The sequence below is a fragment of the Paenibacillus sp. J22P169 genome, assembly GCF_059691995.1.
This window is the reverse complement of record NZ_JCAUAO010000005.1, coordinates 57,672-115,342: the sequence shown is the minus strand read 5'-3', so window position 1 is coordinate 115,342 and position 57,671 is coordinate 57,672. Positions and strand designations below refer to the sequence as shown.

Here is a 57,671-nt window from a genome sequence, read left to right as displayed (position 1 = left end):
TAATTCCACAGGTGTATCCTGTGGGAAATACATAATCATCGCCCATTGCGGGTGATGGTTGCGCATCCTTTTATAACCCCAATAGCTATCTTTATGCCAACCACCAGCTACACTAGAGGCATTGAAATGTCCATGACGATGCGCATGCATCATATAATTAGGTCCCAACACACTGGTTAACGCACCAGTTACAACGGGATGATCGAATACTTTGCTCAATTCACGAATACGAGGCAAAAGATTGTTGCCTGGATTGCCTTCTTCGGTATACACCGTGTTCAATTGCTCAACTAGACTTTCGTGGAATTCACGTGGAAAATCCGTTTTGAGAATTAGGCAGCCATTCGTAATAAAAGTTCTCATTTGCTCATCAGTCAATAATAAAGGTGTGTTGCTTTGCATTGTCTCTGCCTCCTTGGCATGTTAGGAATGTGTGTATCTTGCCTTTATTATATGAATGATGATTCGGACAATAAATAAACAATCTTAATCCGTGCTAGCACAAAATTAAGGTATTATTATCCGCCTTACACTTCGCCAAAATAATCTTAATCTTGTGCTAATTTGAATGAGAAACGTGCTTATTATACGGTCTCCACTACCTTCATTCCCAAAGGTGGAACCGCTTCCAAATATGGAGATATTATCGGCAAGCCACGCAAGACATTGAGGTTGGCGAATGTTCATATACACAATATTGAAGGGATTCAGGGCCGCGGCGATCATTATAAACTTGAGTTGACGAGGGCTGAACTGCTTGGCCATCAGGAGTCCAGTATTAAACGAATTGGTCCTAGCTTATAGAAGCGCGGGCATTACGTAGCTATACACAGCAATAAAGTGGCAGGCACTTCCAGCCAGCACAAACAGGTGCCAGATCGTATGGTGATAGCGTAATTTGTGCCAGAGGAAAAAAGGGACACCAATAAGATAGCTCATCAACCCGAGTCCTAGCCAAGTAAAAGCCACATGAGGCAGTCGTACATATAAGGGAATGATGAAGAGCGTCATGAACGCGGCCATTCCTAAATAAACCAGCAGCCCCCATGGCATAAATCGCCCAATGATAACATGCACATATCTTACACCGCCGAAGGCTAGCGCCCAAATCACGATCAGCAACTCAGTCGCTAGTCGGCTTTGGATGGTGATCAGCAGAAAAGGCGTGTAGGAACCTGCCATGGCGATGAAAATCGCAGCGTGGTCCAGCTTTTCGAAGCGTCTTGCCCACTTGGGTGAGCGAATGCCATGCAGCAGTGTCGAGGACACATAGAGTAAGCAGAAGGAAGCACCGAAAACCACGTTGCTTGCCGTGTATAGCCAATTTTCAAAAAGCGCAGACCGCTGAAGCAGCAGAATGAGCCCGTAGACGCTTAAACACACGCCGATTCCATGGCTGACCGTGTTTAAGCGTTCTTCTTTGCGTGCAAGTTGATCCTCCATAAGCCAAGGCACTCCTTTCGCATGTATGCCCTAGTTTTTCCCAAGGAAGGGTGCGCGTATGTATGTCCACTTCAATTGCCGCAGGGGCGCTCGATTTAGTCGGTTTCATCGACTAATTCCACTCCTTTTGCCACTGGCTCACCCGAGTTAGTCGGTTTCATCGGCTAACTCCTCTCCAATTGCCACTGGCTCACCCGAGTTAGTCGGTTTCATCGACTAACTCCTCTCCTTTTGCCTCTTACGCGCTCGAATTAGTCGGTTTCATCGACTAACTCCTCTCTATTTACCTCTTGCGCACCTGATTTAGTCGGTTTCATCGACTAACCAACCACTTCCCTCATTTTTTACCATGCAAGAGTACTACCGCTTTTTCAGTAATAAAGAATTTATGGCTTCTACTTAAGCCGCCGCCTATGGGACGAACCAGTCCTTTCCCTTCCATCTTTCGCAAGATTTTCCCACATGCCTCTCTTTTAAGCTGAAGCCATCCGCACACATCATTCACTTGAAAAGGCTTATTGACCAGCAAAGAGCACCTTAAAATTTCCCGCTCATATACCGGCAGCTGGTACAACCCAGCCCCCTCCACGTTTCCGATTCGGCCGATTAATTCATATATATAGATTTCTTTGGCAGAAACTCGGCTTTTTCTCTAGCTCATCCCGGCTATATGGAAAGTAAGTGTACCCCAGTATCGCAACTGAACGTGCCCGCGCCTTTTCGAATGAGAAACGGTCTCTCGTAATTTTCTCAGCGTGGGTGACAAAGCTGTCCTCCTCGAACACGATCCGCAGCTTGGGATGACACACGTCCCCATATATCTTCACCCCTGACAAACTTAACATTTCAAATTCAAGCTCCAAGCCTTCAAACGTCCCCAAAACAGGCAGCAACACCTCCGCTAAAAGCTTCTTCGATCCCGTCAGATCCCTTCGCAGCATCTCCAGCCACTGACCACCTACACTGCTTTGAACTCCTTCTCGAACACACCGACCGCCTCCTAATAAAATAAAAACGCCGCCAGCCCCGGCAAAAAGGAGCTAACGGCGTGTGCTTCACGCGTCAATCATGTCTATCTTCACAATACCAAACTCCATGACTCTTCGCAAAACAAATTTGCAGTCCACACTTCAATAATCAATTGCGCACAATCATTTATCACGAAGGCCGAGAACCTTCTTTTTCTTTATTTTTCCTTTGCACAAAGACAGCCAATTCTTTATGGTGCTTGAGCATGACAAGCAGCGTATTCCCTCCCCATATCCATAACAACATAGCCGCAGCATCTCTCATATACAAATAAACGCCCAACAGCAGCATGCCGATCACGACCTGCTGACCATCGGCTTCCGACGAGATCGGTTTCCATTTGGTTATAACCTTCATCATTCCTAGCATGATTGCCAAAATAATGGCCAGTGCGAGTGACACTTCAAACTGTGTCAACCCGCTCCAGACGCCGAAGGTGACAGCAATGGCTTTGCCCCCTTTTCCACGTAAGAATGGTGAAAACGCATGCCCGAAGATCGGCGCAAGCGCGATTGGAATAAGTCCATACCCTGACATCCCGCCAACCTCAACGGCCAATAAGATGATCAGATACCCTTTGGCAAAATCGAGTAATACCCCTACAATACCAAGCCGATATCCCGCCGCTTTCCATAAATTGAGGGCACCTGGGTTGCCGTCTCCAACGGTTTGGAGGTTTTTCCGAGCCAACCGACCGAGCCAATAGCTAAACATCAGCGCACCCGATACAAAAGCACAAATCGTCCACAGAATGATCATTGCTCTCGCCTGCTTCCTACTTTGACGTGCCGCCCTTTCCATGCTACATGCCCGAGAAACACGACCTGATACATCGAGTACAGCATGACCATAATGAAAAATAACGTAGACACTACGTGCAACACGGGTGTAACAAAACCGAAAATACCAACGTATTTTACAAAATAAAAGAGCTGTGCCATGTAAATGAGGTAGCCGATAAGCAGCGGAATGCCCCATGAGGTTGCTAGGAAAAAGGGGAAAGCTGATGAAACAATCAGCCCGATAGCCCAAATCGCGGTTAGCGTAAGTGTGCCTGCTTTGAGCTTTGACGTTCCTAAAACGGCGCCTTTGCCGAAGCCTTGAATCTGGCTTTTCATCCCTTGTGGGTACATCCGAAAAGAGACCAGCCCATATCCGATAAAATTGTTGACAGGAATACCTGCCCGTGCATAAGTAGCACCGAGATTCAGATCGTCCATCATTTCCGACTTGATGCCTTCGTGGCCTTTGATCGATTCGTAATCTTCCCTCGTCGTTAAAATACAGGACCCATAGAGCCCCTTCTGTGCATTGTTTTTTTCAAAAGGTGATGTAAATGCGAATACGCCGAGCACATTGAAAATGAGTGCCAGCCTCTCTCTTAGATTCTCCGTATAATGGTAGGGAACAACGGACAGTACTCCACCTAATTTATTCCGCGCTTTAACTAAACATTCTAATGCTCGGGGTGCAAATCGAATATCTGCGTCCAAAAAAGCAATGAGATCACCGGTCGCGTGGGAATAGCCATTCCATACAGCCCAGTTTTTGCCCGTCCACCCTTCTGGCAGCTTGGGATTAGAAATCACGGTAACACCATAATGTTCAGCGATTTCCTTCGTATGATCCTCCGAAAAATCGTCCACCACAATAATTTCATAGGGTACTAGGGTTTGAATTTTCAGGGCATGAAGAAGGTGGGGCAGATTGTCTGCTTCATTCCTAGCCGGAATAATAATAGACAGCTTTACCTCATTCAGAGCTTGATCAGTGCAGCGAGGTATCACATGTCTTCTGAAAATCAAGAAACCAGACAGACATCCTATGATACATAAGAGTAGAAATGCCATCCTTAGAACTCCTCCTTCACATCCCAGCGTCAACGAATACTGAATGATCCCTTCAGTGATCGGGGCATACAGGCTATATTGATGTATATGAAAGATCAATCGCTCTTCATGCGAACAATTCACTCGGTATGTTATAATAATGCTTATCACCTATTAGGAGGCACACCATGCCTATGAAAATTTATGTCATCCTCTCTTTTGATGGGGAAACACTTGAGAATGTTTATGTCGGTCCCGATGAGGAAAAAGCGCTTGCGTTCAAGCCGGCTGATTTTGAAAATTGCGATGCACTTTTCGTGGAGATTTGGGAAGACGGGGAAAAGACCGATGATTTCCGCTTAGAAGAAGAAAACGAATTTGAAGAAGACAATGATGATAATGATGAGTTCACAGATCTAGACAATGATGAAGACAATGAGGAAAAAGTGAAGTAAGCTTTCCCTCTATATAGAATAGAAAGGTTGATTACATATGGATTATGCGTTCGCGATTCAACCAGCTGCGTTTACTCGATTTGATGAAGAGTCCGAGCTGATCGAACAATGTAAAGAATGGGGTTTAGTATCCGACAAAGCGACAAAAGCGAAAGCCTTCTTCTATAAAGGTAATAGCCTCAATGTGGCTTGCAATATTGTGGGTCTTGTGGATCCCATGACTGCTGTTATTGAATTGGATACGAAGCAATTGCACTGTATTCATCCTTCCTATTTGAAGGAAATGCAGGCAGCAAACTATAGCCAGCGTGGAGCCGCATTGGCTGATGACGCTGTTGCAGTGGACGAGCTTGAAACCGCTGAGCCAGAAGAAAAACCAGCCAAATCAGCAAAAGCCGCTAAAGCTGAGGTAAGTACGGAAGATGGACAGGCAGCACCTGTTGAGAAAGCGCCTGCGAAGGAAAAAACAAAAAAAGAGAAAGCCCCTAAGCTGGAGCTTCCTGAGGAGAAAGTGAAAATGAAGGCGACGGTCACGGAGTTTACGACCGTACCGAACAACTTCTCGGATACGGATGATGAAGTCATCATCTATGAAGCTGTTTCTATCCTCGAGCCAGCCTTGGACATCGGCACCGCTTGGTCGAGCCACAGTGCAACGCTCAAAAAGCTTGAGCTCGCGATCGGCGACACCGTCACGTTCGAGTGCAAAATCGTTGCTAAGAAGCTCAGCAAGCATCCGGTGCCTTACAAGATTAACAATCCGGGCAAGATGCAAAAGGTGACGGAATAAGATTGGTGGAACTTCAGCCCTGTGGGGGCTGAAGTTTTTTTGTTTCAGGGGCGGCTTGCGTGCCGGCCGGCGAGCTGACTTTAGCGCCCAAAAAGGGCGTTAAAGTCTTGGCCGCGCTGGACTTTCGGGCGCTTCGGGCGCTTTTAGGCCCCGAAAGGGCCTTATTGCCTCATGCGCCGGCTGGCGAGCTGACTTTAGCGCCCAAAAAGGGCGTTAAAGTCTTGGCCGCGCTGGACTTCGAGCGCTTCGGGCGCTTTAAGGCCCCGAAAGGGCCTTATTGCCTCATGCGCCGGCTGGCGAACTGACTTTAGCGCCCAAAAGGGGCGTTAAAGTCTTGGCCGCGCTGGACTTCGGGCGCTTCGGGCGCTTTTAGGCCCCGAAAGGGCCTTAAATGCTCACGTGCCGGCTGGCGAACTGACTCTTCATGTGATAAGTGATGAATTAAACTCGCACTATCTCTATAGATCGTAAGATCTACTGACAAATAACAGAAATTGTTATTCATCAATCCAACTATCCCCATCTACGCAAAAGACACATCATCTAATAAAAACCTCGAATAATCCGATTTTGGCTCAGCATGAACAGAACTGGTATCGCCCATCTCCTTAATAACGCCGCCCTTCATCATGAACCTCCTTTTCTGTTGCCAAAGGCACTCTGCAAAACCATCTCTTCATGCTACAATAAAGCATATAGAAAGGTGCTGATTATTCTGGCCTCCAACCTTAGTATATTGCCGCCCGTAGAAACGATAGGAATGCTTTCCGATTACCATTTCCCACCCTACATCACACTTGCTCATATGTTCCATGCGCCACAGGGTTGGGCGATCCGTGATCGCGAAATGACGCAGTTTATTCTGCAATATGTGGTGGATGGTTTTGCCCACTATCCTGTTGGCGATAATCCTTATGAGACGCATCGCGGCGATCTCTTATTTCATCGTCCGAATGAGCGGCACTCGATCATTAAGGCGGACCACAGCCCTTATGTGTGTATTTCACTGGTCTTCCACTTTGGCACATCCGCGTTCCCGTACGAGGAAATATTCAAGCATAAGCATATCCTCGGCAATTTTGCGGATCACCCAGTAGAAACGATGCTTTCGCAGCTAGTTTCGCATTATCGCCAGCCCGGACTCGTGCATCAGATGCATTGCCAAAGCTTGCTTATGCGCATTCTTGCTGAAGCAGCTCAAGCTGTCGAGTCTGGCACAACTCGCACCAAAACAGACGCGCTCACCATGCCGAAGCTCGTCTTGATCAAAAACTATCTTACCGAACACTTCAGTCGGGAGATTCAAATAAGAGAACTTGAGGACGTATCCGGCCTCAGCAAGAACTACATTTTGACCTTGTTCCGCCAGCATGTCGGCATGTCGCCAATGCAGTATTTGACGTGGATCCGCATCAACAAAGCGAAGGAGTTGGCCATTCACAGCAGCCTCTCCTTCAGTGAAATTGCGGATCGTGTGGGCTACTCCGATGTCCATACCTTTGGACGTATGTTCAAGAAAAAAACGGGGCAAAGTTTAACCCAGTTTTGTGCGAATTTGATTTATTCCTAGATAGTCATGCTTGTGATTAGTCGGGCTTCGGGCTTCGAACTTGCAACACGAATAACTGGATATTATCCAGCTATTCCTGCGAAATCCCCCCAGAAACTTGATTAAAATGGAATTTATGTAGTTAATTCTGCCTCTTTTGTTCATTTCGGCCAAGATGCTGCCAATTAACTGTAGATTATACAGCTATTCGGCTTCTGAAAAGAATTTCAGCAAATTTAACTGTATTAAATCCATCTAATGCTTTAAGTAACTCGCGCACCTTGCGTCACGCTCAATATAAATAAGGCTGTTCCCCCGTAGAACCACTAGGAGGAACAGCCTTTTCTTTATGCACGCCAATATTCAGCATGCGGATACCGATACGTCTTCGGCACCTGCTTCGTACCTATTGCGAATGCGCCTTTCGGTTGATAGTCATACGGAGTTTCACCCGATGTGTAGGCCGCTTCCTTGCGTTTTTCGATACAATCGACGAGCAAATGCTGTTTCAACGACAGATACTCTAGCGTATGCGGCCCAAACTCCGCTTCGATCTCGCCTGGCCGGAACTCGTAATACACCGTTCGGCGAAGCGCATTGCCATCTCCCTCAGGTGAACCGTGGAGCAGCTGAATATTGTGGAAGATGACATCTCCGGGGTTCATCGGCACCGGTACAGCATCGCTGACTTCGAAGCCTGGGCGAGCACATCGTTCCTCGGCAACCTCTGCTGCCCAATGGTTACTTCCCGGAATGACCCACAAGCATGACTTCAGATCGGCCTCATCCAAATAAAAATCAACATTGAAGATCGGCCGCGGATCTGTACAGCCCTCAGGCACTAATGCATCGCGATGCCAAGGCACGCTGGCCGCCTGATTAGGGATTTTCACAACTAAGGAATCCCACGTAGGAATGAAGTTAATCCCTTGAATCTTCGCGACAGAACGTAAAATGAACGGATGCGCAAGCAAGGCTTTATTCGCCTCTTGCTTATCAATGATATATTCCGTCCGCCAATATTTGCGCTCGCCATTCTTCCTCACGCGATACATATAATCTTCATCATCGCTTCCAGCCATTCCGATTTCAACGGCTTTCATCGTCTGCTCCTGAAGGAGTCTAAGCTCTTCCCCTACTACCACATTACGGATGACTAGAAATCCATTGTCTAGAAAAAATTGGGCCTGCTCACTTGTGATCTCCTCTTGCAATAAAGCATCAGCTTCAGGTATTTGAATCTCTTGTTGGCTCATAACAGCAACCTCCTCAGATATCTTTCATACCTTTACTTTACTGCAAGAAAGATTGAAAATCTTTAGTCCAAACAGGCATTTTGGTTGCCAAAAGCACATTGACCACTTTGATATTCCTTTGGCGTCATGCCAACTGACTTTTTGAACAGCTTTGTAAAATATACGGGATCCGAGTAACCGACAAGTGATCCAACTTCATACATTTTCACATCCGGGTAATCTTCTAAAATGTGCTTCGCTTTCACGATTCGGAGATCAGTAACGTAGTCCGTGATCGTCTTCTTTGTCTCCCTTTTAAACAACTTACACAAATAACTAGGATTCAGACCTACTTTAGCGGAGAGCTCATTCAGCTCAAACGCTTGATTGAGATCCGACTCCAGCATGCGAATCACATCCGCAATAATTTGTTTCTTGTGCACCTTAGGTTCAGCAGGCACGTGATCAGCTGCTTCCTTTTCTACAGAAATTGGCTCAGCTATACGCTCCCCAACCCGTTTCAACACTTGAAATAAATCCTTCTTGTTCACCGGCTTCGACAAATATTCTTCCACACCGAAACGAATCGCTTGACGGGCATACTCAAATTCGTTAAATCCACTTAATAGAATGATATGTGCATCCGGATATTCCGCTCTTGTTTTCTCAATCAGCTTCATGCCGTCCATCATGGGCATTTTTATATCGGTGAGAAGCACCTTGCAATCCTCATCTTCCCAGCCGCTCATTTTATCCATGGCTTGAATCCCATTCGCACACAATCCCATAATTTCAATGGGTAAGTTCATTCCTTCAACCATGGCCTGTAGACCAAGCCGAATTCGCTGTTCGTCATCGACAATCAACATTTTCATCGTCATCTCATGCACTCTCCTTCCATGCTTCAAGAACGGGTAGGACAATCGTCACGGTTGTGCCGACCTCGATTTCACTGCTCACTTGCAAACCGAATGGGGCACCATACTGCAAAATGATACGCTCGTTCACATTGGCAATACCGATGTTAGAACGATTTTCTTGCTGCAAGCCTAGCATCGCATTTCGAATAATTTTCAGCTGTGAATCTTCCATTCCGCACCCGTTATCCCTCACTGTAAAATATATCGCCTGTTTATCCTCGTAGGAACTAATCGTGATGAGGCAATCCTCTTCTTTCATTTCAAAACCATGCAAAATCGCATTTTCCACAATCGGCTGAAATAAAAGCTTAATAACGGGATAGGTTAGATGCGCCTCACTGATGTTCAAAGCAAGCTGAATATCCTTGGAGAATCGAAAGTTTTGCAGCGCCAAATATTTCTCCAAATGATCTAGCTCCTTATGTATCGTCACTTGATCCGTCCCCCGCAAAATGCCATACCGCAGCAGTTCGCCCAAATTATAGGTCATTTCCGAAATCTCATAATCTCGCTTTACTTCGGCCGTCATCCGTATCACTTCCAGCGTATTATAGATGAAATGGGGATTAATTTGATGCTGAAGCGACCTTAGTTCAGCCTCTCTTTTGCGATTTTGCGTCTGATAGACTTCCTCCACCAGTTCATTAATTCTTCTAATCATATTATTAAAATGCTTCGCTAGTATGCCAAACTCGTCCGAGTATTTCACTGGGATTTGGACATCCAAATTCTCCTTATTGACCTGCTTCATCGTCCTCATCAGCGTCCTGAGCGGCCGCGTCAACGCAATTGCAATAATGGCGGAAGTAACTAATGCTACGGTAATGGATAACAAAACGAGAATCATCGTGAAATCCCGTGTTACCCTCGTTTCTTCTGTCAATTGATCCACAGGAATAAGCACGATTTGCTTCCAGCCCGTTACTTCCGAAGTCGTATAAGAGGTCAAATACGATTTCCCATCCATCGTCACCTTAAAGCTGCCTTGCGCTCCTACAGCTTTCTGCACGAGTTCATTGCTAGCTACATTCGTTGAAATCCATTTCTGCTCACTATCATAGATCACTGTGTTCTGATCGTCGATGACCATGGTCCGACCTTTGGTAACCTCATCCAACTCACGTACGGCATCCGCAATAACCTGAATTCTTGAATCAAAAATGATCATCCCGATGCCTTCTAGGGAATTCGTATTCTTCAATTCTCGCGCGATAGAAAAATAATATTTGTCTGTTTGACCCACTCTAATTTTCTGGGTAGAAATCACAATAGAGGAACCTTGCGCATTGCGCACTTGTTGCCTCAAATCCACCGCTTGCTGCCGGATGTTGCCACGGATCGTATCATTTTTGGTACTATCGTACATGTTGCCATAATTATCGAATATGTAAACGGACTCCGTATCATTCTTCAAGCTGTTCAACCCTTTGACAAAGTTCTGGAGGCGGTTATTTTCTTCCACCGTTTTCGCCGGATTAGCTAAGGACTCCTGAATATCCTGCATATAAATTTGACTGCCTGTCACTCGTTTAATATCCGATACGTACTGGTCTACCCGCTCCAAAATTTTCTGTGAAATCTGATTCACATAGAGGGCCGTGTTCTTTTCAATAGACTTGGAATAACTCGAGTAGGAAATCATCGAAATCGTTACAATCGGCACCGTAATTAAAATAACAAAAACCGTTATCAGCTTTTTAGTTAGTGACAACCTCACAATCCAATGCCATATATCGCTTAGCACAAGAAGTTCCCCCCAGCTCTTTCATAGGAATGTAAGCCCTTTCTTTTTAAAACCAAGAAAACCCATGGCTCCTTAGCAAGGGCCTTGGGTTACTATTTCGACTTACGCCAAGCGGTGTCCTGCTAGCTTTTTATTTCACCGAACCATTCGTAATTCCGGAGAAAATATACCGTTGCAGGAACAAGTACAGCACGACTGTTGGCAGTAAAATGATCAGAATTGCCGCACAAATTAATTGCCACTCGGCACTATTCGTACCCGTAAATTTCATCAAGGTCGTGGAAACAACGCCTAGCTTCTGCGAAGGCATATACAAATATGGCGTATACATATCGTTATAAATCGAAATCGTTTTTAGAATAATAACTGTCGAGATGGCTGGTGTAAGCAGTGGTATGATGATGCGATAGAAGATGCCGTACAAGGATAAGCCTTCAATCATCGCATTTTCATCAAGTTCATAAGGGATGTTCCGAATAAACTGGAGCAAAATGTAGATCTGGACCACATCTGCACCGATATACAGGAGCACTGGCGCGAAATGTGTATTGAATAATCCCAACCATTTGATAATGGAGAAAATCGCCACCTGCGTCGTAATCACTGGAATGATTGCTGCCCCCGTGTATAGACCCAGAATGAGAAAGCGTCCTGGGAATTTAAAGCGTCCGAGTACATAGGCCACCATGGTTCCCATGACGATGTTCCCAAGCAAGGATAAGCCAATCACAATCGTCGTGTTGAGAAAAGCTTGCCCCAGATTCCCACGCTCAAATACAAGTTGGAAATTGTCAAAATTAAGAAAGGAGTTCGGCAGTGAAAACGCGCTGGACGTGCCGTATTCCTTACTTCCCTTAAATGCATTTACACATAAAATGTACAAGGGAAAGAAGATGATCAGGCTGGCGAGGGACAAAAGCGCATATTTCACTGTCGATGTGATCGGTCTTGGTTTCATGGGTCACTCCTCCTTTCCTCCAACAATTCTACGTTGTGCGGATACTACGGCAATGACAACGATCATGAGCAGAACACTCATCGCTGACGCGAGTCCGAAATTATTATATTGAAACGCGGTCTCCACTGTTTGCTGAACATACGTTTTACTTGCCGCCAAAGGGCCGCCTTTGGTCAGAACGAAGGGGAGATCAAATACCTCCAAAGCCCCAATTACAGTCAGAAACAGATTAAGCTCGATAATTTTCCTCATACCAGGTAATGTGATGTAACGAAGCACTTGTAATCTTCGTGCACCGTCGATTTTAGCTGCTTCATAGAGATCTTCCGGCAGCGACTGCAGCGCCCCTAAGTAGACGACCATGTTGAAACCCATAAACTTCCATGCGCTGATTGAAGCTAATGATATGTTGACGAGACCAGGCTTACCTAACCAGGAAATTGGCTCCACGCCTAACAGACTTAAGAAATAGTTCAATGAACCCATATTCGTATCAAAAACATAACCAAACATGAACGCTACGGCGACCCCATTCATAATGTAGGGCAAGAATAGCACCGTTCGAAACACGTTGCGCCCCTTGAGCTTACTGTTCAAAAGGACCGCAAAGAAAAAGGCAACCACATTTTGCAAAATGCCACCTACGAAGTAGGCAACGTTATGGAGGAAGATATAGAAGACCTCCGTATTTCCCATAATTTCTTTGTAATTTGAAAATCCAACCCACGTTTTAACCGGTGTCAGCCCATCCCATGACGTGAAGCTTAAATAAATGAGCCTCATGGCGGGATAGTAGGTGAACGTCAGCAACAGCACAAGGGGTACGATAAGGAAGGACACAATCAAAGTGATTTTTTGTTGTTGGTAGCTCATCTCCATACCTCATTGCTCTTTAATTTGAAAAGAGAGGCTGAATGCTCTCCAGGTCTCATTCAGCCCTCTTACGTTACACGATTATTTGCCGAGCGCTTTTTTTGCTTCTACCCATTTCTTGTTGTATTTATCGAATACTTTGGCAACGTCGGTTACTGCAACCTCTTGTGCGATATCGTTCAAGTCGATTTGCGCTTTGTTTTGAATCGCCATTGCGTCGCTGTTATCGGCTGCGATTTCAACGAAGTTCAGGTCTTTCGTAGCTAGGAAATCAGACAATTGTGTAACGGATGACTTCTTATCCTTCAAGGATGGAATGAAGCCAGCGAAATCATCATACCCGGAATCCTCAATTAGCCATTTGACGAAAGCTTTTGCTGTTTTGAGGTTTTTGCTATTCTTGCTTACGGCATAGAAATAGTCAGGTGTCATTAGCGTAGTCAACTTACCGGAGTTATCGAAAGGCATTGGGAAGAAGCCAACGTTTGCGCTTTCTGTGCCGTTTTCAATAACTTGTGGAATCACCCAGTTCGGCAATAGGTACATCGCCATTTTCCCAGACGCTACATCTTTCTTGGATTGCTCCCAGTTCGTGGAGTTGATGTCTTTCTCCGCATAGCCTTTGCTGATCATCGTTTTGAGGATACCTAAGGACTTGGCGAACGCACCATTCGGGTCAAAAGCATTCTCTTGCTTAATGCGATCATTCCAGAAGTTCGGATTACCCGACATCGCGACAGCTACGTGCTGCCAAGTGTAGAGTGGCCATTTGTCCTTGTAGTTGGTTGCAAGTGGGACAATTCCCTTCGCTTTCAGCTTCTCGGAAGCGGCATAGAATTCATCCAACGTCTTCGGAAGCGCTGTGATGCCTGCATCTGCGAACGCTTTCTTGTTGTAAACGATCCCTGTTGTGGAACCGCCCGTTACGAGACCATACGTGCCGCCGTTCGCTGTTTTGTAGTCTTTAAAGCGGATTTTATCATTCAGTCCAAGATCGTCCAGTGGGGCAAAATAATCAGGAAGCTGTGTATTCGGAATGTTCGGAATCAAAACAACGTCCGGCACTTCCGCCGTTGCCAAGCGCAATTTGATTGCGGCTTCATAATCCTTCAGAGCTTCGAATTCCACATCAGCATTCGGGTATTTCTTCTTGAACGCTTCACGGTATTCTTTCAGCTTCGTATCTATTAAGTCTGTACGGTTCGTTGCGAACACGATTTTGCCTTTAATGTCATCATTCGGATTCGCTGCTTTCGGAGCTTCCGTCGCTGCTGCAGCCGTTGCCGCTGCTGTTGCCTTCGCTTCTGGTGATGGGCTAGCTGTTGTTGTTGTTGATTCCGATCCGCACGCTGCAAGTAACGCTGCTAACAAGCAAATCGACGTTGTGGCTACTAATGTCTTCTTCATCCTATTTCCCCCAATGAACTAGTTTGTGTAGCGCTTACATTTTCATTATAAAACGTCCCTGCATCAAGTAAAATGGCACGCATTTGTTTTTCCTTGTACTGTATTTCCACTTTTCAGCGGAAAAGAGCTAAAATATTGGGGGCCGAGGCCCCCATTTCACTCATTTTACGATATCGAGCTTATGCAGCAGATTGTAGAAGACTACGGCAGCTTCAGCACGAGTTGCAACAGCTTGCGGTCGATAAGATCCGTCCGGATTGCCGCTTAATAAGCCTGCGGCCGTCGAAAGACGAATCGATGCCTCTGCCCAAGAAGATACACTAGCAGCGTCTGTGAATGTGAGTGTAGCAGCTGCCTTCACTGTTTGAGACAGCTTCGTTAATGCCAATGCTCGGCTGAGCATCACAGCCATCTGCTCCCGCGTAATGGTCGCATTAGGCTGGAAGCTGTGGTCCTCGAAGCCATCCACCAGACCTAACTCACTTGCAGCATGAATCACAGAGGTATACCACTCTTGTGCGCCTACATCGGAGAATTTGGTTTGCGTACTTTTCGACGGAACGATCCCCATAGTTTTCACCAGCATCGTGGTAAACTCTGCTCGTGTGACCGCTTGATCCGGTGCGAACGTCGTGTCCGTCATGCCATTCAGCAGCATTTTGGAAGCTAAGGCTTCAATCGCAGACTGGGCCCAATGTATCAGCGGAACATCTGTGAATTTGGCTTGATGTGAGACAATCGCATACACACTATTCCCATTTCTACTTAGTACCGCTTCTACTCCATTCTCATGTTGGTGGAAAGAGGCTGGCACAAACGTCATTGCACCTGTTTGTTCGTCAATTACAACGACAGTGGCTGTAGATAAATCCGTAACGCCATTCGTGATGATGCTCCGAGTGACGAATAACGACCCGAAATTATCAATCTCCGTTTGTTTTCCACCACTTGACACCATGAGTCGGAAAGACACCGGCGTACCGATCAATGTTACGCCTTGCTTTTCAGCTGCTTGACGAACTTGTGCAGCTTGCTTGGTTGATACAGGCGTAATGGCTACATGCAAGCTAGCGTCCCCAGAGTCTGTTCCTATCGCATTCAGAATAGCAGGGTTAGATAGGATTTGGAGTGGGATTGCGTATGAACCCGCTTCATTTTTCAGCGTAACCATTGTATTGGCTAGTGCAACAGGATTAGCTGCAAGTGCTTTTGACAGTAACGAACTTGGAATCACGACTTCATCCGTTTCATTCGTGCTGTATGCCAAAACAAGTGGCGTCCCTTGCTCTTTCGTCAACAGAAGCTCCAAAGCCTTCTTCATATCCGCCTCTTGAATGATGGCTTCTCGGACGTCTTTACCTTCGCTATCCTTGACAGTTTGGCGTTTGAACGAATCATTCGTCAATTCAATTTGATTGCCTTTATCCACGACAGTTGGTGCAGGACTGGAAGCACCTGTAGATGGATGAACTACAGGCACTACAGGATCTGGTTCCTCCCCTGTTTTATAAACCTTAATCGTATCAAAATACAGCGTCCCTTGGCCGAGCGTACCTCGCGCTCCTTGATTCATATAAATCGAAAACTCCTTAATCGCATCCAAATCGATAATAGCATTACCGTTTGTACTCCATGGAGCTCTGGTAAACTTACTAAATGGCAGTTTGATAACTCCTGATTTATCATCATTCAAATCGATATAGGATTCCCATGCTGAACCATCAGACTCTAGAAACTGAATCGTCAACTGGCGATTGGATGCATCCTTTTTCAACCAGAAACGTATACCTTCATACGCTCTCCAGTCTAAGGCATCGAGCTTTTTATTCACGCCAGCAAAATTCTTAGATGCCGTTGGCAACTCATAAACATATTTGCCGCCAAAAGGTCCGGCCTCTTTCTGATCCGATACAGGCGTTAAAGTTACTGTCCCACCATCTTTGTTTGTCGAATAGTTGCCTCCAGCAACGAGTTCGCCACTGCCATAATAGTCAAAATTATCTATGGTCGGTACTTGGTCAATCGCGATGGAATCGATATAGATGGTATTCGATCCAACTTGCCCCGCACCTTTGTTCACGAAAATCGCGTAAGATGCAATTTCAGCTCGATCGAGCTTGCCGTCCCCTTTTGACCATGTTTGATTGCGGGCAAATCCACCGAACGGAATTTGAATAACACCGGCTTCCGTTGAAGTCACCATCGTCTGCGCTTCCCAGATATCCCCGTCACTTTCTGTCAATTGGAACGTAATTCCATGCCCAACTGTATCAGACTTCAGCCAGAAGGACAGCGCATTACCTCCGCTGGCAAAATTGAGCTTCCCGAGTGTCCGTTTGACGCCGGCATAGCCTTTGTTTGCAGTCAATTCGTAGCTTAGTTTAAGCGCATGAGCCCCCTCTTGTTTGGTGCTGTTTTCTAAGGAAGCTACGATCTCAGCGCCGCCTGAATCTTTCACATAATCAGCACGCACACCAGCATCTGTTGAATAGAAATCGAAATTGTCGATCTCACGAAGCGAAACCGCTTGAATATCATCTAGATACAGCGTTCCTGCACCATTTCCAATAGAACCTCTATCCACATAAATAGAAAACTCGGCAATAGACGCCAAATCGAGTTTCCCATCTACCGCTACCGATTGATATCCTGCTAGATGGAAGGCGCCAAAAGGAATCTTCAATAGGGTGCCATTGGTATGGTTCATAAATACTTTGGCTTCCCAGTACTCGCCGGTTGCGTCCTTGATTTGATACGTAACACCGCGTCCGGCTTGCCCTGCCTTCATCCATAATTGGACACCATTGTTAGCCGACCAATCCGTACCACCGATTGATTTGGTTACACCTGCGTATCCTTTGGCAGAAGTCAGATCAAAGCTCAGCTTGAGACCAAATCCACCTGATTGTTTTGTCTCAGCATCGAGTGTTGCCGTAATGGGATCCCCATCCGAGTTGCGTTTATATTGGGCTTGCAGCTTTGTATTGTCCGTTCCATAGTCTTCGTACGAATCAACAACTGGTGACTTATACAGCCGGAAATCATCCAGGTAAACCGAACGTGTTACATTGGATGCTCCATCAATATTGATACTAAATGTCGTTATGGACGAAAGGTCAATGACATTGTTCCCGACACCTTGATTTGAGTTTTTCCACCAGTCTGGCACATAAAACTGATTAAAAGGCAACTTAATCAACTGTGGTTCACTACCCGATACCCCAATATCTTTTTTCCAAACCTCACCTTTCGTAGCGCTTCCTTCATTGAACTGAATGGAAATGCCTGTGTAGGCTTCCGCAGGCTGTACCCAGAAGGAAATGCCGCTGTTGCCAGACCAATCCTTATTCGTAATTTGCTTTTCCATGCCCCCCCAGCCTTTGCTCAGCGATGAGGTCAATTTCAAACTGTAATTCCCTTCGGATTTATGAACGCTATCCAACTTCAATCCAAGTGGTGAACCTGAGTTATTCACCGTATATGCGCTTTGTAACATCGAATCTGAGCCTGTATAGCTTTCAAAGTTTTCAATGACATCACTTTTCACATTGGAAGGCGGCTCTAACTTTTCTGAACCCACGCCAATTTGGATGCGTCCCACTTGTGGACTCCAGTACTCAGAAGCGAAATTTGGTGGAATAACCGGGAAAACAATTTTCAAATATTTTGTTCCTGCTGGCAAGGTGTAGGCTGTGTAAACCATTCGGCTCCAGTAACCTTCGCCTGGAACTTCATCTACACGAACCTGACTAACCGTCGAGTAATGTTCACCATCCGGCGATGTTAAAAAGGTAAAATTGGGAAGACGATACTTACTTGGTTCTTGTCTGGCAAAGCTCGTCATGACGAAATAATTCATATCCCCTGCTGTTTTATACACGAACGATTCCGCATTGTTAGCTGTACGTAGTAATCGCTTTAAATCGTTGCCAAAAAAAGCGCCTCCGGATTCGAAACCTAGATTCGGCGAGTGATCTGCCATTTTCAGCATATTATTCATTTCGTCTGTCAGTACGCCATTCGTGATTGCAACGCTAGAAATCGCTTCTTTATAGATGAGCTCTTCGCCACTCGTGTGGTTGTATACGATTTCAATATCACCGAGTTGAGATTCTCCATCCCCTTCTGGGAAGGTTACTTTGAAGTACTTCGCAGCCGTAGGCAGCGTATTCGTGCTATACACAATTTGACGCCAATCGCCACTGCCAGCATCTGTTTTAGTTACCTGAAGCTCCGTGTAATTGGTTCCATCCGTAGAAATCCAGAACTTAAATTCATTATTCGGATGATCCGACTTGCGGAATGCGGTAGTCTTTAATGACAATGCCCGCAGAGCAGTCGAATTTGTCGCTGTCGATGGCAGTGCGTAGGCCACGAATTGATCAACCGCATTCGGCTGCAGCTTGAGTCGATAATGATCTCCTCCGAATAGGGCTGGATTCAAATCATCTGTGGTGAATTTCAGATCCGTTGAGAATTGATACATTTTGCTGTAATCAATGAGTTCATCCTGAATAGCATGCTTTGCAATGACTGGACCTACTACTGGGGAATACGTGGATTCACCAACGGTATTTCGCGCCTTCGTTCGATAGAAGTACGTGGCATCCGTAACCGAGGTCATGTCGTCAAATAAATCCGTTTTGGAAGCGTCGTAGACCTGCGCTCCGACAATATCCCAAGGTCCATTCGCATATACGGAACGCTCTACTGTATAGGCAGTTGCTCCTGTTGACCCCTTCCATCCGATACGGGAAACTGTATCAATCGGAAGCATAATCGGTGCTTCTGGTCGTGGTAAAGCTGGCTTTGAATGAATACCGCGAATCTCATAAGCTTTATCCCGTAACAGCCCCAATACCGATGACTCCTCAAAGCCTTGCTCGCCAGCTGGGAAGCCTGGCCATTTATACGCTTCATAGAAAGTCCCGCCATATGTGCCTTCTGTATGTCGGAAGAAGCCACCATCCTCACTGTGATAACGAAGACTCCAGATCAATGCACCACTGGTACCTTTTTCAATAACATTGTTTAAGAAAGCTGTTAATTCTGTCTTTGGAATGAAGCCGAATTCCCCCACATAGAAGGGCTTTTTCCCTTCGGCCAAATTCTTATCAAGATTCACTTGAGAAGCAAAGCTAGCGTAATGGTTAGGATAATAATGGTTACTTACGATGTCGATAGGTGAACTTTCCTCTAGCGAACTGGCATCAATGCCGTATTTTCCGTCAATGAGCAAGTGTTTTTTATCGATATTTTTGATGAAAGTACCCATTTCAGTCGTCCATGCAGAAGATGGAGGTGTTAATTCATTACCTGTCTCCCACGCGAGAATCGCAGGATCGTCCTTGTAAAGCACGTTAGTTATCGTATTTCTACGATTCAATACATACGAGATCGTATCTTTGAAATCCTTCTTGATGTCCGGATCGGTCCAGAAAGCATCTTTGCTCTTCCCGCGAAACTTGGCGTACTCACCAATTCCGCCCCACCAATCATATTGATCAACGAAGGGGATAATGAGGCGAATACCGTACTCGTTGGCAAGGGCCAGGGCACGATCCAGCGCTACGAATGCTTCTTCGTTAAATTGTCCATGATCTTCCACATGCCGTATCATGCCTGGGTAATCGGTATCCTTTTTGACAGAAAGGACATAGGTTCTCGTTGCCGTTGCTCCCATTTGTTGCAATGCTTTAAATGCATCACGCTGCTCCCATTCCGTGGGAACCTGCCAATAGCCATCCTCGACCATGGTAAGCGTAGGCACATTCGCCCCAATAAAACGAAATTCACTAGCGCCATCCATCAATTTATCACCTGATCGGGTAATAAAATGGGTTAACACTGAATTTGTTTCCGCTTTCATTTTTGGCGTGCTTATAAATCCGCTCATGAGCAAAGACACCACTAGCATAGCTACTACAAGCTTTGCACACATGCTTTTCAAACGCATACGTTCGCCCCCTCGTATCCTACATTTTGTATCATTTTAATTATAGGAGGGATGATCGGCGGTGGAAATGTACTGGCTTGGCATTTTATTGGGCTCTATTGTCCTTCTAACGATTTTCGTTAATTGGACAATGGTGATACCTTTTTTTGTTCCATGTACATGCGAGGCGTGCAAAAATCCATCTATTTCGCGGCAAGAATGGCAAAAACAGAAAAGTCTAGACAGCACTTTCCAACGTTCCCTTACCATTCTCACTCAGCTACCTTCACACTTTCCTTCTCCAACCCCCACTCTACTCTCAAAGCCAACTAACTACCCTTCGCACGCCGCTTCCGTCCCTCACACCTCCACACTTTCCATCCCCCCTATGGTTGGGTTGGGTTGGGTTGGGTTGGGTTGGGTTGGGACAGTTAACAGGAAAAACTACAGTTATTCTTGAATAATCGACCCGAATATTTGATTTAGATGGAAATTATGCAGTTAATTTTGCCCATATTTAACCATTTCGGCAAAAGGATTGAAATTAACTGGATGAAATCCAGCTATTTGCTGAATAGACGGGATTTCTTGCAAATTAACTGGAGAAAATCCATCTATTCGCGGCGAGACGGCGAGAACTGGTTTCCTTGAACAAAAAAAACACCAGACCATGTCGGGTGTCTCACACTGGGAAAACCCAGCCTCGTCTATGCTATTCATGTACATCTAATGCTTCAATCTTCTTCTCGCCTCAAGCTCCTGCTTCAACGCTTGTTCTACCAGCTCGGCCATCATATCGAATTTCTCAGCAACCGTGTAGGTTAACATGGCCCCGCAGTGCGTACAACGCTGCATCTGGAGCTCTGTTGGTTTGGAACACGATTTGCAAGTAATCATGAGAAGTTGTCCCCTTTGTTAAAATAATATACATCTATTATACACATCTGGGGCGCATCGCACACCTTAGTTAGAACGGAAGGTACGAGGTGAACTTCCATATTTCTGCTTGAATGCTCGTTCGAAATGCGTTAACGTATTGAACCCTGAAGCGAAACAAATCTCAGTAATCGGAATATCCGAAGCTTGCAGAAGTGATTTGGCAAATTGCAAACGCAAACCTTGCAAGTAGATTTGGAACGAAATACCCGTCATTTTATGAAATACGAGACTGAAATAATTAGGTGCTAATCCAGCTTGCTTGGCAGCATCCTCCAAACGTAGTGCTTCGCGAAAATGATGATGCATATAAACAAGTGCACGTTGAAGTGTTGGGGAATGCGACGACGTATCCTGCAACTCTGGAAGAAGTTTGTTTTCATGATAGGTTCGGAATAGATACAATAGGATTCGCTCGAAAGCTCCTTTGATCAAAATGGGATGTCCTGGCCTCTTCATTTGAACCTCGTCACGAATCAATTGAAACTCTGACTCTATGACCTCATGATGAGACTCGTTCAGGTCAACCATATACTCCGCAACTTGCCCAAACATGAATTCTCGCAGCCCTTGTTCCAGCAGTTCCTCATCAAAAACAAGATTATACAGCTCCATAGCTTCATCCGGATACGAATAGATTTCATGGAAATCTGCAGGAGTTAGCAGGAACAAGCTGCCTTTTCGCAGCTCATGCTCGGTTCCATTTACAATATTCATGCCTCTACCACGAATAACAAAGCAAAGCTCATAGAATTCGTGCCAATGAAGTGCATGATGTTCAGTAATATGTTGAAAGTAAATTTGAAAGGAGGATGCAGGATGTATGAATTGTTCATTCGTTAGTCTCACAGGTTGCTTCTTCATCCGCTTCCTCCTCATCGCAAATTTTGTATATCATAAGATTTCCCTGATGAAAGTCAGAATCCTTCTACTCTACATTCGCATATTTATTTCCAGCTAGATCTTTGCCGCGAGCCAACCATACTTTAAAATTCGGGTTTTTATCCGCATAGATCTTCGTATCTGTAGAGAAATAACGCATCGTGTAGCCGCAGCGACGGAATTCACTCTTGTTGGGTTCAGCGCCGTGAATGATACGTGAATCATGCAGCGAGCATTGTCCTCTTTGCAGTTCAAAATGAACAGCTGTGGATGTATCCATATTCTTGATTTGCGTACTGAAGAGATTCTTCGTGCCGTCTACATTTTCGTATTCAGAAAACCCGTTGTTGTGCGTGCCTGGAATAACTTGCATGCAGCCATTTTCCTTCGTGCTATTGTCGATAGCTAACCATACAGTAATGATGTTATCGAAGTTGCTGACGCGGCCTTTCCAATAAGCAGAATCCTCATGCCACGGCGTTGCTCGGCCTACGAACGGATCCTTACAAATAAAATGGGAGGACCACAGACCAATGTTCGGTCCGATAATTGGCTCAACAAGGTCCAACACTTCATCCGATAATAAAAAGTTGAGTAGGCGATCCTCACGGAAATGCGGAGTGTCCAACTCGTCTGACAGTTTGCTGCCTTTTTGCTTCAGCTGATCTTCAAATAGCTCCGTTAATTCAGCTAATTTCTCCGGGGAGAATAGCTGTTTCTCATATAGAAAGTACCCATTCTTCTTATAAAATGCAACTTCTTCTTGTGTTAATTTACTCATCGTAACCCCTCCTGAAAGTGTGATCTTATCTACACACTAACTATACCCTGAAGTAGGATTCGAAAGCTTATCGTAAGCTTAGAAGAAGTTAGCTTATCTTCAGATATGTTGGCTGTGTCACCTCAACCGCCTTATACCCAGAACCAGAAAATTAGCAATAGCATCGTGAAGCGAACGATCTCGTAGGAGGTATCTACGGCTACGACAAGCCAGCTTTTGAACTGCCATACCTTTTTGCCAATTGTAAATGGAAGCGTATAACCCGCTGCTAGCAGCATAGTAAACCAGAAAGCATTGGATAATCGGTCTCCATCATATTCAAATGCCTGGCCACCAGCTTTCCATAGCTCTAAACAGACTGCGAATGCAATCGAGGTGATGAAGGATACAAGAATATATATCACAAAAGATTGGATCTTATCGCTTTTACTTACGTTAAGCTGGGCCTGGCCCCCCTTGCCGTACATATGCTTCTGATAAGGCTTTGCCCATATTACTGCCATCCATAGAAAGCCTAATACTAATGATAAAATCCCAGTAACGAACACAGCCCAATAATTAATTTCTTGAAATAACATTTCGAATCTCCTCATCTCGCCTATGTAGTTTTACGAAACCATTTGGTTTCGTTTTTCATTATATACAACCATTTGGTTTCATGTCAATTCCTATTTTTTGTAAAAAAGTATGCAGAAGTCTAATGGTTTTTCATGAAGTTCCACTCTTGTACATATCAACCATACACCTAATGACATATGCATAGAATTAGATAAACCTAAACTGGTTTATGTGAGGTGATCTTTCGTATTGCAGCAGTTCGAAGAGGTACAGAAGTGGATCACAATAGCAATTTCGCAGCATCTGTAAGTGCTTAGAACGGACAATTCACTTTAAAATACGTGATGGAGTGATGGTGGTGGACAATTATCAAATCGTTCCATGGATCGATGACGTCTTGGATCCAGGAATCGTAGCTAACATGTATGTTCCTCCAGGATTAGAAATGCTGGCGCGAGAAGTCGCGGGACATTATGACATGCAGGTCTATGATATGCTCTTGATTACTTCCAAGCCAGATAAAGGCGGCGCTATTTGGAAAATCAGCACAAGTAAGGGCAATCTCAGTATTAAATGTTTGCACAGACGGCCTAGAAGAAGTCTTTTCAGTGTCGGCGCTCAAGCCTATATGTCTGGTTTAGGTCACAGGGTTCCCTCTTTTATTCCTACGAAGGAAGGCAATTACTACGTTGAAGCAGGCGGGAAACTCTGGATCGTGACAGACTGGATTGAACCCCTGGTACCCGTATCCAAAGTCGACCTGGACGGAGCTTCTCAGCTGTGCTTTGGCTTAGGAGAATTCCACAAAAACTCCAAGGGATATGTTCCTCCTAGTGGTTCAGAGAAATCCTCGCGCATCTATGGCTGGGGCAAATATTACGAAAAAATAATAGCCAAAATTGGTTGGTTTCAGGATATCGCTCTCGCCTACTCTGATTCCGCTGCAAGTGCAAATTTACTTGCCGTCATTGAGGAATTCAAGCGGCAAGCTAACGACATGTATCTTCGTTTCCAAAATTCCCCATACAACGCAATGTTAGCCAAAGGTGAACCCCACTGGGGACTTGCCCATCAAGACTTCGGATGGTCGAACGGCCAAATGGGGCCAGGCGGCATCTGGGTTATCGACTTAGACGGCGTTTCCTACGATTTGCCTATACGTGATTTACGTAAATTGATCACAAGCACCATGGATGATATGGGTGTGTGGGACATAACTTGGATTCGAGGCATGATTGACGCTTACCATCGAGCAAATCCTCTTGATCAAGAAACCTTCGAAATCTTGTGGATCGATATGGCTTTTCCAAATGAATTTTATAAGCATGTCAAAGAAATCGTGTTTAATCCGCAAGTGTTTCTTGAAACTGAGCTAGACATCGTCCTTCAAAGACTCATGACAACCGAAGCAAGCAAATGGCAAGCATTAACTGAGCTTGAAAAAGATAAGGCCAACTATCCACTTGGAGACTACTCGACGGATTCCGTCCAACCGGCCATCGAACGTCCGGCCGTTGTCGTTCCTGGAGATTTGTTGACACCAATATATTCCGATATGCCAGTTACTCCAGTTACTCCAGTTACTCCAGTTACTCCAGTTACTCCTCTTACTCCAGTTGCGCCAGTCGTACCTACTACGCCAGTTGAGCCAGTCGTACCTACTACGCCAGTTGAGCCAGTCGTACCTATTACGCCAGTTGAGCCAGTCGTACCTGTTGCGCCAGTTGAACCAGTCGTACCTGTTACGCCAGTTGAACCAGTCGTACCTGTTACGCCAGTTGAACCAGTCGTACCTGTTGCGCCAGTTGAACCAGTCGTACCTGTTGCGCCAGTTGAACCAGTCGTACCTACTACGCCTATTACGCCTATTATGCCAATTATGCCAATTGAGCCAGTTATTCCAGTTGCACCATTCGTACCTGCTACACCAGTAACACCTGTTAAGCCTGCTGTTGAAGAGATTATACCAATTCCACTTGTGCCACAACCAATATATGCTGAGCTGCCTGCAGTAGAGGAACCTGTTTATGCCAAGAAACCAGTCGATAAGAAAGTCATCCCTGCACCTTATAAATCAGCGCCTGTTACGGTCACCATTCCTTCTACGCGTAAACCAGAAAGTGACTCCGCCAAAGCACCGGTTTTATCAGAGCCTGTTTTGGTTCCAGTTACACCAGAAACTGTAGCTGCAGGAGATCCTGCTGCTAGTACCGTGCCTCCAATGGCAGCAGTCATTCAATTCCCTGCTCGTAGACAGAAGAGATTTAAAGTCCGCGTTCCAAGGAAGCGACGCGCATTGAGAAAGACCAGAATCATCAAGAAAACTCGTTATCTCAAACGAAGAAAACTAAAGAGACTCACAAAATGGAAACGCATCACAGGTATCAAGATTATCTGGGGTTACAAAAAATGGCGTACTAAGAAAAAAGTGAACCCTATATCCCGTTCTAAGAAGAAACCATTGAAACGTAAACTGGGACTTAAAAAACCAGTTAAACGTGCAGTGAAGCCAATGATGAATAAAATACAACATCCCCTATTAAATAAGCAAGTGCCGCCACCGTGGAAAAAAAAGCAGATTCCACCTAGAAAAGGGACTGCCTGAGAAAGGAAGCTGTTAACTCGTGAACATTCTGATGATTTGTACGGAAAAGCTGCCTGTCCCCAACATTCGAGGGGGAGCTATTCAAACCTATATTGACGGTGTGGCTTCGCTACTAAGTAAACATCACAGAATTACCATTTTAGGTAGAACAGACCCTGCTTTACCAAACGATGAAGTCATGAATGGTATTCGCTACGTTCGTGTGGAGTCACACGGTCTACTTGAACCATACACTGCAGGGGTTATCCAATTTCTACAAAATACGGCGGAACATTATGATATTATTCAAATTTATAACCGCCCTTTACTAGTCCTTCCTGTTAGGGGCGTTGCTCCTACATCACGGATTATTCTAAGTATGCATAACGATATGTTCAATCCCTTTAAGATCGCGCTTAATGAGGGGACTAAAGTTATCGAACAAACTGAGCGTATTATTACCATTAGTCAATATATCGGAACGGCCATCTGTGATTACTATCCCCATGCAGCGGACAAAATAAAATCGATCTATTCCGGCGTTGACTTGAATCGCTTTGCTCCTTGGCTCGAGTCCGAACAGGCAAGGAGTGCTCGAGAGAGCATAAGGGCTGAATACAATCTTTCCAACAAGAAAGTCATTCTTTTTGTTGGAAGGCTCACCCGTAATAAAGGTCCCCATGTCTTAGTGCGTGCGATGAATCAAATCAAACATCCTGATGCTGTACTCGTTGTTGTCGGTGGTGCCTGGTTCAGCGATAACTCGGTCAGCGACTATGTCGCTTACGTCAGAGCGCTTGCCGTACGATCACCACTTCCTGTCATTACAACTGGCTATGTGCCTGCGCAAGATGTTCACCGCTGGTTCTGTGCAGGAGATGTCTTTGTCTGCACGTCGATTTGGCAGGAACCATTGGCACGTGTCCACTATGAAGCCATGGCCGCTGGATTACCATTCCTCACAACAGCTAGAGGTGGCAATCCAGAGATTGTAAAGAATAATAACGGATTACTCATCAATAATCCTGAAGACCCCAGCGAATATGCACAAAAACTAAATTCATTGTTATCTGATATGAACCATGCAAGACAAATGGGACTTAATGGACGAAGATTGGCAGAACAAAATTACCCATGGGAACGCGTTGCTCAGGAAATCCTTGCCGTCTGGGAACAAAGATAAGTATAGACATGGAGATTTCTAGTTAACTTAACTGGCTGTCCCAAAAGTAGATACTTCTACTTAGGGACGGCCCATTTTGTTGCCATGAGTCTCAGAGCAAGCCAGGTTAGCTCTTTACTTTAATTGCAGGAAAAACCCCTTCTACGAGCATGGATCCTCTGCGAAACTAGCAGAAGCCATAACAAGAGTAAGAGGTTTTTCATGCATGGAGTGTCAAGCTAATAGCCAGCAGTCTACTTACTTGACCATATCTCTTTGATATAATTTAACTTCTTCTACTTATGCTTCTTCTTCTTCATCGTCATTGTCATCGTCATCATCGTCATCATCATCGTCATCATCATCATCATCGTCGTCGTCTTCATCTTCTTCGTCTGATTCTTCTTCACCATCAGTAGAAGCGACAGTCGCTTCTTCTGCATTTTCATCTTCTTCGTCGTCGTCGTCGTCGTCTTCGTCTTCGTCTTCGTCATCATCGTCATCATCGTCGTCATCGTCGTCTTCTTCTTCGTCTGACTCTTCTTCTCCGCTTACAGCTGACACTGTTACTTCTTCATCTTCTTCATCTTCGTCTTCTTCGTCTTCTTCGTCTTCTTCGCCTGATTCTTCATCTTCTTCGTCTTCTTCGTCATCTGCTGCACCAAACGCTAATTTGGTACCGTCAGCTAATTCCACCTCAACTTCATCAACTTCCGCCCAAGCGATGTCTTTCTCTAAATCATTGATTTCAGTTAAATCAACCTTGTCTTTGTCACCGTTCTCAAACTCCAATGAGATCTCTGTTACTTCAGGATGCGCTTTTAAATAACTGAGTAATTGTTCTAGACTTTCCAAAAAAATCATTCCTCTCGCCATAAATTAGAAACTTTATTGTCTCCATGTATACTATGATTTTTCCTACTTCATGCTTAGGCTCTTGATAGAGTAGATTCGCGGATTATGTTTGTCCAGTTAGAAGATTTTCATTAAACGTATACATATCAGCTTATTTTCCCTGTTAATAGCCCTTACATTTCATAATTTTCATCATAAATTAATAATGTCTTCATATAGACAAGGAGGTAAAAGCTTATGAAAGGATTAATTCTCTGTGCAGGCAAAGGTACTAGACTCCAACCTTTTACCAATTTAAAACCTAAAGGTCTGCTTCCAGTGGCGAATAAACCCTTAATTCATTACGGTATTGAAAAGCTAGTGGAATTAGGCATCGACGAGATCGGAATTGTAATTCGGACCAATCTTCATGCCATGTTTATGGAAGAAGTAGGTGCTGGTGAAAGGTGGAATGTAAACATCACATATATTTTTCAAATTAATCCTTTGGGTATTTCTGACGCTGTGAAACACGCCGAATCTTTCATAGACAACGAACCCTTCGTGCTGCTTCTTGGGGATAATTTGATTACCCAAGATCTTCATGGCTTATGTCACGCAATTACACATGAGAACCATGATGCAGCCATTCTACTAAGAAAAGTGACGAATCCAAAACAATTTGGAATTGCCGAAGTGAATGAAGATCGCATTATTGGTCTGGAAGAAAAGCCTTCAGAACCCAAGTCAGATCTTGCGGTTCTGGGGAGTTATGCGTTTAAACCAAGTATATTTAAAGCAGTGCATGCGATCAGTCCCTCTGCCAGAGGCGAATACGAAATTACAGATGCCATTCAGTGGCTGATTCATCAACAATATTCGGTAGCCTATCAAATAACTGATAAGAATTTCTCCGATGTTGGAACTATGGAAGGCTGGCTTGAAGCGAATAGATGGATGCTGACGCTAATGGAGGAAGAAGGTTCACTGCCGTATCCTATCAATTATCAAGGAACCACTTTCATCCCACCTGTATGCATCGATCCTAGTGCTGAAATAATTAATTGTGTGATCGGGCCTTACGTAACGATCGGACCCAATGTCAGACTCGAAAGTTGTATTTTAGAAAACAGCATTTTGTTAGAGTACGCCATTCTTAAACCTAACCACTATCCAATGACGAACTCCATTATCAGTCCACAGTCGGTGTTTGTACAAGAAGATGGAGGGTCAGGAAAATGAACATTCTAATCATGGGTATGGGATATGTTGGCGTTACGACTGGATTAGTATTTGCAGAACTCGGCTGGCAAGTTACGGGGTTAGATACGGATACAATAAAAATTCAGGCATTATCAGAGGGGAAATTATCTTTTTATGAACCAGGACTGGATCAGTTATTAAAGAAACATATTGAATCCGGAAAAATCAACTTTACTTCCTCTTCCGAGAAGGGAATACGTGAGAATGACATCATTTTCATATGTGTTGGCACCCCTTCCGATAAAGATGGAAGCGCTGATCTTCAGGCTGTTCGAGGAGCCGCCCGAAGTATTGGAACTTTCATGGATGACTATAAAATTATCACTGTGAAAAGCACAGTTCCTATAGACACAAACCGCAAATTAGTCGAGTGGGTCAGAGAATCTCAAATCCATCCCATCCCCTTCGATGTTGTTTCTAACCCAGAGTTCCTTCGGGAAGGCAGCGCCTTGTTTGATTCACTGAATCCGGATCGCATTATTATTGGAAGCGATAATGAGCAAGCCGCAAATGTCATTCAATCCTTATATGGCAGCATAAAAGCCCCCATTTTTGTGACCAAACCCCGAACAGCGGAATTGATCAAATATGCATCGAATGCCTTCTTGGCAACTAAAATTTCCTATGTGAATGAATTAGCAAGACTTTGCGAATTGTTGGAGGTCAATGTTACCGATGTCACCAAAGGCATGGGCATGGATCAACGGATAGGCCCTCATTTTCTAAAAGCTGGGATCGGTTATGGCGGATCTTGCTTCCCGAAAGACAGCATGGCTCTCTTATATACGGCAAAAGAGCAAGAAGTTGAACTCAGCATCCTTGAACAAGTTGTTGCCGTCAACAACTCACAGTCTTCCTACTTTTTGAACATATGGGAGCAAAAACTAGGTGGATTCAGAGGTAAAACCATTGCGATTCTCGGCATTTCCTTTAAACCGAATACCGATGATTTAAGGGAAGCACCTGCACTTTCCATCATTCAACAATTACAGAACAAACAAGTGAACCTTAGAGTACACGATCCCATTACTAAGCTGCCTGAAGCTCTTCGCTCTAATACGGTTCAACAATTCGAAACACTTGAGATCGCATTGCAGCATTGCGATGCAGTCATTCTTTGTTCGGAATGGAAAGACTATAGAGAGGCAGATTGGCAGCAGTTAAAAGCGCAAATGAAAGATTATTATATCTTTGATGGTAGAAATACGCTGAACGGCAAAGAAATGACCAAGCTAGGCTATACTTATTACGGCATTGGAAATAGATAATCTGCTTAAGATGGGAGGCTACTTGGAAATGAAAATACTCGTCACTGGAGCAGCAGGGTTTATCGGATCTCATCTTTGTGAAAAACTTCTCCAGGATCCACGCAACGAAGTCATTGGGTTGGATGCTTTTGTTCAGAAATCTCCAACACCTGTTCAAGTTAGGGAATATAACCTTCGATATTTACTTGCGCATGAACGATTCACCTTCATTAGCCAGGATTTATTACATGTTCAGTGGGCGGAGATTCTTCCTGGGATAGATATTGTCTATCACTTGGCTGGGATGCCTGGCGTGCGTTCCAGCTGGGGGGAGGATTTCAAAACCTACGTCACCAATAACATCGAGGCAACGCAACGACTACTTGAAGGTTGTCGGATGTATCCCGTCAGTAAAATCGTGTATGCATCGACATCCTCCGTGTACGGCGAAAAAACGAATCAAGTGAATGAGACTGCTACGACAGTGCCACTCTCGCCATACGGGGTCACCAAACTGACTGGAGAGCAGCTCTGTAAGGTTTATGCAACTAAAGATGAGCTACCTATCGTTATTCTACGATTCTTTACTGTGTACGGCCCTAGACAGCGTCCTGACATGGCGTTTCATCGCTTTATTCAGCATATTCGACACAATAAGCCAATCCCTATTAATGGTGATGGACTCCAAACTCGCGACTTTACATTTGTTGGCGACTGTGTGGAAGCCATCGCAGCAACGGCCCATGCGGCGAATATCATTGGCGAAACCATCAATATCGGAGGCAAAGAACGTGCCTCTGTCCTTGATTGCATCGCCATTCTTGAGGAGCTTTTTGAGCGGAAAATAGACAGGCAATTTCTTGGCAAAGCCTCCGGAGAGCCTCTTCATACCTGGGCAGATATCAGTAAGGCACAAACACTGCTCGGCTACCAACCAAAAACCGATTTACGCACTGGATTACAAGCAGAAATCATGGATTTATCACAGACTCCTTATTTATAAGGAGTTTTTCTATTTGGATGAACTCCCTTCTAATGCTCCATACATATAAATTCGTAATTTGGACAAAAAATAGACCCATTTAACGCTGAAAAATCCAGTTATTTGTAAATAAAGGTAAAAATCATTCATTTTAATTGCATCAAATCCAGTTATTTGAAAATATCAAGTCTGACTCCCCCCCATATCGTCACAATTACAAGCGTTTACATGACTTTCATTTAAGAAAATCACCTTTCTCCTGCACATTGACGCTCTCTAACGTTTGCAATTCCTACCATCATCGTTTATATTTTTATCTTGCTGGCTATCCTATTAACATAGAATTCGGATTATTTAACAATTTAAGCCAGTATATAAATAATGATGAGGTGTACCCAAATGACATTGAAAAAAACAGCTGCAGGGCTTCTTATACTTACTATGGCAGTTACAGGCGCTGCTTGTTCTACCAAAGATTCTACAACTTCTCCAACTCCTGCTGCTACAGCAACAGCAGCTCCACAAGCAACCGCTGCTGTAACACAAGATGCAACGAACATGAAAGGTTATATTGCAGCTAGAATTGCTCGCGAGAAAGTAGATTACTTGTTCGCTGAAGCCAAATCAGCAGACGGAGCTTTCGTTGTAAATCCGATTGCAGCAACAGATAAAGAGTCAGCTAAGAAGTTTCTTGCTAACTATGTCGATGCCGCGATGCTTGATACGTTAGCAAATCATTATGTAACAGATACGAAGGCTGGTGCGACATTCCTTACTAACACGAAGTCGTACTTCACTTCCAATATCTTGGCGACAAAAAAAGAAGAAATTACGTTTGATAAAGCTAACACGCCTGAACTCGTGAAATTCACGACGAAAGACGGTGTGACGTATACAACGAAAAAAGTGAACGATAAATTCCTTCTCTCAGAAGTGAAATAGTATGATCCACGTCGGATCAACGAAAGCCCAGCCCCTATAAATAGGGGTTGGGCTTTTTGTTGTGCCGCTCACCAGAGAATGGCCGCCATTTCTTGACGGGGGACCTCATCCATAAACCTTAACTACCTCAGAATCTCCAACTAGCTAATCTCTCCAAAACTCCTCGACCTTAATTGGCACTTCCCCTCCCTCGAGAATCAGAATAACTGTAAAACCTACAGTTAAATTTTATCATATAAGCGATTTAATGTAATAACTGGAAAATATGTATTTATTTTTAAACATTTCATGCCAGAATGGAATAATCACATTAAATAACCACATTATTTCCAGTTAATTTGATTTTTCAGTTCAATTGCAACAAATTAGTTGTACTTTATACAGTTAATTCGTAGTAATAGGCCTGACCTACCAACTAGCTACTCTTCCCCCAGCCAAAGTCCTCTCGCAATCATCTGTCCTAGGCGCCCCAGCATCATCTCTCGCACCGCGCACAAAAAGAGCTAAGCTCCCGCTTAGCCCTTTTCATTATTCAGCTATTTGTTAAAATAATTGCTCTTATGAAGCCAGTCCGCAATTTGGAACGAACGCATAATATGAGCTTTCTCCTCATCCCGCGGCTCGCCAACCAGCGTACCGTTATTAAGAATGGTGAAATTTCGATTCGTATTCACAAGAATTTTCCCCATTGCTGTTGATTCAAATTTCGCTTTATCTACGCCCATTAGATAAGCAAGCGTCGGTAAAGTGTCAATTTGCCCGCCAATCGTAGGTATCTCTTCACCTTGCATCCCTTTACTGTAAACGATGAATGGAAGTTGCAGCGAATGCGTTCTCCACGCTTCATTTTCTAAGGATGGAATCGCGTCAACTTGGTCTTGGTAGTATTTATGCACACCGGTATGATCACCATAAATCGCAACAACCGATTGATCCAACACGCCTAATTGATCCAACTTATCTATGAATGCACCGATCTGTTTGTCTGTGTAGTTGATCGCTTGGAAGTAGGCTCCCATGATCGTCTTATCCAAATTTGGATCTAGACGGAGCTGCCTTGTTTTCTCCGGTAAATCGAAAGGTCCATGACTGGACAACGTAATGACATGCAGCATGAAGGGAGATTGGACATTTGCCATTTTATCGCCAAGCTGTCTAAGATAGGATTCATCTGACAAACCAAGTCCAACGATATCATCTACTTTGTATTTCCGTAGATCCCAACTCGTTTGGTACCCAATATTGTGATGCGCCTCGACCCAGTTCCAGCTTCCCGCGGGTTCCGAATGTGTGGAAATCGTCTGATAGCCCATACCTTCCATCAGCTTGGGCAATGAATTGTACGTATTCGTTGGATAACGGAAGAAATTCGCTCCAGATCGAACTGGAAATACGGATGTCGTAGTCAACAAATCACTATCAGAACTCGTCCCATTGTTAACCTGCTCATAAAAGTGATTAAAATAGAGACTGTTACCAAGTAGTCGGTTTAGGTTCGGCGTAATTTCTTGTCCATTTACCTTCTCACCAATAACGAAGTTTTCTAGAGATTCCACCTGAATGACAATGAGATTCTTCCCTTGAAACATCCCTTTGTAGCTATTATCTGGCAGAGTTTCCGCATTCCTTGCAAGCCAATCTTGTACTTCTAAACGTTCTTGATCGGCGAGCTCGATGCCTTTCGCTTCACCGAAAAGTCGTAAACCATCATACAAATGATAGCCAATTGGTGACATATCTGACATAGATTGAAAAGGCGCCCAACTCAGATTGAAGAACATCATTTCTCCGTCTGTCGTATCCTTCACATCGATTCGGTAATGCTCGTACGATACAACTCCTGCAGCTAATATCATTAGCGTAATTGCTAATATTGGCTGTCTTTTCCGTTCAAGTCGGCGTGACATAATTGACGTATTTTTATATCGGAAAAGCACAACAGCACCAATCACAACGAGATCAAGCAGCAACCACAAGTCAAATGGGCGTATAAACGTCCAAAGATTATAATCAAGTGGGTTAAATCCATTGGGATGCACAATGAAGCGAAGCGATAGGAAAGCTGCATACGCTCTGTAATAAACGAGATCGCACACCAGAAGTAAACTGAATAACACTTGTACCCCTATCAAGTAATAGCGACGACCTTTCTTTTTGAAGAAAAGCCCAATGGCAACAACAAACAATATGAACATTAAATGTGAAAAGACGGGTGGAATTGTAAAATACATATCACCAATATTGATTCCCGCATTATCTGGCGCATGCAGTGCTGCTAGTAGAAGCTGTGACTTCCACAGAATAGCAATGAACGTATACAACGACAGCTTATCGCTGGTAACGAGTACACGAAAAAAACTTCGAAGCGTGGAGCCGATGGTCCTTCTTTTATAGGATGATAATTGCAGCAAAAACGGTTCACCTCATACCTGTTGATTTCAAGCCGATTTTCCCATTTTAACACAAGTTCCTGTCACAAGTTGCTTACAAATATTGCAATATAGCGACAAGCAGCTGCGCATGGGACTGCTCAGTAGCGTGAAGGACCTCGAGACAACGTGCCCCAAGGTCCTTTCAACAGGCAATTTCACTTCACTAATGAAGTCCTCACTTGATATATGTTTGGAGATTATAGATCAGGACAGCAGCCTGGGCACGATTCGTCGTCTCCTGTGGGAACATGCGATTCGCATAGCCATGCACCAGTCCTATTTGTACTAATGCAGAAATACTCTTCCGAGCATAATCAGAAATCGTGGAGATATCTTCGAAAGCAGTGAGCTCCGATTGATCTCCCTCGACACTGAGTTGTTTCGAGGCACGTAGCGCTCGATCCGTAAGTACCATCATATCCTCTCTCGTAATCGAAGTTTTCGGATGGAACTGATTGGCTTCGTCGCCTTGCACAATACCCAACGCCCTTGCAATTGCGACAGGTTGCGCGAAGTATTCTCCAGCCTCAATATCATCGAATGGTTCGCCAACAGTCGTGCCTTGCAATCCTAGCACTCTCATTAATAGCACGAGATAATCCGCACGTGTCACAGCTGCTCCTGGACTAAACTGTCTATCACCCGTGCCATTCACAATGCCCGTGGACGCCAACGCTTCAATAGCCTCCACGGCCCAATCGAAGGAAGCTAAATCATCAAAATGAAAGGGATCGTGGATCGTAAGTGGTGTATGCGTATTCGTTTGCTTCGTGACACTTGTCAGTTGGGAATCTACGATCTTCACACTACTTAGCGTTAGATCATTTTTACCATTTTGAATCGCTTGAAAATGTAACTTAAATAAGGACTGCTCACCTTCTAAGCCTTTCCCTTGACCGACCTTTGTATGCGCGAGTTGGATGTGAGCATCCTTGATAAGTGGTGGAACAGAGAACCCAGGTGCATCGGACTTTGCATCTATGAATTTTAACCTTGTAGGGTCATACGCCAGATTAATTTCAAATGCATACACGTCTATCAATTGATGTCCCTCAATGACAACTTCGATGGTGTCACCCTGATTCGGCATTTGTGTAGAAACCTTTATCGTAAATGTGCCTGACTGATCGGCCTCTGAGGCCCAAATGGATGTAGGAAGAATCAAACTTAGCATGAGTACTATAGCGAAGCTGCAGGTCATCCATTTCCGCAAAGCCATGTTCGATTTCCTCCTTCAGCGTTCAGAACGATTCAATCTTGTTAAGGAAAGCCTCGCCCGTCATAAAACTATACGAAACGTATCATAACGGGCGATCTTTCACCTATTTACTTTAACTCTGAAGATCATTGGACCTTTATTATTGCAAAATTCGTTGTGCCACAGCAGCCAAATCGACCAGATCCACTTTGCCATCTTTGTTGAAGTCAGCTTTCTTGAACTGTGCCCAATCCGTATCTGCCGATGTCTTACCGTAAGCCACGGCTACATTCGCCAAATCTATGACAGTGAAGATGCCATCATTATTCAGGTCGCCTTCACTACCGCTGTATTTCTTATCGTCAAAGTCATCTAAAGCCTGTTGCAGGTTGGCTACCGCTTGCGCCACTTGCTGATTCGTGACATTTGGATTCGCTGCCACACTTCTTGCAGCATCAATTGCGATTTGCAGTACTGCTTTCGCCCCTGCCGCATATTGACCACTACTATAACCTTCTGTAGCCCCATCATAAATGGCTTGAGCCGCCCCGATCTTACTGTTCAGGATCGTCAGATCGACGATCGCTTTGACCAGAATCACTTGGGAATCTGAGCCAAGGTTCGTCGCTGTTTGCAAATCGGCTAAGGCTAGACTGTCCAACGAGATCGTTGTGGTCACATTATCTGCTGGCGCTAACGCTTTCCAATGCAGTGTCATCAAAGGACCGTTAACATCACCACCAACCAAATTCGCTGTCAGAATCCGCAAATGTCCCGCTCCATCCTTCTGGCCAATAATCGTGATTGCGGGATTCAAAGCTTCCACTGAGACAAATTCAAGCAACCCTGCGTCATAAGACAGTTGAATATCTTGGGCATACACGCTGGAAACGACATCAACCAAGCTTATCCTTGTATCAAAAGATTGCCCGCTTGTGACCGTCGTTGGTCCCTCTATGGTAGCTGATGGCGGAACGGAACCATACACTCTTACTTCATGAACAGACCACCAACTGGAATTCGTTCCCGTTTGAACCACTTTGAAATATCGAGCCACCTGTGGTGCAAAATCGGCCGTTATAAGCTTATTCGTGCCAACTCCACTCGCAATTGGACTGCCCCATGTCACACCATCATTGGATACGTAAATCGCATACCCGCGTGCATAGTCATTATTGCTGCCTGTGGAATCCATCTCAATGCTATTGATACTCGTTGCAACCTTCATATCAATGGTGAACGATTGCTCTGGCGATGGCGCCATCGGCTTGCCCGCGCTCCAGCGCGTCCCCATATCGCCATCAATGAGATGGGCTGCCGGATCTGCGGACGTTGATGTCACTGTCCAAGCCGAACGATCCAAGGCTCTCTTAGGCGTTGTTACACTTAACGCTGCACTTAACGCGGAATAGTTATTTCCGCCATCTTTGGCTTTCACTGTGTAGCTGTAAGTCGTCAATGGTTTTACAGTCGTATCCAGATATTCAGCCGTCGTTGTTTGGCCGATGAGCGTACCATCTCGGTACACGTCATAGCTCGCCACATTGAGGTTATCTGTCGATGCGGTCCAACTAATTTTGACACGATCATATGCTGATTCTTTGAGTATTAGATTCGTAGGCACACTTGGCGCTTCTGTATCACCAGCATCCGTACCGTAGAAGTTTATCGTCTGTCTTTGTGAGCTGCCGGATGTCCCATACACACGCCCGCCAACGCCATTAATAATGTGTGTAATTTCACTGCGGGCCGTACCATTTAGCCAAATCGTCGTGGCATGATGGATTTTCACACCAGCCGTATCCGGTACCTCAATTGCATTTTCCAGCTTCACGGCTGCATCTCGGAAATAAGAGTAGACACCTAGTCCCCAAGCTTCATGCGTAGTGACCGTGTCAGCCACTTTATACGAGGCATATCCATTCTTGCTTCCGTCCATCCAAACGGCTTGATTCGGAACATCATACGGAATCTCAGACTGATAGAAGTATACGCGACCGCCGTTCCCGTTCCACAGCGTTTGATACTCGTTGTGATGCTCATTAAATAATCCGTAAAGAGTAACGTCATCGCCATTCACGATAAGTCCATTCGTCGAAACGTTCTCTGTCCAACCTGCACCAGCACCATGGTCTGCACGCCACATCCAGAAATGATCACCAATAATGTCATCGCTATTAATCGTCATCTGAGCTTTATTTTCACCAACAACAGCTCCTCCTGTGCGGAAAAATAAATCATGCAACGAAGTTGGGTTTGCCGAATGATCAGATGAACTCCCGGTTGGTCCGACTTCTAATAACGACGAGGTTGCATTCGGCCCCGCTTCATAAAGCAGACCTGCCAGCTTCACACCATCCACATCAGCGATCGTCATAGCTGGTTTATCAGATGTTGGAATAAGTGTCGGCATCCCTATACCAAGAACAACCGTATTTGCATTGTTGATACGTATCGTATCATCCAAGTGATAGATTCCCGGCGTAAATAGCAAATTCTTGCCATCCGCCAGCGCAGCATTGATATTCGCAGCACTTGTTGTTGCAGGTACATCAGCACGTACAATATAGAACTGATCAATCCCTATGGATTCACCTGGTGTTGAGCCATTAGCCCAGCTTGCACCTTGTGTATTCTGGGAGAGTGATGGGACGAATACTTGATACTCATTGGTGTTATTAATGTAGAGATATGGCTTCTCTCTTATGACTGGCGTGTTCTCAACTACGGTATAAGGCGGATCGGGAAAGTTCCCTGTTGGCGTATTCTTGTCACCTACGAACACCATGTTCCATACCCCGTTGGACCAACTCGACCATTGACTGTTTCTCGAGAACCATTGCTGCTGTGAAGCCGGTGTTACTTGACCATCCACAATGGAATCTGCTAGGAAACCACCACTTGCCCATCCTGCACCCCATCCAGCATCAAAATCGAACAAATTCAATTTCCCTTTGATATGTAAACGCCTTAGCGGTGCCGCTTGTGAAACGGCGATTTGCGTTGTACCTGCCGAGAAGTGAGCCGGTGCAGGCGGTGTATAATTGAAGGTTGGATTAATGCTTAGATTCTCAATACCTCGCCAAAAGTTACGTGTGGCATTCCCATTATCCCAATCTGCATTCACATTCAATCCGCCGTTGATCAACACATCATCGGGATTGAGCCCCAGCCCTGAAGCTTGTGTGTTAAACCCAATAAAGTAATTGCCATTATAAGTACCTGGTTTAAACAAGAACGCATCTCGTTCCGTACCAAATTCATTTGACTCCTGTCTTGTAAAGACTGCATTCACAGTACTTTGAATGTCAGCAGCCGGCATATCGGGATCAAACACATACACATTCGGACCAAAAATCGAAGAATTTGCCTCACCGATTGGTGTTGCTGCACTCGAAACGCCAGGACTCCACAAACTGAGAACAATCGCCATCATGGAAACGGATGAAACCATTTTCTTAAAACTTCGCATTGTATACCTCCCTTAGAATTGGAACCTAACTTTCCTGCTTCATTCCTTAATAGGTAAGCGATTACATAATTGCTCCGATCACCCTCTCATCTTACAAAGTAGGATGCTGTCTCGTAGTTGGTACCTTAATCATAGAAAAATACCGCCTTTAATGAAAGCGGTAAACTTAAGAAGATTAGGAGAGTTATTTAAGGTATTGGGATATTTTAACTATTAACAACGACCTTGCCTTATTCTACCTTACTTATGGATATGCTTATGTATATAGGCTCGCATCCGATCATTTTCTACCCTGGTCCTTATCCTGTTCACCTTACGAAACAACAGAAAATCCTTAAAATGAGGTAGAGTCAATCAATCAGGAGGTCGAACATGAAAAAACTAACTCTAATCTCTACAGCTTTACTCGCAACAACAGTGCTTGTATCCGCATGCGGAAACGGGGAAGAAGCTGCTACTGCAGATAAAGGTACATCCGGTGAGAAAGTAAAGCTTACCATTTGGCACAACTGGTCCGGTCAAGATGCGAAAGCAGTTGCAATGCGTAAAATTCTAGATGATTTCCAAGCTCAAAATAAAGATATCACGTTGGAGATTGAAGGTCTTCCAACCGACGGTTTGAAAACTCGTCTAAAAACAGTTGCAGCAGCCAATGAAATGCCTGACTTATTCGTAATGTGGCCAGATGCGATGACGAAGGAATTCGTTAGCGGTAACTTGCTTCAACCGATCAACGAGTTCTTGGATAGCAAACCAGAATGGAAAAACAATTTCATTCCAGGCGCTTTAGACGGATATACGGTAGATAACAAAATCTATTCCGTACCGATGAATCTATCTCCAACTTCCTTTATTTATTACAATAAAGCGCTTCTTGATCAATACAAAGTCGCTGTTCCTAAGACATGGGATGAGCTAATGGCTGCGGTCAAAACGTTCAATGACAACAAAATCATTCCAATCGCACTTGGTAACAAAGCAAACTGGGCTGCTCAATCCACCATTTTCAGCGGACTTGCTGATCGTATGACGGGTTCCGAATGGTTCCTTAAAGCTGCTAAGCAAGATGGCGTGAAGTTTACAGACCCTGAATTTATTCAGTCTTTGAAAAAGCTGCAAGAGCTAAGCAATGCAAAAGCGTTCCAAGATGGCTTTAACAGTATTGATCAAAACCAAATGAGACAACTGTTCTATCAAGGTAAAGCAGCGATGTTCATCGATGGTGGATGGGCAATGGCTGACGTCGTTCAGAACGCACCGAAAGATTTACTTGCCAACACCCATATCGCTTTAATGCCATCCATTGCAGGTGGAAAAGGTGATCCTCAATCCACTTCTGGTGTTGTTGGAACTGGACTTGGCGTTAGCAAGAAACTTACTGGGGCTAAGAAAGAAGCCGCTCAAAAATTATTCTACGCACTATCTGGTCCTGATGGACAACAAGCAACGTTGAACAGCTCAACATTAGTTAGCTACAAAATCGAACTTGATCCTTCCAAAGCAAACCCGTTATTCGTTGAACTCAACAACCTGATGAAAACAACGAAAATCACACCGGTTTATGATGCGAAACTAAGCTCCGCTGCTGTGGAAGTTATCAATAACGGTCTACAAGAGCTTCTAATGGGTGGAAACGCCGAAGCAATTGCTAAGAAAATTCAAGATTCACAAGCTGCATCACTAGGTAAATAATACGTTATCGTACAACCAGCCCTCCACATCTGTGGCAGGGCTGGCTAATTTCATAAATGAAGGAAGTGAGATTGATGAATGCAGCTTACGTCCGCAGGTTTGTCATTATGAGCCTCGCCCCTGCGATTTTAGTTTATGCCTTATTTGTGTTTGTCCCCGTCCTCTGGTCAGGCTACTATAGCTTCTTCGACTGGAAAGGAATTGGTACGGCGAAGTTTATCGGTTTGAAAAACTATGTAGAAATTATTCATGATCCTATTTTTTGGACATCCTTAAAGAATAACCTTATTTTTCTAGTTGTTGCTGTGTTTGGTCAGCTTCCGGTTGCACTTATCCTTGCCATTCTGCTGCACAAAAGCAACGCGCTGCAACGTTTCATCCGTTCTGCAGTCTTCGTTCCGATGGTTATGTCCTCCGTCGTCATCGGTATGATTTGGCAATATATATATCATCCGCAAATCGGTATCCTGAATCTGCTGCTCGATAAGCTAGGCTTAGAATCTTGGAAGCTGCAATGGTTATCTGATCCTAAAATTGCGATTTTCGCTTTAGCCCCTCCACTCATTTGGAGTTTTGTCGGTCTCTATTTAATTATTTTCATCTCCGCCTTTCAGAATATCCCTGGTGAAATCCACGATGCTACGCAAATCGATGGCGCAGAAGGCGCACGCAAGTTATTTTCCGTTACCCTGCCTATGATGTGGAGCACCGTGCAAATTGCTATTATCTTATGTATCTCTGGAAGCTTGAAATCCTTCGATCTCGTGTATGTGATGACCAAGGGCGGTCCTGCTCACGCGACTGAGCTGCTCGCTACGTATATGTATAATTCGACCTTTTCCTCGTATCGATATGGATTTGGTAGCGCCATTTCGACAACAATCGTCTTAATCAGCCTTATTTTCATTGGGATTAGCCAATGGGCAACAAGTCGTAAATCCAAAGTATAGTGAAAGGAGGAAGCTGACTATGTCTTCTGTTCCAATTCAAGTAAAACCAACTGTCACAACTCGCAAGTTCTCGCTTCATGTATGGAAACAAGGCGCACTCTGGACATTCCTGACCCTTTATGCGGTCCTTACGTTATATCCCTTGTTTTGGCTCGTTATTTCCTCATTTAAAACGAATAGCGAATTCTTTAATCATCCGTTCGGTTTGCCACAAACATGGAAATTTTCCAATTATGTAACGGCATGGCAAGCGTCCAAAATGGGTACAGCTTTTCTCAATTCCGTTATTGTTTCTCTTGTCTCACTTGCACTCACGTTGTTTTTGAGTTCCCTAGCAGCTTACGTTCTCGCAAGAATCAAATTTCGTTTCAAAGGCATTATCCTTGCCTTTTTCGTCATTGGGATGCTGATCCCTATTCATAGTACACTTGTTCCATTGTTTATTCTCATGAAGCAAATAGGACTTCTGAATACGTATTGGGCACTCATATTGCCTTACACCGCATTCGCATTACCGACAGCTATCTTCGTTCTTACGGCTTATCTAGCTTCTGTACCCAAGGAAATTGAAGAAGCAGCCTATATTGATGGCACTAAGCTATGGGGTGTATTCTGGCGCATCATGCTGCCAATCTCCTTGCCGGCACTATCGACGGTCGTCATTCTAAGCTTCTTACATTTCTGGAATGACTTCTCCTTCGCACTTGTTTTTATAAGCAAAAGCGCCTTAAAAACGTTGCCGCTCAGTATCGCCAATTTCGCGGATGGCTACCAAACCGATTACGGCTTAACACTCGCCGCTATGACGATCGCTGTTATTCCGACAATCGCTGTGTACTTGGCCTTCCAAGAGCAGGTTATGAAAGGTATGACCGCGGGAGCAGTTAAAGGCTAATTGACTTCTACCATCCAGACAACAAGTAAGGAGATGACACGTGTTGCGCAAGTGGTTTGGCTATTCCTTACAGCGTAAGCTATCCTTCATTATGCTTGTAACCACATTAATCCCCCTCTTGTTTCTGGGCACCTTCGCTTTCACGACGTCTTCGGATATTACCAAAGATAAAGCGCAGCAAACAGGCTTGAATTCGCTCGCGCAAATGGATGCCAAATTCCAGTTCATCTTGAAGGATGTTGAGAACATGTCCATTTTCCTCATCGGTCAACGTGATATTCAATCGTATTTGAAGCGAACCGATGAGAACTTGGATGCGCAAGCACAAATCCTTGGCCTAATGACCAATCTGGTGTACACCAAGGATTATATTTCAAATATTACGATTTATCCCAGCAATAACACGACGCCTCTTTCTACCTCTACGATCTACAAATCTAGTTTGGATCAAGAGATCACCATTAATCAGATTACAGACAAGCTGTGGACTGGCTTATATCACATTGAGAATTATTTAGGTAAACGACAAGTATTTTCCTTCATTCGGCCCTTACGGGGTATGAATACCTACCAGACGCTTGGCTGGCTATCCATCACTGTGGATGAGCAAGCCCTGTCCCGTATTTGGTCTATTCCGCAGCTTGCTGATGGTTATGGTCAAGTCGCTTTGCTGAATGAACGAAATGAAGTCATGTCTTCCACCTCCAAAGATTGGCTATCACAGAAGGCGGATAGCTTATTTCCTGGTTTAAATGAGCGTATCCATGGTCATACTTCCGGCGTCTGGACTTCAGGGATTGGGAAATCACAACAGAGCATTTTATTTTATCAAGAGCCCATGATCAATTGGACGATCGTTGGCATCATCCCATCGAAGCTCTATAGCGCTCAGAATCGGTATATTTTGCAATTAACAGCTGTAGCCGTTGCCCTTTCCGTCATAACTAATATTTTACTCACGATATTCGTTATTCGCAAGGTCACGAGGCCTCTCGGATCTCTAACTCGCTTACTATCGACCATTAATCCCGATGAACCCTTGCCGCTTTATCCCGTATATACAACAGATGAAATTGGTCGTCTTGCCGGCAGCTACAATTTGTTAAGTACCCATATCGAAGTCTTAAAAAAGCAGCTCATACACAATGAAACGCGAAAAAAAGAAGCCGATATGCGTGCACTGCAAGCACAAATCAATCCGCATTTTCTGTATAATACGTTGTCTTCGATACACTGGATCGCTTTACTCCAAGAGGAAGATCGTATTGCTGAAATGGTCGGCGCTTTAAGTGACTTCTTACGCTTCAGCTTGAATAAGGGGAAAGAATATTGTAAGGTCTCGCAGGAGCTCGCGCATATTCGTAATTACGTTCAAGTGCAATCGATTCGTTTTCCAGATGAGTTTACGGTTGATTATGTGGTTGATGCCCGTTTAAGTGATTCGTTCATGCTGAAATTGTTGCTTCAACCCTTGGTTGAAAATGCGATGATTCATGGCATTCAAATGAAAGAGGAACCTGGCACCATCTCCATCTATGTCGAACAAAAGGGCAACCTGATGCATTTCAAAGTGATAGATGATGGTATTGGGATGACAGAAGAGCGTTTGAATGAGGTATTCGAAAGTTTATACCCTGCAGAGGGCACGATAGGAAACGATGCCAGCTACGGATTGCGTAATGTGCACGAACGCTTGCAGCTGCATTACGGGCTTGATTCGGGCATCAAGATCGAGAGTCGATTGAATGAAGGAACTTGTGTGTCATTTTCGATCCCAGTTTTGGAGGATATACATGAAAATCTTGATCGTTGATGATGAAGTCATCATCCGAACCGGCTTGGCCAAAGTCATTAATTGGAAAGAAATCGGACTCGAATTGCTGAAGCCAGCCGTTTCGGCAGAAGAGGCGCTTCGCCGTATGCCTGAGGAACGTCCGCATATTTTGTTAACAGACATCCGAATGAAGCACATGAATGGCTTAGAATTAGCTCAGAAGGCGAAAGAAATCATTCCGGATATCGAGACGATCATCTTATCTGGGTACGATGATTTTATGTATACACAGCAAGCTATTCGACAAGGTGTCAGCGACTATCTCTTGAAATCCAGTCGGCCTGAAGAAATTATGAAAACCGTCCTCCAAGTGAAACAGCGCATTGAAGATAAATGGAAGCATCTCAACCAGGATCTCTATAAGAACAAAGAAGTTCGCAATCGTTTGTTTGAACGCTGGATTATTGAGGGGGAATCCGCGGCTGTCGATGAAGACATGCTGCCCGACTATCTCCCCCTTTTATTTATTACGCATGGCCAATTTCAACCTAAATTTCAAACCTACGTTGTTACCGCTGAAGGCTGGGGAGAAACATCCTCGGAAACCTCCTTGCTGCTGTTCGCTGTAGACAACATGCTGCATGAGATCTTGCAATGTGAAACCTTGATTTACCGGCAGCGAATTGTCGTAGCCCTTCCGAAAACAAGTGCATCTGACTTCTTCGATCATCCCGACTCTGCAAAGCAAAAGATCGAGCGTCTGCTCAAATGCAAAGTCAGTATATCTATCGGCGAAGTCGTTCATCAGCAGTCTGATTTATACAAATCTTATGTCACCGCAGATTATGCCTTCAGCTATAAACATCATCTAGATGAATCTATTCTGATTTATTCGGACATTGTTGGGCGCAAAGGCGGTAAAACCGTCTGTACCCACGAGGAGGAGCTGGAGCTCTCTTCGATCTTGTTGGATGACGACTCCGTCGCATTGAAGAACTGGGTTCAGCGTTATTTGCAATCGGAGCTGAACGACCCGCATATGACGATCGAATCACTTGAATCTTTGGTCCGTTCTGCTGCCCTGTCCGCACATCGTTGGCTAGAACGTGTGTTGACTGCAACGGGTCGTCAGGGAGCCCTCGATGATTTAAATATCGCCTTCGTCGTCAAACGGGATATCGTGCTGAAAGACGCGCTGTTTCAATACCTGCTGACGATTATGGAGCTGTATCATCATCGGTTAGGTGAGGGTCAAGCCACACATACACAGAAAGCGATGGCCTACATCCATGAGAATTTGGGGAAGGATGTTGGCTTGCAGCAGGTTGCTAAATATGTGCATTTGCATCCGAATCATTTGAGCGAAGTTTTTAAAAAGGAAGCCGGCATTACGTTTGGTGACTATGTGACTCGCCAAAAGATTAATCGTGCCATGGAAATCCTAACCGTATCCCCTGCCAAAATAGCCGATGTCGCAAGCTCAGTCGGATTTGAAGATATCAAATATTTCAGTCAAGTATTCAAGAAATTCACTGGTAAAACACCGAGTGAGTTCCGGGAGGAAGCAGTCCTTCATCCGGCTGCCCCATCTCCAAAATTTTAAAATACATGGTGTAAGAGGAGAAATGACAGATGGAATTATCAGGATTATGGCGATTGCAGCAGTTCGAAGTTGGTCAAGCTAGACCACTCGATGTCGCGGCAGCATGGTTAGACGATCGTTTCTGGATTACAGCTAAGGTTCCTGGGGATGTCCACTCCGCGCTGATTGAACGGGAGTTGATTGAGAACCCTTATTTCGGTCATAATGACGCGAAAAGCAGATGGATCGAGCAAAAAGAATGGTGGTATCGTCACTCCTTCAACTATTCGTTAGGGAATGCAAATGATGAGAAAGAGAAGCATGAGTTAACCTTCGAAGGTCTTGACACATTTGCAACAATCTACGTAAACGGTAAGGAAATCGGAACAACGAGCAACATGCTAATGGCGCATACATTCGATGTCACACGCGTCATTCAGGACGGTAAAAATTCAATTGCCGTTAAATTTGATCCTTTGCATTTACACAATAAGGATAAAGAATTATTCCAATGGTCCTCTTATACGAAAGAGCGCCCTTGGTTGCGCAAAGCAGCGATGAATTTCGGCTGGGACTGGGGTCCACGCATGGTCACAGTAGGGATCTGGGGCAAAGTATTTATCGAACGTTACCGCCGCGCGAAGTTAGACAGTGTTTTTGCTAGAACTCGCACGATCAGTGATACACAAGCAGAAATCCAAGTTGATGTTGACGTGACTACACTTCGCAAAGGTGCACAGAAGTCGTGTGACATTCGTTTATTAGATGAGGCAGGTCAAGTTGTTGCTTCTGCACAAGGAAATGTGAAATCATCAGAATCGTTCGCTTTAAACGTAGCGAATCCACAGCTTTGGTGGACACATGACCTCGGCAAGCCTTACTTGTACGAGCTTGAAGTTGTTCTATATGCTGACGGCGAGCAAGTGGATGCGTATCGCAAGCCGTTTGGTATCCGAACGATTGAGCTGCAAGTTAAGGATCCGGAAGGTCAGAATGCCTTTGCTTTTGTGCTAAATGGTGTCAAACTATTCGCCAAAGGTACGAACTGGATCCCTGCTGATCACTTCATCGGAAGCATTCCAGATCAACGCTACAGAGATTTAATTGATCTTTCTGTTACATCCAATCAGAACATGCTGCGCGTGTGGGCAGGTGGCATCTATGAGAAGGATGTCTTCTATGAGGAGTGCGACAAGCGTGGCGTTCTGGTTTGGCAGGATTTTGCCTTCGCTAACGCGTTATTCCCTGATTTTAATCGTGACTTTATGGAAAATGTTAAGAGCGAAGTGATCTATAACATCAAACGCTTGCGCAATTACACCTCCCTGGCCCTCTGGTGCGGGAATAATGAAATTGATTGGCTGTACGATATGAAATCCGCTGGTGGTGACATCAACTGTCCATTCTACGGGGAAATCATTTATCACGAACTGATTCCAGATGCGCTCGAGCTGCTCGATGACAGTCGTGCTTACTGGCCATCTTCCCCATTTGGCGGCAATGATGCCAACGATCCTGATGTCGGCGACCGCCATAACTGGCAGGTGTGGCATGGTTCTGTTTACCCGCGTCAGTTCGGCGATGTGCCATTGCTTGATTACAGTATTCAAGGCGTCACGTTCAAAAATTACAAAAAAGACTTCACCCTTTTCAGCAGTGAATTCGGCATGCATGCCTCAGCTAATCGTTACACGTTGGAGAAAAACATTCCGAATGGCCAATTTTACTGGAACAGTGTTGAAATGGCTTATCGCAACAAAGATACGAATCACCAAAAGGGTATTCTGCTCATGGAAGGATATACCGGTATTCCGACAAACATTGAGGAATATATGAACTTCTCCATGCTGACACAAGCCGAAGGCCTGAAGTATGGCATTGAGCATTATCGACGGAACAAGCACCGCACGAGTGGGTCCCTCATCTGGCAATTAAACGATAGCTGGCCAGGTACTAGCTGGTCGCTGATTGATTATGAATTGTTACCGAAGGCTTCCTTCTATTATGCCAAAAAGTTCTATCACCCGCTTCTGCTCTCGATCGATCATGAGCCTGGGCAGGACTTGGCCGTATGGGCAGTCAACGATACGTTATCCAACTTACAAGGTCAGGTTCACGTAACTGTTTATAACTTCTCCGGGGAGACATTGTTCACGCACGCGTTCGAAGCAAAAGTAGCGGCGAACACGGCTATCCAACTGGGAAGTTTGCCTGAAGCTTCCGTATTAAGTGGGGCATCGGCAGAGCAGGTTGTTGTCCGCGTACACACGACTGACTGGACTGCGCCAGATAATCTACATTATCTGCGTGATCAGAAGGATCTCCAGTTCCCTACGACTTCGCTTAGCGTGAATGTCGATGCAGATACGCAAGCCGTGCATATTACGGCCAATGGCGCACACGCGCGGATGGTGAAGCTGGATCTCCCTCAGGGAAATATTCGCTTCAGCGACAACTTCTTCGATCTGCGCGCTGGCGAGCAAGTGACTGTGCATATCAGTGACCCAACAGGGAACAAGGTTGATTTAACAAAGTTGAGCGTGAGTGCAATAAATTTATAAAAACAAATAGAGACTAATCATACTAAATCTGCTATTATGCATCTCTTTCGCAAAATAACTATCAGCGTATAAAGATAAAACCACTCCGTCCAATGGAGTGGTTTCTTTCGATTGAACATCTCTTTTATTGAACTACTGTACCTCTAACCAATAACAGGAATTTCAGGGAAATTGTATAAATGCCAAGAAAGCTCGGCATACTACAGGAACAATTTACTAATAAACACATCATCGGAGGTTTTAATGAAAAATGGTTCCATAACGTTTTTGCAAACATCCATGATGTTTATGCTTTCTGTTGGACTGCTGAACCATGTCATTATCATTCCGTTGGTGTTAGATAAAGCACAACGCGACAGCTGGATTTCCGTTCTGCTTGCAGGCGCTTTTTGTATGATTTGGGTTGTTCTGCTTTATTCGGCTATTTCTAAAAATCGAGAGATCCGTTTTTTTCAATGGCTAAAGCTTACCTACGGTGCAACGGTATCCTACCTAATGGCAGGAATTGCTTGTTTGTACCTTCTTACTTTATCGACGATTACGTTAAAAGATACCGTTACTTGGATCCATCTATCATTCGCAACTAGCACACCAAAATTTGTTTTAGCAACTTCTTTGTTGCTTGTCTGCGTTTACAATGCTTATAAAGGGATCGAATCTATAGCCAATACAGCCGTAATCTTTTTACCCTTAGTTGTCATTTTTGGATTTTATGTGAGCTTTGCTAATTATCCCAATAAGGATTACTCCTTACTTAAGCCATATTTGGAGCATGGCATGATGCCAGTCTGGCATGGTGTTATTTATGTTGGAGCAGGGCTAATCGAATTATCATTGCTATTATTTATGCAGCATCACATTCGTACTCGCATTTCGTTCATGTCGCTTGTTTTTCTGGCCTTGATACTATTAGGGCTCACAATAGGTCCTCTTATTGGGTCTATCATCGAATTCGGTCCTAAGCAAGCTTCACATTTGAGGTTCCCCGCCTATGAAGAGTGGAGACTCGTGACGATTGGCCATTTTATTGAACACATGGACTTTTTAAGTATTTATCAATGGTTTAGCGGGGCATTCCTGCGAATTTCTTTGTCTCTTTTTTTAATTAACGATATTCTAAACATTGAGAAACAAGGTAAAAAATTGTTATTTCTTTTCCTCTTATGCGCTATCCAGTTAATAGCGATTAGTTGGCCTTTTAGCGATCCTAAATTTATCAATCTGTTAACTGAAATTTTATTACCCCTTATATTTTGGGTGATGTCGTGCTATTTCCTAATTGTCATTGGGTTAATTCATATCGGAGACAGATGGAGAAGAATAAAATCATGACCAATACATTAGATCAGCTAGATTCTATGAATGATGAAACATTTCAAACCTTTCGGCAACTGTTCAAAGACTGCAGCGATGTACTCACGAATAAGCTGACTGTTCCACAAAAGAATGGAATTTCATCCACTTTACTCCTGATATATTGTGACGGGTTGTGCGATGTTAATCGGATTAATGAGTTTTTTATTCCCCACCTGATTGAAATGTTTAAAAACCATGTCATTTCCGATGACGCTGAACTCAGGCAGCAGCTGCCATTCCATCTTGACTCCATCCCGCATGATTTTGATGCGGATCTTATCATGAGTAAAGTATTTAATGGTGAATTATTAGTTTATTTTTATGACACAGCCTCCTTGTATGCTTGGAATTTGGCCAATGCCCCTCAGAGAAAAACGGAGGAAACGAATGCGGAGATTTCGGTAAAAGGTCCTCGAGATGGATTTATTGAAGAAGCGAAGACCAATGTCGCATTAATTAGAAAAAGATTAAAGACAAATGCTTTGGCAGTTGAAGAGTATACATTCGGCACTCAGACACAGACGAAAACAATGCTGCTTTATCTGAAAGAAAGCATTAATCCAGTCGTAGTAGAGGAGATTCAATCCAAGCTGGCCAATGTGAAGGTAAAAGGCCTGATTAGCACTACACAACTGGAGGAGCTGCTAGTCGGTAATACGTTATTCTCGAAGTTTGCGTATACGGGCAGACCCGATTTTGCGGTGAACTCACTCATGCATGGCAGGTTTGTCATTGTGGTCGAAGGTTCTCCAACGGCGATCATTGGGCCTATTAACCTGACCTTTTTGTTTAATACTTCGGAAGATGCCTATACACTTAATTTATTTGTCATGTTTACACGGACTTTAAGGCTATTCGGTATCTTTCTTTCTGTATTTCTTCCCGGATTTTGGATTGCATTGCTTACCTATCATCAGGATCAGCTTCCGTTCACTTTGCTAGGAACACTTGTAATGTCAAGGCAAGGTGTTCCGTTGCCGACGACTCTCGAAGCCGTTGTCATGGTTTTACTGTTTGAATTATTTCGTGAAGCGGGCATGCGCTTGCCATCCACTATCGGACAGACAATATCCGTTGTGGGCGGATTGATAGTCGGACAAGCGGCGATTAGCGCGGGAATGACGGCACCAGGCATTCTTGTGGTGGTAGCCATCTCGGTATTAGCATCGTTTACCATGGTAAATCAAAACATGGTTGGCCTAGTTAGTCTGCTGCGATTAGTCATATTACTGATTTGCGGTCTGCTAGGATTATTCGGATTATTGATATGTATCTTAGCTATTGCCATATATATGGTCAATCTGCAATCCTTTGGCGTTAAATATTTAAGTCCTATAGCTCCGATCAGCTTCCGTGACCTTTACAAAATTGTATTCCGAATGCCTTGGGGGAAGAAGGAAGGAGTACCAGACTTTACCCGAAAAAACGGAGATGAGCAACCGTGAGAATGATACGGCAATCACTGGTTTTTGGACTAGTCTCTCTAATGCTTACCGGATGTTGGGGAGCCAAAGAAATTGAACATCTCGCTTATGTCAATTCGATCGGAATTGATTATGTGAAAGGCAATGTCGTATTTTACACTAAAATGATTGGTTTTACTAATATTGCCAAGAAAGAAGCCGGGGCAGGACCTAACAAGGAGCTTGTTTCCATTGGCAAGGGTGAAGGAAAGACAGTGGATGAGGCTATCTTTGATCTCTACAAAACTGCGCAGCAAAGACTATCTTGGAGCCACGTGAAAACCTTGGTGTTCACAGAAGCAGCGCTGCGACCGGATGTCATTCATAGCATTTTAGATCAAATGGACAGATATTACGAGTTTCGGTACACCATTTGGACGATGGCAACCCGGGGTTCGATCGAGGATATGTTTAACGTAAACCCTACCCAAAACATGTCTACCCTTTATTCACAATTAAATAACCCGCTTGACCGATATTCTCAAAGCTCGTTGGTTGCTCCTCTATATTTGTACAAATTTATTTGGAAATGGGAGGAAGACGGACAGATATTGCTCCTTCCCGTCTTAAGCGTCAATACAGATAGCTGGATAGAGAATAAGAAGTCGTCACCACAGCTTCAACAAGATGGCATATGCGCCATTCAAAATAAAAAATTGACTGGGTGTTTTAAACTTGACGATATTAAAGGCCTGCGTTGGATGGAGAAAAAAACGGTACGTACCCCTTTAATGCTTCAGGTCGATCAAGAGCCGATAGCGATGATGATTATGTCAAAAATCAAACCTTCCATCGAATCCAAACTATCAGACGGAAAACTAACGTTTCAAATTAACGTCAAGGTGCAAGGCTCGATAACGGAACAGGAAAAGCCTGCAACAGAGAAAGAACTGGTAGATCTCGCAAATAAGGAAATAAGAAGGCAGATTCAGAAAACATATCTGATCGGACTTAAATCAGGTGCTGATCTTCTTGGTCTTTCCAATATGCTCTACCGATCCAACCCAAAGGAATGGCATCGCTTGAAGGAAGATGGCAAACTACCATTAAACCCTGAATCTTTAGGAGAGATTGATGTGAATGTAGATTTAGTCGATGTGGGGATTGCTAAAATAATTAAAAAAATAGACAGCGTTCCCTATCAATAAATTTACAAAAACCTTCACTTCCACTTTCGTGGCGGTGAAGGTTTTGTCACATTGCTATAGCTTATTTAGTTCTTTCGCAACAGCTCGTCCCGCTTCTCGGCCGCTAAATAAGCAGCCCCCGAGGAACGTCCCCTCCAGCGCACGATACCCGTGGAGACCGCCGCCTCCGAATCCGCATGCCTCACCGGCAGCGTATAAGCCAGGAATGGCTTCTCCCGCTTGATTCAGAACACGACCAGATAAGTCCGTTTGTAATCCGCCTAAGGTTTTGCGACTAACGATATTCAATCGTACCGCGATAAGCGGTCCATTCGCAGGGTCCAGCAGGCGATGTGGCTTCGCAACACGAATTAATTTGTCCCCGATATAATTACGAGCGCCCCGAATGGCTGTGATTTGCAGATCTTTGGTAAATTTGTGCGCAATTTCCCGATCTCTTGCCTTAATTTGCCGCTCAATATGGTCATAATCAAGCAATTTCTCCTCCGTCAGCGCATTCATGCCAGTGACAAGCTCAGCCAATGTAGAAGCAACAACGAAGTCCTCCCCCTTGTCCATAAAAGCTTGCACAGGTGCCATCGCGCCTGGCCGTGCTCTAGCCAACACTTTACGTATACTTTTCCCCGTCAAATCGGGATTCTGTTCGGAGCCTGAAAGCGCGAATTCTTTTTCAATTATTTTCTGAGTCAAAATAAACCATGAATAGTCGTAGCCAGACTTTTGGATCGTCTCTAACGTGCCTAATGTATCAAAGCCTGGGAAGTTAGGTGCTGGCAAACGCTGACCACGCGCATCCAACCAGAGGGAGGATGGCCCAGGAAGAATACGAATACCATGATTATGCCACACGGGATTCCAATTCTTGATCCCTTCTGTGTAATGCCACATCCGGTCGCGATTCACAATGCGACCTCCAGATTGCTCAGTAATGGCGAGCATTCGGCCATCGACATGTGCGGGCACGCCAGAGAGCATGCGCTTCGGTGCTTCACCAAGCCGACTTGGCCAATATTGGCGGACTAATTCGTGATTTGCGCCAATCCCGCCACTGCTTATGATAACCGCTTGCGCACGATAATCGAATTCGCCAATCACCTCACGCGAGCTCGCTTCCCCGCGAGCCGCAGTGCTAGCCACAAGCACAGAACCGCGAACACCGTTAATGGCACCCCCGCTTTGATTAAGCTCGTTCACACGATGACGGGGCTTATAAACCACGCGTCCATGCTGCATATGCGCCCGAATGCGCTGTTCAAATGGGGCAATGATGCCAGGTCCTGTCCCCCACACGATGTGAAAGCGAGGTACAGAGTTGCCATGTCCCTCCGCCAAATAACCTCCGCGTTCCGCCCACCCAACAACCGGAAAGAAGCGTATCCCCATGGCGTGCAGCCATTCGCGTTTTTCACCAGAAGCGAACTCGACATAAGCCTCCGCCCACTTGCGGCCCCAGTAATCCTCGTCGTCTTCACGATCGAAGCCAGCCGCCCCCTGCCAATCCTGCCAGGCTAGTTCTTGTGAATCTTTAATGCCTAGACGGCGCTGCTCAGGGGAATTCACAAGAAATAAGCCGCCGAATGACCACCAGGCTTGTCCACCAAAGGAAGCTTCTGGCTCTTGATCCAAGAGCAGCACCTTTTTGCCAGCATCCGCGATCTCCGCCGTCGCCACTAAGCCTGCCAGTCCTGCTCCAACCACAATAACATCATAATCCATGATCGAATTCTCCTTTGATTCTCGTCTCTAGATAGCCACTTTCGATCTTTTGCCATACAAAATGCCCCCTTCCGACCACTATAGCCAAAAAGGAGGCAATGCATAAGAATTTGTTTCCTTTTCCATTATGAATCTTTGAGATCCTCTTCCATGTCATCGATGACGACTAGTGGTTTCTCCATCACTAGCTTTTTTAAAGGCACAGGCTTCACCTCAATCGCTCTAGGGCGCGAATCCCCATAAAGCTCGGTAAAAATCTCTTCGATTTCATCACCTGTCAAATCTTCTCGTTTCAGCAGCTCTTCCGCAATTTTATGAACGAATTCCGTATATTCAAGTACGAGCTTCTTCACTTCGAGCATTTGTTCCTTGAGAAGCTCATTGATTTGTGGTCGAAGCGCTTTGAGTCCATCTGTGCGAGAACCGACTGCCAGGAAGCTGAACAGCTCATCACCCATCCCGAGCATCCCGAGATACGCACCTGCAATTTGGGTAGCATGCTGCAGGTCAGAAGTAACCCCATTCAATTTCTTGTGCAAGAATTCATCTTCTACCGCACGGGCAGCCAGACAAACCTGAATCTCTGCTAGCATCTCAGAGTCGCTGCGATTATATCGCTCGTGCGTCTCTTTCGTAGCCGAAAGTCCAAGTGCACCACCGCGCCTCACGATCGTCACTTTCCACACACGTTCGTGAGGCTTCAGCAGGAACTGCGCCACCGCATGACCTGCTTCGTGATAGGCCACATTCCTCTTCTCGTCATCGCGCATTGAGCGCAGCGGTTGCTTGAGCCCCCACTCATAGGTTTCCATAGCGGCCCGGAAGTCTTCATAGCTGGCCGCCGGTGCACCACGTTGATGTGCGATAACGACAGCTTCGTTAACTATATGTTTAATTTGTGCAGGACTATAACCAATGGAATCAAGACCAGCTTTCTCCGCGGTTAACGTTTCGTCCAGCTTGACCTTTTTCAAATAGTATTGGAAAATATCAACCCGACCGTCATAATCCGGGACATCCACCCATAGTTGTCGATCGAAACGACCTGGTCGAAGCAAGGCTGAGTCGAGTACATCTGGCAAGTTGGTGGCTGCTACAGTTAAAACTGGCGGGCGTTCCGCTTTTTTACGGCGTAGACCGAGCGAGCGCAGCATCTTAACAATCTTGGACGTGTCGATGTTCGGTGGGTCCATTTGCAGAAGCAGCTCATTCAGCAAGCCTGAACCGCCGCCCATTCCCATCATACCCATCATCCCGCCACCAGCACCGCCGCCTTGTCGGCTCATCCCGATCGCATCAATCTCATCAATAAAGATGATACAAGCGCCGTAAACGCGGGCAAGCTTTCGTGCTTTCTTATAAATCCCCATTACTTTTAAGTTACCTACACCGAAGAACATGTTCTGAAAACTTGGCGCTGATGCGTAAGCAAATGGCACTTGTGCTTCATTGGCAATAACCTGTGCTAAGTATGATTTCCCTGTACCTGGCGGCCCACAGAGCAGCAATCCACGAATCGCTTCGCCGCCCATCTCCTTAAACTCTTTGACACCCTTCAACAGGGTAACAATTCGTTTGGCGTTCTCCACAATCTCAGGATTACCGCGATAATCATCCCACGTAGAGCCCGTCTCCCCAGGCAAAATCCAGTACGTTCGCCCTCTCGCTAAGAACCAGAAGAGTGCTACGAACTGAATAATCATAAAGGCCATAGCCATAACCAGGTTCAACAGTAAGCCGATAATACTAAACGCGACACTCCAATAGGTTGGCCCACCTACCCATAACACCCCGAAAATCAAGGCAATGGCTGTCAGCCAGAGGATCAACTTTCGCCATCTAATCCATTGATATCTCCTCATGGCTACACTTCCTTCATATGATAAAGTTTGAATATCCCTTTGAAAAAACTCAATTCTAGACCCTGCTTGAAGCAGGGCCTCAGCAACGATTATTGGAATCTTTTAATGATATCGAGCACATACTTGATCATCACTGCGAGACCGCAAATGAAGTAAAAAATCACAATAATCCAACCTGTTGGATCAAAGGAAGTCATAGATAATAGAACGGTCAGTGGCAGCACATAGTATAGGACATCTTTCAAATAAACTAACACGAGTGCAGGGCCAAAGGAGCCTTCCCAAAAGGATTTGAAGAACGCGATAAGAAAATCAATCAGCATGAACCCAAAAATGCCCCAAAAAGTGTAAATTATCCAGCCCTCAAGTGTATTAGTCACTTTTCATCACCACCTTCCTACATACTATGCTAGGAATAGATTCGGGTGAGAAATCAGTGGGCAATAACCGATGAGCCTAAAAATATGTTACATCTATTACTTACTTCATTAAGCTTTATTTTCCTTCTAAATCAATGCGGTTTTAAGAAAAATATATTACTTTTTTTTAAAAATAAGACCGAAGTTTGGTCCAGAATCTTTGAAAATTCACTTCTACCTTGCCGCTAGATCGCGTAAGCGCAACCAAGCTAATGATATGATGCGACGAAAAAGAATTATTTCCTTTTTTTACAAGTCAACACCCAAAAAAAACCAACTATTTCCGAATACTTTAATAAGCTTACCAACTCAAGCACGCACCTCAAAATCGCAATTTTCTACTCATTTATTTTATTAAGGAGAGAAGAAAAAGATGAAGCATTCGCGTATGAAAAAACTGCTTGTACCAACACTAGCCCTCACACTTGTGATGGCAACGGGAACAACGGCCTTCGCTCAGAACGGCCACGACCGCAAGGACGATGATCGTAACAACAACTCACGCCAAACCTTTGACAAACGACCGTCTGCGGCAATTAAATTTGACTTCAAAGATATCAAAGGGAAAGAATTCGAATGGGCTTTAAACTACATCATGAGTCTAGTCTCTAGACGCATTTTCGATGGGTATCCCGATGGTACCTTTAAACCGCAAGAGACTGTCTCTCGTATCGAGGCCATCACGGCAGCTGTCCGGTTAATGGGGCTGCGCGATCAAGCAGAATCCGCTGAGGAGAAAGCAACCAAGCTGAATTTCAATGATGCAGCTGCTGTACCCTCGTGGGCTGTCGGTTACGTAGCAGTCGCATTGGA

At 44.7% G+C, this 57,671-nt stretch carries 44 protein-coding genes (2 of these 44 cut by a window edge); 21 read left to right on the top strand and 23 right to left on the bottom strand.

What is annotated here, in order from left to right; translation table 11 throughout:
* Positions 1–402: the start of a HEAT repeat domain-containing protein gene (locus AC58QG_RS22995; RefSeq protein WP_497364459.1), read on the bottom strand. It extends 1,032 nt beyond the left edge of the window; 402 of the gene's 1,434 nt are visible here — the first part of the coding sequence; it begins with the start codon at positions 400–402; its stop codon lies beyond the left edge, outside the window.
* A gap of 162 nt (positions 403–564) precedes the next feature.
* On the opposite strand from AC58QG_RS22995, the gene AC58QG_RS22990 reads away from it, so the two are divergent.
* Positions 565–804 carry a hypothetical protein gene (locus AC58QG_RS22990; protein WP_497364458.1) on the top strand — a complete coding sequence of 80 codons (240 nt, stop codon included), beginning with the start codon at positions 565–567 and terminating at the stop codon, positions 802–804.
* On the opposite strand, the gene trhA is transcribed toward AC58QG_RS22990, so the two are convergent.
* The 4 genes from trhA to AC58QG_RS22970 form a co-directional block, all read right to left on the bottom strand.
* Positions 799–1,443, bottom strand: a complete 645-nt coding sequence (trhA, locus tag AC58QG_RS22985; protein ID WP_497364457.1) for a PAQR family membrane homeostasis protein TrhA — start codon at positions 1,441–1,443, stop codon at positions 799–801. The two genes, AC58QG_RS22990 and trhA, sit on opposite strands and share 6 nt — an antisense overlap.
* 611 nt (positions 1,444–2,054) lie before the next feature.
* Positions 2,055–2,384 carry a hypothetical protein gene (locus tag AC58QG_RS22980; RefSeq protein ID WP_497364456.1) on the bottom strand — a complete coding sequence of 110 codons (330 nt, stop codon included), beginning with the start codon at positions 2,382–2,384 and terminating at the stop codon, positions 2,055–2,057.
* Between the two features lie 217 nt (positions 2,385–2,601).
* Positions 2,602–3,231 (bottom strand): glycerol-3-phosphate acyltransferase, encoded by a 630-nt coding sequence (locus AC58QG_RS22975; RefSeq protein ID WP_497364455.1) that lies wholly within the window; start codon positions 3,229–3,231, stop codon positions 2,602–2,604.
* The gene (locus AC58QG_RS22970; RefSeq protein ID WP_497364454.1) at positions 3,228–4,322 is read right to left on the bottom strand and encodes a glycosyltransferase family 2 protein; all 1,095 of its coding nucleotides are present in this window, start codon (positions 4,320–4,322) and stop codon (positions 3,228–3,230) included. Before AC58QG_RS22970 ends, AC58QG_RS22975 begins: the two co-directional genes overlap by 4 nt.
* Before the next feature lie 167 nt (positions 4,323–4,489).
* Here AC58QG_RS22970 and AC58QG_RS22965 point away from each other — a divergent pair, with 167 nt between their 5' ends.
* The 4 genes from AC58QG_RS22965 to AC58QG_RS22950 all read left to right on the top strand — a co-directional run bounded on the left by AC58QG_RS22965 (position 4,490) and on the right by AC58QG_RS22950 (position 7,116).
* The gene (locus tag AC58QG_RS22965; protein ID WP_497364453.1) at positions 4,490–4,756 is read left to right on the top strand and encodes a hypothetical protein; all 267 of its coding nucleotides are present in this window, start codon (positions 4,490–4,492) and stop codon (positions 4,754–4,756) included.
* Between the two features lie 37 nt (positions 4,757–4,793).
* On the top strand, positions 4,794–5,546 hold the full coding sequence (locus tag AC58QG_RS22960) for a hypothetical protein (protein ID WP_497364452.1): 753 nt from the start codon (positions 4,794–4,796) through the stop codon (positions 5,544–5,546).
* A 59-nt stretch (positions 5,547–5,605) separates the two neighbouring features.
* Positions 5,606–5,851 carry a hypothetical protein gene (locus AC58QG_RS22955; RefSeq protein ID WP_497364451.1) on the top strand — a complete coding sequence of 82 codons (246 nt, stop codon included), beginning with the start codon at positions 5,606–5,608 and terminating at the stop codon, positions 5,849–5,851.
* Positions 5,852–6,282: 431 nt separating this feature from the next.
* Positions 6,283–7,116: a helix-turn-helix transcriptional regulator gene (locus tag AC58QG_RS22950; protein ID WP_497364450.1), complete on the top strand. Its 834-nt coding sequence runs from the start codon at positions 6,283–6,285 to the stop codon at positions 7,114–7,116.
* A 326-nt stretch (positions 7,117–7,442) separates the two neighbouring features.
* Here the strand turns inward: AC58QG_RS22950 and AC58QG_RS22945 are convergent, their stop codons facing one another.
* The 11 genes from AC58QG_RS22945 to AC58QG_RS22895 all read right to left on the bottom strand — a co-directional run bounded on the left by AC58QG_RS22945 (position 7,443) and on the right by AC58QG_RS22895 (position 23,344).
* Positions 7,443–8,351 carry a phytanoyl-CoA dioxygenase family protein gene (locus AC58QG_RS22945; RefSeq protein ID WP_497364449.1) on the bottom strand — a complete coding sequence of 303 codons (909 nt, stop codon included), beginning with the start codon at positions 8,349–8,351 and terminating at the stop codon, positions 7,443–7,445.
* Positions 8,352–8,413: 62 nt separating this feature from the next.
* Positions 8,414–9,211, bottom strand: a complete 798-nt coding sequence (locus AC58QG_RS22940) for a response regulator transcription factor (protein WP_497364448.1) — start codon at positions 9,209–9,211, stop codon at positions 8,414–8,416.
* Between the two features lies 1 nt (position 9,212).
* Complete coding sequence (locus tag AC58QG_RS22935) at positions 9,213–10,994, bottom strand: sensor histidine kinase (protein WP_497364447.1); 1,782 nt, start codon at positions 10,992–10,994, stop codon at positions 9,213–9,215.
* 130 nt (positions 10,995–11,124) lie between these two features.
* On the bottom strand, positions 11,125–11,952 hold the full coding sequence (locus tag AC58QG_RS22930; protein WP_497364446.1) for a carbohydrate ABC transporter permease: 828 nt from the start codon (positions 11,950–11,952) through the stop codon (positions 11,125–11,127).
* Between the two features lie 3 nt (positions 11,953–11,955).
* A complete protein-coding gene (locus AC58QG_RS22925) occupies positions 11,956–12,825 on the bottom strand; it encodes a carbohydrate ABC transporter permease (protein WP_497364445.1) in 870 nt (289 codons plus the stop codon).
* An 81-nt stretch (positions 12,826–12,906) separates the two neighbouring features.
* Positions 12,907–14,232, bottom strand: coding sequence for an ABC transporter substrate-binding protein (locus AC58QG_RS22920; RefSeq protein ID WP_497364444.1), 1,326 nt, complete (start codon positions 14,230–14,232; stop codon positions 12,907–12,909).
* Positions 14,233–14,392: 160 nt separating this feature from the next.
* The gene (locus AC58QG_RS22915) at positions 14,393–20,188 is read right to left on the bottom strand and encodes a carbohydrate binding domain-containing protein (protein WP_497364443.1); all 5,796 of its coding nucleotides are present in this window, start codon (positions 20,186–20,188) and stop codon (positions 14,393–14,395) included.
* Between the two features lie 705 nt (positions 20,189–20,893).
* Positions 20,894–21,064: a hypothetical protein gene (locus AC58QG_RS22910; protein WP_497263717.1), complete on the bottom strand. Its 171-nt coding sequence runs from the start codon at positions 21,062–21,064 to the stop codon at positions 20,894–20,896.
* A gap of 66 nt (positions 21,065–21,130) precedes the next feature.
* Positions 21,131–21,967: a helix-turn-helix domain-containing protein gene (locus AC58QG_RS22905; protein ID WP_497364442.1), complete on the bottom strand. Its 837-nt coding sequence runs from the start codon at positions 21,965–21,967 to the stop codon at positions 21,131–21,133.
* Positions 21,968–22,031: 64 nt separating this feature from the next.
* On the bottom strand, positions 22,032–22,766 hold the full coding sequence (locus AC58QG_RS22900; protein ID WP_497364441.1) for a phytanoyl-CoA dioxygenase family protein: 735 nt from the start codon (positions 22,764–22,766) through the stop codon (positions 22,032–22,034).
* A 131-nt stretch (positions 22,767–22,897) separates the two neighbouring features.
* Complete coding sequence (locus AC58QG_RS22895; protein WP_497364440.1) at positions 22,898–23,344, bottom strand: DUF1761 domain-containing protein; 447 nt, start codon at positions 23,342–23,344, stop codon at positions 22,898–22,900.
* 338 nt (positions 23,345–23,682) lie between these two features.
* On the opposite strand from AC58QG_RS22895, the gene AC58QG_RS22890 reads away from it, so the two are divergent.
* Together AC58QG_RS22890 and AC58QG_RS22885 are read left to right on the top strand one after the other, a co-directional pair.
* Positions 23,683–25,929: a CotS family spore coat protein gene (locus tag AC58QG_RS22890; RefSeq protein ID WP_497364439.1), complete on the top strand. Its 2,247-nt coding sequence runs from the start codon at positions 23,683–23,685 to the stop codon at positions 25,927–25,929.
* A gap of 19 nt (positions 25,930–25,948) precedes the next feature.
* Positions 25,949–27,091, top strand: a complete 1,143-nt coding sequence (locus AC58QG_RS22885; RefSeq protein WP_497364438.1) for a glycosyltransferase family 4 protein — start codon at positions 25,949–25,951, stop codon at positions 27,089–27,091.
* A gap of 279 nt (positions 27,092–27,370) precedes the next feature.
* Here the strand turns inward: AC58QG_RS22885 and AC58QG_RS22880 are convergent, their stop codons facing one another.
* Positions 27,371–27,946, bottom strand: a complete 576-nt coding sequence (locus AC58QG_RS22880; RefSeq protein WP_497364437.1) for a hypothetical protein — start codon at positions 27,944–27,946, stop codon at positions 27,371–27,373.
* Positions 27,947–28,162: 216 nt separating this feature from the next.
* On the opposite strand from AC58QG_RS22880, the gene AC58QG_RS22875 reads away from it, so the two are divergent.
* The 4 genes from AC58QG_RS22875 to AC58QG_RS22860 all read left to right on the top strand — a co-directional run bounded on the left by AC58QG_RS22875 (position 28,163) and on the right by AC58QG_RS22860 (position 32,338).
* The gene (locus tag AC58QG_RS22875; RefSeq protein WP_497364436.1) at positions 28,163–29,146 is read left to right on the top strand and encodes a sugar phosphate nucleotidyltransferase; all 984 of its coding nucleotides are present in this window, start codon (positions 28,163–28,165) and stop codon (positions 29,144–29,146) included.
* Complete coding sequence (locus tag AC58QG_RS22870) at positions 29,143–30,435, top strand: UDP-glucose dehydrogenase family protein (protein ID WP_497364435.1); 1,293 nt, start codon at positions 29,143–29,145, stop codon at positions 30,433–30,435. Before AC58QG_RS22875 ends, AC58QG_RS22870 begins: the two co-directional genes overlap by 4 nt.
* A 28-nt stretch (positions 30,436–30,463) precedes the next feature.
* A complete protein-coding gene (locus AC58QG_RS22865; RefSeq protein WP_497364434.1) occupies positions 30,464–31,417 on the top strand; it encodes an NAD-dependent epimerase/dehydratase family protein in 954 nt (317 codons plus the stop codon).
* 378 nt (positions 31,418–31,795) lie between these two features.
* Positions 31,796–32,338: a hypothetical protein gene (locus tag AC58QG_RS22860; protein ID WP_497364433.1), complete on the top strand. Its 543-nt coding sequence runs from the start codon at positions 31,796–31,798 to the stop codon at positions 32,336–32,338.
* A 536-nt stretch (positions 32,339–32,874) separates the two neighbouring features.
* Here the strand turns inward: AC58QG_RS22860 and AC58QG_RS22855 are convergent.
* From AC58QG_RS22855 to AC58QG_RS22845, 3 genes are all read right to left on the bottom strand, one after another.
* Positions 32,875–34,749 (bottom strand): LTA synthase family protein, encoded by a 1,875-nt coding sequence (locus AC58QG_RS22855; protein WP_497364432.1) that lies wholly within the window; start codon positions 34,747–34,749, stop codon positions 32,875–32,877.
* Positions 34,750–34,945: 196 nt separating this feature from the next.
* Entirely contained in the window at positions 34,946–35,989 is a 1,044-nt protein-coding gene (locus AC58QG_RS22850; RefSeq protein WP_497364431.1) for an S-layer homology domain-containing protein, read from the bottom strand.
* Positions 35,990–36,128: 139 nt separating this feature from the next.
* Positions 36,129–39,440: a pectate lyase-like domain-containing protein gene (locus tag AC58QG_RS22845; protein WP_497364430.1), complete on the bottom strand. Its 3,312-nt coding sequence runs from the start codon at positions 39,438–39,440 to the stop codon at positions 36,129–36,131.
* A gap of 372 nt (positions 39,441–39,812) precedes the next feature.
* Between AC58QG_RS22845 and AC58QG_RS22840 the strand changes: the two genes are divergently transcribed.
* From AC58QG_RS22840 to AC58QG_RS22800, 9 genes are all read left to right on the top strand, one after another.
* Positions 39,813–41,132, top strand: coding sequence for an extracellular solute-binding protein (locus AC58QG_RS22840; protein WP_497364429.1), 1,320 nt, complete (start codon positions 39,813–39,815; stop codon positions 41,130–41,132).
* Between the two features lie 74 nt (positions 41,133–41,206).
* Positions 41,207–42,082: a carbohydrate ABC transporter permease gene (locus AC58QG_RS22835; RefSeq protein WP_497364428.1), complete on the top strand. Its 876-nt coding sequence runs from the start codon at positions 41,207–41,209 to the stop codon at positions 42,080–42,082.
* A 19-nt stretch (positions 42,083–42,101) separates the two neighbouring features.
* The gene (locus tag AC58QG_RS22830; RefSeq protein WP_497364427.1) at positions 42,102–42,977 is read left to right on the top strand and encodes a carbohydrate ABC transporter permease; all 876 of its coding nucleotides are present in this window, start codon (positions 42,102–42,104) and stop codon (positions 42,975–42,977) included.
* A 40-nt stretch (positions 42,978–43,017) separates the two neighbouring features.
* On the top strand, positions 43,018–44,790 hold the full coding sequence (locus AC58QG_RS22825; RefSeq protein WP_497364426.1) for a cache domain-containing sensor histidine kinase: 1,773 nt from the start codon (positions 43,018–43,020) through the stop codon (positions 44,788–44,790).
* Positions 44,771–46,354, top strand: a complete 1,584-nt coding sequence (locus AC58QG_RS22820) for a response regulator (protein ID WP_497364425.1) — start codon at positions 44,771–44,773, stop codon at positions 46,352–46,354. Before AC58QG_RS22825 ends, AC58QG_RS22820 begins: the two co-directional genes overlap by 20 nt.
* Positions 46,355–46,383: 29 nt before the next feature.
* Positions 46,384–48,894 (top strand): beta-mannosidase, encoded by a 2,511-nt coding sequence (locus AC58QG_RS22815; protein ID WP_497364424.1) that lies wholly within the window; start codon positions 46,384–46,386, stop codon positions 48,892–48,894.
* 243 nt (positions 48,895–49,137) lie between these two features.
* Positions 49,138–50,226, top strand: a complete 1,089-nt coding sequence (locus tag AC58QG_RS22810) for a GerAB/ArcD/ProY family transporter (RefSeq protein WP_497364423.1) — start codon at positions 49,138–49,140, stop codon at positions 50,224–50,226.
* Entirely contained in the window at positions 50,223–51,695 is a 1,473-nt protein-coding gene (locus AC58QG_RS22805) for a spore germination protein (RefSeq protein WP_497364422.1), read from the top strand. The genes AC58QG_RS22810 and AC58QG_RS22805 overlap by 4 nt, the downstream gene beginning before the upstream one ends.
* 2 nt (positions 51,696–51,697) lie before the next feature.
* Positions 51,698–52,861, top strand: coding sequence for a Ger(x)C family spore germination protein (locus tag AC58QG_RS22800; protein WP_497364674.1), 1,164 nt, complete (start codon positions 51,698–51,700; stop codon positions 52,859–52,861).
* A 54-nt stretch (positions 52,862–52,915) separates the two neighbouring features.
* Here the strand turns inward: AC58QG_RS22800 and AC58QG_RS22795 are convergent, their stop codons facing one another.
* From AC58QG_RS22795 to AC58QG_RS22785, 3 genes are all read right to left on the bottom strand, one after another.
* A complete protein-coding gene (locus AC58QG_RS22795) occupies positions 52,916–54,577 on the bottom strand; it encodes an FAD-binding dehydrogenase (protein WP_497364421.1) in 1,662 nt (553 codons plus the stop codon).
* A 125-nt stretch (positions 54,578–54,702) separates the two neighbouring features.
* Entirely contained in the window at positions 54,703–56,439 is a 1,737-nt protein-coding gene (locus AC58QG_RS22790) for an AAA family ATPase (RefSeq protein ID WP_497364420.1), read from the bottom strand.
* A gap of 89 nt (positions 56,440–56,528) precedes the next feature.
* Positions 56,529–56,819 carry a hypothetical protein gene (locus tag AC58QG_RS22785; RefSeq protein WP_497364419.1) on the bottom strand — a complete coding sequence of 97 codons (291 nt, stop codon included), beginning with the start codon at positions 56,817–56,819 and terminating at the stop codon, positions 56,529–56,531.
* Between the two features lie 412 nt (positions 56,820–57,231).
* On the opposite strand from AC58QG_RS22785, the gene AC58QG_RS22780 reads away from it, so the two are divergent.
* On the top strand, positions 57,232–57,671 hold the beginning of the coding sequence (locus AC58QG_RS22780) for an S-layer homology domain-containing protein (RefSeq protein WP_497364418.1). The gene runs 1,726 nt beyond the window's last position; the window shows 440 of its 2,166 coding nt (coding positions 1–440); it begins with the start codon at positions 57,232–57,234; its stop codon lies beyond the right edge, outside the window.

Bases quoted from the DNA above. Each gene is read 5' to 3' on its own strand.
- AC58QG_RS22870 (WP_497364435.1), top strand. From the start codon at position 29,143: ATGAACATTCTAATCATGGGTATGGGATATGTTGGCGTTACGACTGGA.
- AC58QG_RS22805 (WP_497364422.1), top strand. From the start codon at position 50,223: ATGACCAATACATTAGATCAGCTAGATTCTATGAATGATGAAACATTT.
- AC58QG_RS22975 (WP_497364455.1), bottom strand. From the start codon at position 3,231: ATGATCATTCTGTGGACGATTTGTGCTTTTGTATCGGGTGCGCTGATG.
- AC58QG_RS22860 (WP_497364433.1), top strand. From the start codon at position 31,796: ATGACATTGAAAAAAACAGCTGCAGGGCTTCTTATACTTACTATGGCA.
- AC58QG_RS22980 (WP_497364456.1), bottom strand. From the start codon at position 2,384: ATGCTGCGAAGGGATCTGACGGGATCGAAGAAGCTTTTAGCGGAGGTG.
- AC58QG_RS22835 (WP_497364428.1), top strand. From the start codon at position 41,207: ATGAATGCAGCTTACGTCCGCAGGTTTGTCATTATGAGCCTCGCCCCT.
- AC58QG_RS22915 (WP_497364443.1), bottom strand. From the start codon at position 20,188: ATGCGTTTGAAAAGCATGTGTGCAAAGCTTGTAGTAGCTATGCTAGTG.
- AC58QG_RS22925 (WP_497364445.1), bottom strand. From the start codon at position 12,825: ATGAGCTACCAACAACAAAAAATCACTTTGATTGTGTCCTTCCTTATC.
- AC58QG_RS22970 (WP_497364454.1), bottom strand. From the start codon at position 4,322: ATGGCATTTCTACTCTTATGTATCATAGGATGTCTGTCTGGTTTCTTG.
- AC58QG_RS22795 (WP_497364421.1), bottom strand. From the start codon at position 54,577: ATGGATTATGATGTTATTGTGGTTGGAGCAGGACTGGCAGGCTTAGTG.
- AC58QG_RS22800 (WP_497364674.1), top strand. From the start codon at position 51,698: ATGATACGGCAATCACTGGTTTTTGGACTAGTCTCTCTAATGCTTACC.
- AC58QG_RS22830 (WP_497364427.1), top strand. From the start codon at position 42,102: ATGTCTTCTGTTCCAATTCAAGTAAAACCAACTGTCACAACTCGCAAG.
- AC58QG_RS22960 (WP_497364452.1), top strand. From the start codon at position 4,794: ATGGATTATGCGTTCGCGATTCAACCAGCTGCGTTTACTCGATTTGAT.
- AC58QG_RS22865 (WP_497364434.1), top strand. From the start codon at position 30,464: ATGAAAATACTCGTCACTGGAGCAGCAGGGTTTATCGGATCTCATCTT.
- AC58QG_RS22930 (WP_497364446.1), bottom strand. From the start codon at position 11,952: ATGAAACCAAGACCGATCACATCGACAGTGAAATATGCGCTTTTGTCC.
- AC58QG_RS22850 (WP_497364431.1), bottom strand. From the start codon at position 35,989: ATGGCTTTGCGGAAATGGATGACCTGCAGCTTCGCTATAGTACTCATG.
- AC58QG_RS22895 (WP_497364440.1), bottom strand. From the start codon at position 23,344: ATGTTATTTCAAGAAATTAATTATTGGGCTGTGTTCGTTACTGGGATT.
- AC58QG_RS22965 (WP_497364453.1), top strand. From the start codon at position 4,490: ATGCCTATGAAAATTTATGTCATCCTCTCTTTTGATGGGGAAACACTT.
- AC58QG_RS22910 (WP_497263717.1), bottom strand. From the start codon at position 21,064: ATGATTACTTGCAAATCGTGTTCCAAACCAACAGAGCTCCAGATGCAG.
- AC58QG_RS22875 (WP_497364436.1), top strand. From the start codon at position 28,163: ATGAAAGGATTAATTCTCTGTGCAGGCAAAGGTACTAGACTCCAACCT.
- trhA (WP_497364457.1), bottom strand. From the start codon at position 1,443: ATGGAGGATCAACTTGCACGCAAAGAAGAACGCTTAAACACGGTCAGC.
- AC58QG_RS22845 (WP_497364430.1), bottom strand. From the start codon at position 39,440: ATGCGAAGTTTTAAGAAAATGGTTTCATCCGTTTCCATGATGGCGATT.
- AC58QG_RS22900 (WP_497364441.1), bottom strand. From the start codon at position 22,766: ATGAGTAAATTAACACAAGAAGAAGTTGCATTTTATAAGAAGAATGGG.
- AC58QG_RS22790 (WP_497364420.1), bottom strand. From the start codon at position 56,439: ATGAGGAGATATCAATGGATTAGATGGCGAAAGTTGATCCTCTGGCTG.
- AC58QG_RS22820 (WP_497364425.1), top strand. From the start codon at position 44,771: ATGAAAATCTTGATCGTTGATGATGAAGTCATCATCCGAACCGGCTTG.
- AC58QG_RS22920 (WP_497364444.1), bottom strand. From the start codon at position 14,232: ATGAAGAAGACATTAGTAGCCACAACGTCGATTTGCTTGTTAGCAGCG.
- AC58QG_RS22840 (WP_497364429.1), top strand. From the start codon at position 39,813: ATGAAAAAACTAACTCTAATCTCTACAGCTTTACTCGCAACAACAGTG.
- AC58QG_RS22945 (WP_497364449.1), bottom strand. From the start codon at position 8,351: ATGAGCCAACAAGAGATTCAAATACCTGAAGCTGATGCTTTATTGCAA.
- AC58QG_RS22810 (WP_497364423.1), top strand. From the start codon at position 49,138: ATGAAAAATGGTTCCATAACGTTTTTGCAAACATCCATGATGTTTATG.
- AC58QG_RS22940 (WP_497364448.1), bottom strand. From the start codon at position 9,211: ATGACGATGAAAATGTTGATTGTCGATGACGAACAGCGAATTCGGCTT.
- AC58QG_RS22815 (WP_497364424.1), top strand. From the start codon at position 46,384: ATGGAATTATCAGGATTATGGCGATTGCAGCAGTTCGAAGTTGGTCAA.
- AC58QG_RS22880 (WP_497364437.1), bottom strand. From the start codon at position 27,946: ATGGCGAGAGGAATGATTTTTTTGGAAAGTCTAGAACAATTACTCAGT.
- AC58QG_RS22905 (WP_497364442.1), bottom strand. From the start codon at position 21,967: ATGAAGAAGCAACCTGTGAGACTAACGAATGAACAATTCATACATCCT.